Consider the following 46,649-nt stretch of genomic DNA (forward strand, 5'->3'; position numbering starts at 1 on the left):
CGACCTGCTCGTGCTTGTCCGAACTCTGGCGCAGGTCGACCGTGGCCAGGTGGAATCCAAAGACCTCGACCGCGCGGATCAGCGGCTGCAGCCGCTCGGCGCCCAGCGCCACGCCGCCGTGCGCGGCCAGCGAGTCGGCGATGGTGCGCAGGTCGGCCAGGAATTCCTCGGCGCGCAGATAGGGGTTCTGCGGAGCCACCGCGTGGCGCGCGGCGTCGCCGCCGGTCAGCGCCTTGAGCGTGGCGGCCAGGCGCGCATAGACGCCGGTGAGCGCACGGCGGTAGGGCTCGTCGCGGCGGTGCTCGCTGGTGTCGGGCGAACGCTCGGCCAGGGCCTGCATTTCGGCCGACACGCCGGCCAGGCCCGCGGCCAGCGACAGCTCGCCACCCAGGTAGTGCACCTCGGTCAGCAGGTGGCGCAGCACCACCTCGCACTGGCGGCGCAGCGCGTACTGGAGCGTCTCGGCGCTGACGTTCGGGTTGCCGTCGCGGTCGCCGCCGATCCACTGGCCCATGCGCAGGAAGCTCGCGACGCGCTGGCCGCCCAACTCGCGCTCCAGGTTCGCGTACAGGCGCGGTATCTCGCGCAGAAAGGTGGCCTCGTAGTACGACAGCGCGTTCTCGACCTCGTCGGCCACGGTGAGCTTGGTGAAGCGCAGCAGCCGCGTCTGCCAGAGCTGGAGCACGCGGGCACGCAGGTGGGCCTCGTTGGCGGCCAGCTCGCGCGGGGTGAGCGCGTCCTTGGCGCCGCCCCAGGCCAGGGCGTGGGTCTTGATGGCGTCGCGCTGGGTCAGCAGCGCGGCGATGTCGCGCTCGGCGTCGAGGATGCTCTTCCTCTGCACCTCGGTCGGATGGGCGGTGAGCACCGGCGAGACGTAGCTCTGCTCCAGCGCGGCCACGATGGCGCGCGGCGCGATGCCGGCCCAGCGCAGCCGGGCCAGGGCCACTTCGACGCTGCCTTCCTGCGTGTCGCCGGCGCGCTCGTGCACCGTGCGGCGGCGGATGTGGTGGCGGTCCTCGGCCAGGTTGGCCAGGTGGCTGAAGTAGGTGAAGGCGCGGATCACGCTGACCGTCTGGTCGCCACTGATCGACTTGAGCAGCTTCTTGAGCGCGCGGTCGGCCTCCTGGTCGGCGTCGCGGCGGAAGGCTACCGAGAGCTTGCGGATCTGTTCGACCAGTTCGTAGGCGGCCTGGCCTTCCTGCTCGCGGATCACGTCGCCGAGGATGCGGCCGAGCAGGCGGATGTCGTCGATGAGAGGCTGGTCCTTGGCGGCCGAGCGGCGGCCGGCGGCAGTAACGGCTGAGGGCATGTCGTGGTGATGGTGTCGAGGAAACGGCACCGCCCGGCCCACCGGCCCGCGCGGCGCCGCATGCTAGCATCCCGCGCCCCTCTGCACGACCTTCCCGCTGCCCCATGAGCACGCCCGCACCGTCCCCTTCCCCCCTCACCATCGCCACCCGCGAAAGCCGCCTGGCCCTGTGGCAGGCCGGGCATGTGCGCGCGCTGCTCGGCGCGCGCGGCCATGCGGTCGATCTGCTGGGCATGACCACGCAGGGCGACCAGATCCTCGACCGCACGCTGTCGAAGGTTGGCGGCAAGGGTCTGTTCGTCAAGGAGCTCGAAGCGGCGCTGGCCGACGGCCGCGCGCAGCTCGCGGTGCATTCGCTCAAGGACGTGCCGATGGACCTGCCCGCGGGCTTCGCACTCGCGGCCGTGCTGGAGCGCGAGGATCCGCGCGACGCCTTCGTCTCGCCGCGCCATGCCGCGCTGGCCGACCTGCCCGAAGGCGCCGTGGTCGGCACCGCGAGCCTGCGCCGCACCGTGCTGCTGCGCGCACTGCGGCCGGACCTGCGCATCGAGCCGCTGCGCGGCAACCTCGACACCCGCCTGCGCAAGCTCGACGAAGGGCAGTACGCCGCCATCGTGCTGGCCGCCGCGGGCCTGAAGCGCCTGGGCCTGGGCGAGCGCATCCGCAGCACCTTCTCCACCGACGAGATGCTGCCGTCGGCCGGCCAGGGCGCGCTCGGCATCGAGATCCTCGCGGCCCGCGCCGACGTGGCCGCGCTGCTCGCGCCGCTGGTGCATGCGCCCACGCTGCTGGCCACCAGCGCCGAACGCGCCGTGAGCCGCGCGCTCGGCGGCAGCTGCTCGGTGCCGCTCGCGGCCCATGCCACGCTCGGCGACGACGGCGTGCTACACCTGCGGGCCGCCTGGGGGCCGATCGACGGCCCGGCCGCGCTGGTGCGCGCCGAGGCGTCGGCCGCGGTGTCGACGGCCGGGGAAGCCGCAGCCCTCGGCCGCCGCGTCGCCACCCGGCTGCGCGACGCCGGCGTGCGTATATAGGGTGGGGTATATGGCTACAGCGCGCGACTGCCGGGCGCTACAGGAATATCCTCCTTTCAGTATGAAGAAGCCGCAGGTCATCGTCACCCGCCCCGCCGAGGACGCCGACGCCTGGGTCGATGCGCTCGCGGCCCGCGGGTTCGACGTGACCGCGCTGCCGCTCATCGCCATCGGCCCGGCGCCCGATGCGTCCGCGCTGAGGACCGCATGGCAGGCCCTGCCGCGGTACCGCGCCGCCATGTTCGTCAGCGCCAACGCGGTGCGCGGCTTCTTCGCCGCCCGCGGCGACGCACCCTGGCCGCCCGGCGTGCGCGCCTGGGCACCCGGTCCGGGGACGGCCGCGGCGCTGGAGGAGGCCGGGCCCTCCACCCTCGGCATCGACCGGCCGCCCGCCGGCGCCGGGCGGTTCGATTCCGAAGCGCTCTGGGCCGTCGTCGCGCCGCAGATCGGCCCGGGCGACCGAGTGCTGGTAGTGCGCGGCAGCGGGGCCGGCGCGTCGTCGCCCCTCGGCAGCGGACGCGACTGGCTGGCCGCGCGCATCGCCGAGGCCGGCGGCACCACCGACTTCGCGCTCGCCTACCGGCGCGGCGCACCGGTGTTCGACGCCCGCCAGCGCCAGCGGGCCGTGGCCGCGGCCGGCGACGGCAGCATCTGGCTCTTCAGCAGCTCCGAGGCCGTCGCCCACCTTTGCGCGGCGCTGCCCGGCGCCGGCTGGCAGGCCGCCCGCGCCGTCGCCACCCACCCGCGCATCGCCGAGGCCGCGCGGGCCGCGGGATTCGGCGAGGTGCAGCTCAGCAAACCTGGCATCGGCGACGTGGCGGCGTCGATAGAATCCCGGCGATGAGCTCCGAGCCCCTCGTCTCCCCCCCGAATCCCCTCGCCTCTTCCGCGCCGGCCGCCGCCTCCCGCACCTCCGGCCTCCTGCTCGCCGGCACCGCCGTGGTGGCCGTAGCCGCGTTGATCAGCAGCAGCCTGCTGTGGCAGAAGCTCTCGGGCATCCAGGAACAGCTGGCCCGGCAGACGGCCGATTCCGGCGCCCAGGCCGTCGAGGCCCGCGCCCTGGCCCGCCAGGCGCAGGACCTGGCCCGCGACACCGCCGCCCGCCAGGCCGTCGCCGAGACCCGTTTGAGCGAAGTCGCCCTGCAGCGCAGCCAGCTCGAGGAGCTGATGCAGAGCCTGTCGCGCACCCGCGACGAGAACCTGGTGGTCGACGTCGAATCCGGCCTGCGGCTGGCGCAGCAGCAGACCGAGCTGACCGGCAACCTCGAACCGCTGCTGGCCGCCCTCAAGACCGCCGAGCAGCGCATCGCCCGCGCCGCGCAGCCGCGCCTGGCGCCGCTGTCGCGCGCCATCGTGCGCGACCAGGAGCGCCTGAAGGGCGCCGCCGTGACCGACACCGCCGGCCTGCTGGCGCGGCTGGACGAGCTTGTGCGCCTGGTCGACGACCTGCCCACGCTCAACGCCGTCGGCATCTCCGCCGCCGCAGCGCGCCGCGGCGCCGCTGCCGAGCCGGCCCCGCCCGCGGCCGCCGCGCCGGCCGCCGCCGTGCCGCAGCCCTGGTGGCAGGCCGCGCTGCAGCGCGGCTGGGAGATCGTGCGCGACGAGGCCCGCGGCCTGGTGCGCGTCTCGCGCATCGACCAGCCCGACGCCGCCCTGCTGGCGCCCGACCAGGCCTTCTTCCTGCGCGAGAACCTCAAGCTCAAGCTGCTCAACGCGCGCCTGGCCGTGCTGGCCCGCCAGCCGGACTCGGCCCGCGCCGACCTAGCGGCGGCCTCGGCATCGCTGGCCAAGTATTTCGACCCGGCCTCGCGCCGCACCCAGGCCGCGGCCCGCCAGCTGCAGCAGGCGCAGTCGCAGCTGCGCTCGGCCGAACTGCCGCGCATCGACGACACGCTGTCGGCCCTGGCCACCGCGGCCGCCGGACGCTGAGGGCCGCCGACCCATGCGCGCAGCACTCTGGCTCCTCGCCCTCTTCGGCATCGCCGTGGCCGTCGCCCTGTTCGCCGGCAACAACCAGGGCACCGTCACGCTGTTCTGGCCGCCCTGGCGGCTGGACCTGTCGCTCAACCTGGTCATCCTGCTGCTGGCCGGCGGCTTCGTCGTGCTGCACGGCGCGCTGCGCGCGCTGGCCGCGCTGCTGGACCTGCCGCACCAGGCCCGCCGCTGGCGCGTGCAGCAGAAGGAGCGCGCCACCCACACCGCGCTGCTCGACGCCATCAGCCACCTGCTGGCCGGCCGCTTCCTGCGGGCGCGCCGCGCCGCGCAGTCGGCCCTCGCCCAGGAGGCCGCCGCCCGCGCCAGCGCCGACAGTGGCGGCCGCGCCCTGCCGCATGCCGGCCAGCTGCGCGCGCTGGCCCATCTGGTCGCTGCCGAAAGCTCCCAGGCCCTGCAGGACAGGGCCACGCGCGACATCCACCTGGCCCAGGCCCTGGAGAAGCCCGAGGGCACCACGCCCACGGCCCAGGAGCAGGAAGTGCGCGAAGGCGTGCAGCTGCGCGCCGCCCGCTGGTCGCTGGAGGACCGCAACGCGCCGCTGGCGCTGGAACGGCTCGCCGCCCTGCCCCAGGGCGCCGCGCGCCGCACCCTGGCCCTGCGCCTGCGCCTGAAGGCCGCGCGCGTCGCCCACCAGACCCGCGAGGCGCTCGAAACCGCCCGCCTGCTGGCCAAGCACCGCGCCTTCTCGCCATCGGCGGCGCAGAGCATCGTGCGCGGCCTGGCCACCGAGGCCATCAACGGCGCCCACGACACGGCCCAGCTGCTGGCCGTCTGGCAATCGTTCGAGCCGGCCGAGCGCGCCATGCCCGAGCTGGCCATCCACGCGGCCCAGCGGCTGCGCGCCCTGGGTGGCGACGCGGCCCAGGTGCGCAACTGGCTGCTGCCGGTGTGGGAGCGCCTCGTCTCGCCCGTGGACGGGCTCGACGAAGCGCTGGAGAAGAAGCTGATCCGCGCGCTGGAAGACGGCCTGGATTCGATCGACCCGGCCTGGCTGGCGCGCATCGAAGCAGCCCAGCAGGGCAATCCGCGCAGCGCGCAGCTCCAGTACCTGGCCGGCATGGCCTGCATGGAGCGCCAGCTCTGGGGCAAGGCCCAGCAGCTGCTGACCCAGGCAACCCAGCAGCTGCAGGACGGCGAGCTGCGCAGCCGCGCCTGGCGCCGGCTGGCCGAACTGGCCGAGCAGCGCGGCGACGACGAGGCCGTGCGCACGGCCTGGAAGCAGGCCGCCCTGGCCGCTGAAGCCGGCTAGCGGCTGCCGCCGGCGCCGCCCTGGCGGCTCTGCGACTGGTTGCCGCTGCCGACGTGCGACTCGCGGTCGCTGCGGCTCTCGGGCGTGCGGCGCGGCTCGTTCTTCTGCGTGGCGTCCTGCGCGCCGGCGCGGTTGGTGTCGTTCTTCACCTTGCCGGTGTGCGAGGTCTGGCGGTCCAGCGGATTCTTCGATGCGGTCGTCATGGCGATCTCCTTCAACGAGCGTGGTCGATGGGCCATTCTGGGAACCGTCCGGCCAGGCGCGCTGTCGGACGAGGCCGCATGGTCGGCTGGCTAGAATCCTTCGTTCGCCCGCGCACGGCCCTGCCCGCACCGCCGGCCCACCATTGCCCCGACCATCCATGAGCGACATCCTGTCCCAGCCCGGCCTCCAGAGCCTCTCCAAATCGTTCGAACCCCACACGCTCGAAGCCCACTGGGGCCCGGAATGGGAGCGCCGCGGCTACGGCGCGGCCGGCGTGCGCGGCACCGGCGTGCCGCAGGCCGACGCACCCGCGTTCGCGATGCAACTGCCGCCGCCCAACGTGACCGGCACGCTGCACATGGGCCACGCGTTCCAGCACACGGTCATGGACGCGCTCGCGCGCTACCACCGCATGCGCGGCCACAACACGCTCTGGGTGCCGGGCACCGACCATGCAGGCATCGCCACCCAGATCGTCGTGGAGCGCCAGCTGCAGGACCAGGGCCAGAGCCGCCACGACCTGGGCCGCAAGAACTTCGTCGCGCGCGTCTGGGAATGGAAGGAAAAGAGCGGCAGCACCATCGCCACGCAGATGCGCCGCCTCGGCGACAGCGTGGACTGGGGCCGCGAATACTTCACGATGGACGACAAGCTGTCGAAGGTCGTGACCGAGACCTTCGTGCGCCTGTACGAGCAGGGCCTGATCTACCGCGGCAAGCGCCTGGTCAACTGGGATCCGGTGCTGCAATCGGCCGTGTCCGACCTGGAGGTGGAAAACGAGGAGCGCGACGGCTCGCTCTGGCACATCGCCTATCCGCTGACCGACGGCAGCGGCAGCGTGACCGTGGCCACCACCCGTCCCGAGACCATGCTCGGCGACGTGGCCGTGATGGTCCACCCCGAGGACGCGCGCTACACCGCGCTGATCGGCAAGACCGTGACGCTGCCGCTCGTGGGCCGCGAGATCCCGGTGATCGCCGACGACTACGTGGACAAGGAATTCGGCACCGGCGTGGTCAAGGTCACGCCGGCGCACGACCCCAACGACTATGCCGTCGGCCAGCGCCACGGCCTGCCGCAGATCACGGTGCTGACGCTCGCCGCCACGGTCAACGACAACGCGCCCGAGAAGTACCGCGGCCTCGACCGCTTCGCCGCGCGCAAGGCCATCGTGGCCGACCTCGACGCCGCCGGCGCCCTGGTCGAGACCAAGAAGCACAAGCTCATGGTGCCGGTCTGCGTGCGCACCGGCCAGATCGTCGAGCCGATGCTGACCGACCAGTGGTTCGTCGCAGTGAACAAGGTGGGCCAAGGCGACGCCACCGGCAAGAGCATCGCGCAGAAGGCGATCGACGCGGTGCAGGGCGGGCAGGTGCGCTTCGTGCCCGGCAACTGGATCAACACCTACAACCAGTGGATGAACAACATCCAGGACTGGTGCATCAGCCGCCAGCTCTGGTGGGGCCACCAGATCCCGGCCTGGTACGACGAGGACGGCAACGTCATCGTCGCGCGCGACGAGGCCGCGGCCCAGGCCCAGGCGCCGGGCAAGGCGCTCAAGCGCGACGAGGACGTGCTGGACACCTGGTACTCGTCGGCGCTGGTGCCGTTCTCGTCGCTCGGCTGGCCGAACCAGACCGACGCGCCCACGGACGACTACAACCTCTACCTGCCCTCGTCGGTGCTGGTGACGGGCTACGACATCATCTTCTTCTGGGTCGCCCGGATGATCATGTTCAGCACCCACTTCACCGGCCGGGTGCCGTTCAAGGACGTCTACATCCACGGCCTGGTGCTCGACGCCCAGGGCAGGAAGATGAGCAAGTCCGAGGGCAACGTGCTCGACCCGGTCGACCTGATCGACGGCGTGGCGCTGGAGCCGCTGCTGGAGAAGCGCACCACCGGCCTGCGCCGCCCCGAGACGGCGCCCCAGGTGCGCAGGAACACGCAGAAGGAATTCCCGGACGGCATTCCCGCCTACGGCGCCGACGCGCTGCGCTTCACCTTCGCCACGCTGGCCACGCTGGGCCGCAGCATGAACTTCGACAGCAAACGCTGCGAGGGCTACCGCAACTTCTGCAACAAGCTCTGGAACGCCACGCGCTTCGTGCTGATGAACACCGAAGGCCACGACTGCGGCTTGGCCGATCACACGCCGGCCGACTGCGCCGGCGGCGGCTACCTGCAGTTCAGCGCAGCCGACCGCTGGATCACCTCGCTGCTGCAGCAGGCCGAGGCGGCCGTGGCCAAGGGCTTCGAGGAATACCGGCTCGACAACGTGGCCAACACGGTCTACGACTTCGTCTGGAATGCGTTCTGCGACTGGTACCTGGAGATCGCCAAGGTGCAGATCCAGACCGGCAATGAGGCCCAGCAGCGCGCCACGCGCCGCACGCTGATCCGTACGCTCGAGACCATCCTGCGCCTGGCCCATCCGCTGATCCCGTTCATCACCGAGGAGCTGTGGCAGAAGGTGGCGCCGGTCGCCGGCCGCGCTGGCCCGTCGGTCGCCATTGCGGCCTACCCGCAGGCCCAGCCGGAGCGCATTGACCCCGCGGCCATCGCGCAGGTCGACAAGCTCAAGGCCGTCGTCGATGCCTGCCGCACGCTGCGCGGCGAGATGGCCATCTCGCCCGCCACCCGCGTGCCGCTCTACGCCATCGGCGATGCGGACTTCCTGCGCGAGCATGCCGCGGTGCTGCAGGCCCTGGCCAAGCTCGGCGAGGTGCGCGTATTCGACGACGAGGCCGCCTGGAAGCAGGCCGCCCAGGCCGCGCCCGTGGCCGTGGTCGGCGACGCGCGGCTGGCCCTGTTCGTCGAGATCGACGCGGCCGCCGAGAAGGCCCGCCTGGCCAAGGAAGCCGCGCGGCTGGAAGGCGAGATCGCCAAGGCCCATGCCAAGCTCGGCAATGCATCCTTCGTGGCCCGCGCGCCGGCGGCCGTGATCGCGCAGGAGCACAAGCGTGCCGCCGATTTCGGCATCACGCTGGCACGCATCCGAGAACAGTTGTTGCGCCTTGGAACCTGAGCGGCGTTTGCTGCGGGGCACCATCACCAGGTTTTATGATGACCGCTGCATTTGATTGAACAAGGATCTGCCCGTATGACGACGACCGCTCCGCTGCCCCGCATCCGCAAAGCTGTGTTCCCCGTGGCCGGCCTGGGCACCCGCTTCCTGCCGGCCACCAAGGCACAGCCCAAGGAGATGCTGCCGGTGGTGGACAAGCCGCTGATCCAGTACGCGGTGGAAGAAGCCTACGCGGCCGGCGTGCGCCAGATGATCTTCATCAACGGCCGCACCAAGCGCTCCATTCCCGACCACTTCGACACCGCCTTCGAACTCGAGCACGAGCTCGAAGCCGCCGGCAAGAAGGAGCTGCTCGCGCTCGTGCATTCCATCAAGCCCGACGACATGGAGTGCATCTACATCCGCCAGGCCAAGGCGCTGGGCCTGGGCCACGCGGTGCTCTGCGCGCAGAGTGTGGTGGTCAACGAGCCCTTCGCCGTGCTGCTGGCCGACGACCTCATGGTCGGCAAGCCGCCGGTGCTCCAGCAGATGGTGCAGCAGTTCGACGAATGGCAGGCCTCCATCCTCGCGGTGCAGGAAGTGCCGGCCGAGCACACCAAGCGCTACGGCATCGTGGCCGGCACGCCGGTGCCGGGCAACGACCGCCTCATCGACCTGACCCACATGGTCGAGAAGCCGGCGCCCGAGGACGCGCCCTCGCGCCTGGGCGTGGCCGGCCGCTACATCCTCACGCCGGGCATCTTCCGCGAGATCGCCACGCAGCCGCGCGGCGTGGGCGGCGAAATCCAGCTGACCGACGGCATCGCCGCGCTGATGCGCCGCGAGAAGGTGTTCGCCTACCGCTACGACGGCCAGCGCTACGACTGCGGCAGCAAGGAAGGCTTCCTGCAGGCCAACGTCGAGCTGGCCCTGGCCCATCCACAGCTCGGCGCCGGCTTCCGCGAGTATCTCAAGGGTCTCGCGCTCTGAGACATACCCCCTGGGGATACCTTTCGTAGCGCGCGATATCCGGGCGCTGCCAGCCTATACCCCCCGGTGGTCAGCGGCGGCGCAGCACGTGCACATACTCGTCGCCGATCGTCTGCTGGTCCACGAGTTCGTTGCCGGTCTGCCGTGCGAAGGCCTGGAAGTCGCGCAGCGAGCCGCCGTCGGTGGCCACCACCTTCAGCAACTGGCCGCTGGACAGTTCGGCCAGCGCCTTCTTGGCACGCAGGATGGGCAGCGGACACTTGAGGCCGCGGGTGTCGATTTCCTTGGTGATGTCCATCTGCTTGCTGCTTCTTTGCCTTGAGGCGAACGGGAGGAGCCGGCGATTCTAGGCTTCAGCCGCGCGCGGCCCAGTCCACGAAGGTCGGCTCGATGCCGCGCGAGCGCAGCCAGTCGGCCAGCGCATGGCCGGTGCCAGCCGGCCAGCAGAGCACGTCTTCGGGCGCCTGCAGCTGGTACTCGGCCAGTTCGGGCGACAGCACCACCTCGCCGGCCGGATCGGTCAGCACGTGGTAGACGATGAGCACCTGGTTCATGCGCTGGAAGTCGTAGACGCCGACCAGCGTGGTGGCCGCCGCATCGAGGTTGGTCTCTTCCTTCACCTCGCGCGCAACGCCTTCGGCCGGCGTCTCGCCCGCTTCCATGAAGCCGGTGATCAGCGCGAAGCGGCGCCCGGTCCAGGCCGCGTTGCGTGCCAGCAGCACCTGGCCGCGGTATTCAACGATGCCGGCCAGCACCGGCGTCGGGTTGTTCCAGTGGGTCCAGCCGCAGGCCGGGCAGCGCAGCCGCAGCTTGTCGCCGCCGTCCTCCGCCTGGCTGATCCATGCCAGCGGCGTGGCGCAGCGCGGGCAGAAGCGGAAGTCGCCGTCCACGGCCGTGCCGCGCTTCGTCAGGCGGGGAACACGCCGGTGGACAGGTACCGGTCGCCGCGGTCGCAGACCACGAAGACGATGGTCGCGTTCTCCACGCGCTGCGCGATCTGGAAGGCGACCCAGGCCGCGCCGGCAGCCGAGATGCCGCCGAAGATGCCCTCCTCGCGCGCCAGGCGGCGGGCGATGTCCTCGGCATCGGCCTGCGTGACCGAGACCTGCTCGTCCACCACACGGTCGTCGTAGATGCGAGGCATATAGGCTTCGGGCCACTTCCGGATGCCCGGGATGCGCGAGCCCTCGGCCGGCTGCGCGCCGATGATCTGCACCGCCGGGTTCTTCTCCTTGAGGAAGCGGCCCACGCCGGTGATCGTGCCGGTCGTGCCCATCGCGCTCACGAAGTGGGTGATGCGCCCGCCGGTCTGCTGCCAGAGCTCTGGGCCGGTCGTCTCGTAGTGGATGCGCGGGTTGTCCTCGTTGCCGAACTGGTCGAGCACCCGGCCCTTGCCTTCCTTGCTCATCTGCTCGGCCAGGTCGCGTGCGTATTCCATGCCGCCGCTCTTGGGCGTGAGCACCAGTTCGGCGCCGAAGGCCTTCATGGTCTGCGCGCGTTCGATCGACAGGTCCTCCGGCATGATCAGCACCATGCGGTAGCCCTTGATCGCCGCGGCCATCGCCAGCGCGATGCCGGTATTGCCCGAGGTGGCCTCGATCAGCGTGTCGCCCGGGCGGATGTCGCCGCGTTCCTCGGCCCGGCGGATCATCGACAGCGCCGGGCGGTCCTTCACCGAGCCGGCCGGGTTGTTGCCTTCGAGCTTGGCCAGGATCACGTTGCCGCGCGCCCGGTTGGCCTCGGCCTGGATGCGCTGCAGCGCCACCAGCGGCGTATTGCCGACTGCGTCCTCGATGGTTGGATAGGTCGTCGTCATAACCCTGCACTGTGCCATAATTCACGGCTTCGCTCCTTGCGGCCCGGGTGGTGAAATTGGTAGACGCAGCGGACTCAAAATCCGCCGCCGCAAGGCGTGCCGGTTCGATTCCGGCCCCGGGCACCACCGATACGCGCACAGCCCTTCCGATGCAGACCGGAAGGGCTTTTGCGTTTCCGGCACCGCCCTTGCTGTCGAGTCGCCGACGGGCGCGCTTCTCTACAATCCCCGCATGGCGCAATCCTTCGACGTGTGTATTCGCGGGGCCGGCATCGTCGGCCGAGCCCTGGCCCTGCTGCTGGCGCGCGAGCGCCTCCGCGTCGCCCTGGTGGCCGATGCCGATGCCGTGGCAGCCGGCACGCAGGACATCCGCGCCTATGCCCTGAACGCCGCTTCGCGCGGACTGCTGCAGTCGCTGCGCAGTTGGCCCGAGGCCGCCCACGCCACGCCGGTCGCCGCGATGGAAGTGCAGGGCGACCGCGGCGGCCAAGTGCGTTTCGATGCCCGCAGCCAGGGCGCCGACGCGCTGGCCTGGATCGTCGACGTGCCCGCGCTGCAGGCGGTGCTGGCCGATGCCGTGCGCTTCCAGCCGCAGGTCGAGACTGTGGCCGGCCCGGTCGATGCCGCGCTGACGGTGGTCTGCGAAGGCCGCGACAGCACGCTGCGCACCGCTCTGGGCGTGGACTTCGACACCACGCCCTACGGACAGAATGCCATTGCCGCACGGCTGCGCACCGCCCTGCCCCACGGCGGCGTGGCGCGCCAATGGTTCCTGCCCAGCGACGGCATCGTCGCGCTGCTGCCGCTCGGCGGGCCGCAGGGCGACACGGTGGCGCTGGTCTGGTCAGTGGCACAGAACCGCGCCGCCGAGCTGCTGGCGCTCGATCCCGCAGCCTTCGAAGCGCAACTGGCCGCCTCCATCGCATCAGCCGAGGCAGGCGCGCTCACACTGCTGGGCGAGCGCACGAGCTGGCCGCTGGCACGCGCCACGGCCGACCGCTGGAGCGGCCGCTTCGACGGCTCCACCACCCAGCGCCCGCGCAGCTGGGTGCTGGCCGGCGATGCGGCGCACACGGTGCACCCGCTGGCCGGCCAGGGGCTGAACCTGGGCCTGGCCGATGCGGTCGAGCTGGCCGCGGTGCTGCGCGTCCGCGACGACTGGCGCAGTGTGGCCGACCCGCGCCTGCTGCGCCGCTACGAACGCGCTCGCAAGACGGCCACGCTGGCCATGGGCCTCGCGACCGACGGTCTGCAGCAGCTCTTCGCCCAGCCCGGCGGTGCCTGGAAGTCGCTGCGCAACCGGGGCATGCAGGGCTTCGAGCGGGCCGGCCTGCTCAAGGCCTGGACGGCGCGCCAGGCCGGCGGGATCACGTCGGCGGCCGGCGCAGGCCATTGAGCTGCCGTGCAGCCCCGGAACTTCGACATGAAGCACAGAACGCTCTCCCTCCTCTTCGCCGCCGACATGGCGCTGGCCGCGGCCTTCAGCGCATCCGCACAGGAAAGCGCCATCCGCAAGAACCTGCCGGAACGCATCCCGCAGATCAGCAAGATCGACGAGGTGCGCCCCACGCCCATGGGCGGCCTCTACGAGGTGCGCGCCGGCACGGACATCTTCTATACCGATGCCAAGGGCAACTGCCTGATCCAGGGCGAGCTGATCGACACCCAGGGTCGCCGCAACCTCACCGAGGACCGGATCACCAGGCTCACCGCGATCGACTTCGCATCGCTGCCCTTCAAGGACGCGATCACCATCGTGCGCGGCGACGGCAAGCGGCAGCTCGTCGTGTTCGAGGACCCGAACTGCGGCTACTGCAAGCGTTTCGAGCGCGAGCTCCAGAGCGTGGACAACGTGACGATCCATCTGTTCCTCTATCCGATCCTCAGCCCCGACTCGGCCGAGAAGTCGCGCAACATCTGGTGCGCCAGGGACAAGGCCGGCACCTGGCAGGACCTGATGCTGCGCGACAAGCCGCCCGCTGCCGCCAGCTGCGACACCGCCGCCCTGCAGCGCAACCTGGCGCTCGGCCGCAAGCACAAGATCAACGGCACGCCGACCCTGCTGTTCGCCGACAGCAGCCGCGTGCCAGGCGCCATCGGTGCACGCGAGGTCGAACAGCATCTCGCGCGCGCGCAGGCCGCCGCACCGCCCACCAGCAAGAACTGACCGGCCGTCGCAGAAGCGGCCGCATCCCCACTCGCCACGCCCGCGCCACGCGCCCTTCCATGTCGACCGCACCTGCCGCACGCACCATCGAGCGGCTGGCCTATGCCAGCCTTGCGCCCTTCGTCGTCCTCTCCGCCTTCGTCTGGCTGGTCGATCCGGCGCTCCTGCCCTTCGTCTCGATCGCCCTGGTCGGCTATGCCGCGCTGTCGGCCGCCTTCCTGGGCGGGCTGCACTGTGGCATCGGCCTGCACCAGGGGCCGAAGGCGCCGCGCGCCCGCTACCTCTGGGGAGCCGCGTCGGTGGCGTTGGCCTGGATCGCCATTCTCATGCCGCCGTTCGCCGCCCTGCCGCTGCTGTCGCTGCTGCTGCTGATCAGTCTGCTGGTGGACCGCCGCACCTGGCCGGAGGCCGGGCTCGGCTCCTGGCTGCCGCTGCGCAAGCGGCAGACCGTCGTCTCGGTCCTGGCCTGCCTGATCGCCACCGGCGGGACCTGAAGCCCCCATCGCCTCATTGCTCTCATCCATGCCCGCTGCACACACCCGCAAGGCCCTGCCGCCTCCCGTCCACTACCGCGTCGAGGCGGCCGATCCGCATGCCCACCTGTTCCACGTCACGCTGACCGTGCAGTCGCCGGCGGCGCTGCAGACGCTGTCGCTGCCGGTGTGGATCCCGGGCAGCTACCTGGTGCGCGAATTCTCGAAGAACCTCCAGCGCCTGCAAGCGCGCCAGGGCCGCCGCAGGGTCGAGGCGGTGCAGTCGGCCAAGAACCGCTGGACGGTGGCCTGCGACCCGTCGCGGCCGCTGGAAGTGCACTACGAGGTCTATGCCTTCGACAATTCGGTGCGCGCCGCCTGGCTCGACAGCCAGCGCGGCTTCTTCAACGGCACCAGCCTGTGCCTGCGGGTGCACGGCGCCGAGGACGCGGCGCACGGCCTGGAGATCGCCCCCACGGCCGCCACCGCGGGCTGGCAGGTCGCCACCGCGCTCGACGCGCTGAAGACCGACCGGTCCGGCCACGGCCTGTACCAGGCCGCCGACTATGACGCGCTGGTCGACACGCCGGTGGAACTCGGCAGCTTCTGGAGCGGCAGCTTCGTGGCCGGCGGCGTGCCGCACCGCTTCGTCGTCGCCGGCGCCGCCCCGTCGTTCGACGGCGAGCGTCTGCTGGCCGATGCGCGCCGCATCTGCGAGACCGCGATCCGCTTCTGGCACGGCCGCGGCAAGCCGCCGCATGCCGGCTACCTGTTTCTGCTCAACGCGGTGGACGACGGCTACGGCGGCCTGGAGCACCGCAACTCGACCGCGCTGATCTGCAAGCGCGCCGACCTGCCGCGCCTCGGCGAGAGCCATGCCGGCGAGGGCTACACCACGCTGCTCGGGCTGATCAGCCACGAGTACTTCCACACCTGGAACGTCAAGCGCCTGCGGCCGGCCGAGTTCGCCCGCTACGACTACGAGCAGGAGAACTACACCGAGCTGCTGTGGTTCTTCGAAGGCTTCACCAGCTACTACGACGACCTGCTGCTGCGCCGCGCCGGCCTGATCGACGACGCGACCTACCTGCGCCTGCTTGGCAAGACCATCAACCAGGTCCGCCAGACCCCGGGCCGCCACCTGCAGAGCGTGGCCGAGGCCAGCTTCGACGCCTGGACCAGGTACTACCGCCAGGACGAGAACACGCCCAACGCGACGGTGAGCTACTACACCAAGGGCGCGCTGGTGGCGCTGAGCCTGGACCTGTCGCTGCGCAGCGAGGGCAAGACCAGCCTCGATGCGGTGATGCGCTCGCTCTGGGCCGCGTCCAGGGGCGGCCCGGTCACCGAGGCGGACCTGCTGTCCACGCTCGCATCCCTGTCGGGCCGCTCCTGGGCCGGGGAGATCGCGGCCTGGGTCCACGGCACGGGCGACCTGCCGCTCGAAGACCTGCTGCCCCGCTTTGGCACCGCCATCCTGGAGGACGCGGCGCCCGTGGCCCAGCGCCTGGGCCTGCGCGTGGCCGAACAGGGGGGGAGCATCCAGATCAAGACCGTGCTGCGCGGCAGCGCGGCCGAGAAGGCCGGCCTGGCCGCGGGCGATGAATGGATCGGCATCGAGGTGGCCGGCCAGGCCTGGCGGCTCGCGCGCCTGGACGAGCTGGCGCTGTATGCCGGCGCCGCCCGCAGTATCACCGTGCTGGCCGCGCGCGACCGCCGCATCCGGCGCCTGAAGCTCGCCCTGCCCACGGCGGAGAAGGTCTGGCGCTTGAGCATCCACGGTGCGGACAGGCTGGCCGGCTGGCTGTCGGCGGCCTGAGCCGAACCGTTCATTCAGGCCGCCCGCCCTTCCTTCTGCGCCGTCTTGCGCTCGCCGCGGATGTTCATCGCCGCCAGCGCGAACTGCAGCACCACCAGCGCATAGGACTGGCTGTGCACGCCCCAGGCGATCCACAGCACATTGCTGAGCAGGTAGAGCCAGAAGCCGGTGCGGCGGCCCTTGTCGGAGTTGCCGGCGACGAGCCAGGCGGCGGCGATGGTGACCGCCATGGCCGGCCACTGGAGCAGGTCGAGCGCGTCCATCAGGTCGGCTTCCGGGCCGGCAGCCGACCACCGGTGCGCCGGCGGTCCCGGCGCCGCCGGTCCAGCACCAGCGCGGCCAGGCCGAGTACGGCGGTGGCGACGAAGGTCGCCACCGGCCCGGGCTCCGGCAGGCCGTCCTCCTCCGGTGCCGCGGCGCGTGCAGGCGGCGCCGCGGCTTTCGGCGCCCCGGCAGCGGCCGGCGGTGCGTTTGCCTGCCGCGCCGCTGCCGCGGCCTGCTGCCGGAACGAACCGTGCTCGGCCGCGAAGATCTTGGTGAACTCCGCCCCCAGCAGGAACACCTGCGCGGCGTAGTAGACCCAGATCAGGATGACCGCCAGCGCGCCGGCCGCGGCATAGGACGAGCCCACGCCCGCCTTGCCCATGTACAGCCCGATGAGGAACTTGCCGAACTCGAACAGCAGCGCCGTCACGGCCGCGCCGATCCACACGTCGCGCCAGGCGATCTCCACCGATGGCATGAGCTTGTAGATCACCGCGAACAGCAGGCAGCTGATGCACAGCGAGATCACCGTGTTGACCAGCTGCAGCAGCACCTCGGAGCCCGGCACGAAATCGCCGAACCAGCTGCCGACCGCGGCGATGCCCGCGCTCACCGCGAGCGAGGCCATGAGCAGGAACGCCAGCGCGAGGATCAGGCTGAACGACAGGAAACGCGCGCGCAGCAGGCCCCAGAGGCCGCTGGGCTTGTCCTTCTCGGGCACATGCCAGATGCGGTCGAGCGCGCTCTGCAGCTCGCCCAGCACCGTGGTGGCGCCGACCAGCAGCAGCACGATGCTGGTAGTGCCTGCGATGGCGCCTTCCCTGGGCTCGCTGGCGCTGGCCACCAGGCCCTGGATGGCGGCCGCACCCTCGTGGCCCACCAGCCCGGAGATCTGGCTCTGCAGCGAGCCGCGCACCGCCTCGTCGCCGAACACGGCGCCCGCCACCGCGATCACGATCACCAGCAGCGGCGCGATCGAGAACGCCGTGTAGTACGAGATCGCCGCGCCCATGCTGGGCGCGTAGTCGTCGATCCACGCGATGACCGACTTCCTGGCCAGATCGAGAAGGATGGAGGGCTTCATGGCCGGGCATTTGCGCACGGCGCGGCCCGCGGCACTGTAGGTGCAGGCCGCGTCGGCGGCCTCCCGCTTCCATCGCGGCCGTGCGTGGAACCGCTGTCGCGGTGTCGGACTGCGCCGACCCGCGCTGCCGCCGACCGCTGGCGCGGCTGGCGGCCTCGCGGCCGCAGACTTGCCGGTCGGCACGCATCCCCACCTACCGACCCACGATGAAGGACCGACGATGGCCACCCGAAAGAGCAGCAATCCCCCCTCCGACAGCAGCACGACGGCCAAGGCCAAGGCTGCCGCCCGCCCCTCGGTGAGCGGCCCGGCGCGGCGATCGCGCGCGGCCTCGGCCAGCGACGCGCCGGCGCGCCATGCGGCCGAGGTGCAGGCGCTCGCGGCCGCCACGCCGTACAACACGCAGAAGGCGGCCGAGCACGGGCACGACAACGCCCTCGCGCCGGTGACCGGCGCGGCCGTGCAGCCACCCTCGCCCTCCACCACGGCCAGCACGCTGAGCGAGGCCAACGCCAGCCCCAAGACCCAGAAGCCCGTGGCGCCCGGCACGGCCGAGCCCGGCGGCGGTCTGGCCCGCGTGCGCAACGACGCCGGCGGCCGGCCGCTGACCACCAACCAGGGCGTGCTGGTGGCCGACAACCAGAACTCGCTGAAGGCCGGCCTGCGCGGCCCCGCCCTGCTCGAAGACTTCATCCTGCGCGAGAAGATCACCCACTTCGACCACGAACGCATCCCCGAGCGCATCGTGCATGCGCGCGGTTCGGGCGCCCACGGCTACTTCGAGGCCTACGAGTCGCTTTCCGACCTGACCCGCGCCGCACCCTTCGCCGAGGCCGGCAAGCGCACGCCGGCGTTCGTGCGCTTCTCCACCGTCGCCGGCGAGCGCGGCTCGGTCGATACGCCGCGCGACGTGCGCGGCTTCGCGGTCAAGTTCTATACCGACGAGGGCAACTGGGACCTCGTGGGCAACAACATCCCGGTGTTCTTCATCCAGGACGCGATGAAGTTCCCCGACCTCGTCCACGCGCTCAAGCCCGAGCCGCACCACGGCATGCCGCAAGCCGCGAGCGCGCACGACACCTTCTGGGACTTCGTCTCGCTGATGCCCGAGTCGACCCACATGCTGCTGTGGGCCATGAGCGACCGCGCGATCCCGCGCAGCTACCGCACCATGCAGGGCTTCGGCGTGCACACCTACCGGCTGGTGAACGCAGAAGGCGTGTCGCACTTCGTCAAGTTCCACTGGAAGCCGCTGCTGGGCACCCATTCGCTGGTCTGGGACGAGGCCGCCAAGATCCAGGGCGCCGACAACGACTGCCACCGCCGCGACCTCTGGGAGGCGATCGAGGCCGGCGAATACCCCGAGTGGGAACTGGGCCTGCAGGTCTTCACCGAGGAAGAGGCCGAGCGCTTCAGCTTCGACGTGCTCGACGCGACCAAGATCGTGCCGGAGGAGCTGGTGCCGCTGCGCCCGGTGGGCCGCCTGGTGCTCGACCGCAACCCCGACAACTTCTTCGCCGAGACCGAGCAGGTCGCCTTCTGCGTGGCCCATGTGGTGCCGGGCATCGACTTCACCAACGACCCGCTGCTGGCCGGGCGCATCCATTCGTACACCGACACCCAGATCTCGCGCCTGGGCGGCCCGAACTTCCACGAGATCCCGGTCAACGCGCCGCTCGCGCCGGTGCACAACAACCAGCGCGACGGCATGCACCGCCAGGCGATCCACCGCGGCCGCGTCGCCTACGAGCCCAACTCGCTGGGCGGCGGCTGCCCGTTCCAGGCCGGCAAGATCGGCTTCGTGTCGTTCCCGCAGCCGGTGGAGCAGGACAAGGTGCGCGGCAAGCCCGAGAAGTTTGCCGACCACTACACGCAGGCCACGCTGTTCTGGAACAGCCAGACCGACTGGGAGAAGAACCACATCGTCGGCGCCTTCCGCTTCGAGCTCAGCAAGGTGACGGTGCCGGCGATCCGCGAGCGCGTGGTCGCCTCGCTGGTGAACGTGGCGCCCGAGCTGGCCCAGCGCGTGGCCGACGGCCTGGGCATCGCCGTGCCGGCCGCGCTGCCGCGCGCACTGGAGACACCGGCCCCGCCGGAGGTGACCGCATCGCCCGCGCTGTCGCTGACCGCGCTGCCGGGCGATGGCGGCATCCGCACGCGCAAGGTGGCGATCCTGGTGGCGAACGGCGTCCTCGGCAAGCCGCTGCTGGCGCTGCACAAGGCGCTGGTCGATGCGGGCGCCGTGCCGGCCTTCGTCGCCCCGCGCCTGGGCGACATCGCCACCGAGGACGGCGCCGCCATCGAGGCCACGGCCACGCTGGAGAACACGCCGCCGGTGCTGTACGACGCGCTGGTGCTGCCCAGCGGCGAGGAAGGCGTGAACCTGCTGGCCGCCGTGGGACAGACCCACGAGTTCATCCTCAACCAGTACCGCCACGGCAAGACCATCCTGGCCTTCGGCGACGCGGCCGCGCTGCTGGAGGAACTGGGCATCGACGCCGTGCTGCCTGCCGGCGGCGAGGATCCGGGCGTGCTGGTCGTGGAGGAGACGGACCGGCAGGCCGCGGCCCGCTTCATCGCCGCGCTGGGCCGGCACCGGCACTACACGCGCGAGACCGATCCGCCGCTGGTCTGATACTCCCTGGTATAGGCTGCGCCAGCGCTTTTATTCCGCGCGCTAGCGGCCTATACCCCCGTTCTTGAAGTTCTTGCCCATGATTTCGTGCAACCGCCCGGGCGCGCGGGCTTCACGAAATGACAGGCAAAGAGCCCGTCAGGAAACCAGCGGCCGCGGCGGCGGACCGCCGGAGGCCGCCGCGGCCAGTTCGCCGCCCAGCGCCAGCAGCGTGTCGCCGAAGCCGCCGCGGCAGCGCGCGTCGGTGCGGGCGCTGGTGGCCACGCGCGGCGCGGCGCTCCAGGCGATCCTGGCACCGCAGGCTTTGAGCGCCTCGACCAGGGTCACGTCCTCGCTGCATGCCAGCGGCGCGAAGCCGCCGGCCATCCGGTAGGCCGCCGCGCTCGCGCCCAGGTTGGCGCCGTGGATGTGGCGGTGCCCGTCGCGCGCCTGGTAGCGCCGTGCGAAGCGCTCGGCCAGCGCCTGCGCGTGCCATCCGTGGGCGCTCCAGTCCTCCACCGTGACTGTGCCGCAGACTGCGTCGGCCTCGGCCGCCAGCGCCAGCTGCGCCGCCAGCCAGTCCGGATACACCCGCGTGTCGGCGTCGGTGAAGGCGAGCCAGCGGGCGCCGGCTTCCAGCGCCTGGCCGGCGCCCGCGGCGCGCGCGCGGCCGACGTTGCGCGCATCGACGACCACGCTGTCGGCGCCGCAGGCGCGGGCGATCGATGCGGACGCGTCGTCGCAGCAGTCGAGCACGGCGACCACCCGCACCGCCTCGCCGGCCAGCGCCGGATGCGCCGCCGCGGCCGCGATGGCTCCCAGACAGGCGCGCAGCCGCGCGGCCTCGTTGTGGATCGGCACCACGACGCCGATCACCGCAGCCCCTCCCAGGCGGCGACGCTGCCGCCGCCGCGGCTCCAGATGTCGATGAGGAAGTCGTGCTCCGCATGCCGGCCCAGGCGCTCCAGGCCGGGCAGCGCGTCGATGGCTTCGTGCAGCGCCTCGGTCGACTGCAGCCGCTGCGCGAAGCCGTGCCGCCAGTGGCAGGCAACGACGACGGCGTCGCCTGCGAGGCTGGCGGCGCAGCGCCGCAGCAGGTCGCGCCAGGCGTCGGCGGCGAGGTAGTAGCCGAATTCGCCGAGCACCACGAGGTCGAAGCCGCCGGCGGCCTGCGGCCAGTCCTGCGGCAGGTCGCGCCGCTCGACCTCGACCTGCGCCAGCCCGGCCGTGCTGCGCCGCGCGACGGCCACGGCCGCGCCGCAGCAGTCGCTGGCCGACACGCGGTCGCAGCGCTGCGCCAGCGCGGCCGTCAGCGCGCCGGTGCCGCAGGCGGGCTCGCAGGCATGGCGGAAGCGCTCGCGCGGCAGGCAGGCCAGCAGCAGCGCCTGCTTGCGGCGCTCGTACCAGCGGCTGCGGACCTGCCAGGGGTCGTCGCTGCCGGCATAGAGGCTGTCGAAGTAGCCGGTCACGGGACGACCTTCGCGCTGACGCGCTGCGGTGCGAGCCTCTGGCGGAGGATCATGCGAAGAACACCTCGCCGACCGCGGCCCAGCGCTGCAGTGCCCAGGCCGGCAGGATCGGCGCGGCGCCGGTGGTCGGGTCGGGCAGCAACTGGCTGCGGAAGCAGGCCAGCGCCTGCTGCTTGCGCCGCAGCGCCTGCGCGGGCGCGGCGAGGCGGCGCGCGCGGTGCCACGGCAGGCGCGGGTCGCCGGGCCCGCTCCAGTGCCAGCACCAGACGGGCACTTCCACCAGGCGCGCGCCGCGCATCCGCGCCGCGGCGGCGGCGGCGCGGCCGACGGCCTCGTGGTCCGGGTGGCCGTCGTGCCGCCAGGTGGCGAAGACCGTGTCGGCGGGCTCCAGCAGCGCGGCGAGCCGGCGCGCCAGCGTGGCTTCCTGCGCCGCCACGCCGCCGTCGGGCAGGTGCAGCCGGCAGGCCGCCTGCGGCAGGCCGAGCACGGCGGCGGCGCGTGCGCTCTCGCCGCGGCGCCCGGCGGCCAGTTCGGCGCGCGTCCACAGGCCGGAGCCGGGGTGGCTGGCATCGCCGTCGGTCACGGCGACCACGCGGCAGCCGCGGCCGGCCGCGGCCAGCGCCTGCTGCAGCACGCCGGTGCCGATGACCTCGTCGTCCGGGTGCGGCGCCACGATGACGGCGCGGCCGCCCGCGGGCACCAGCTGGGCAGCCTCCGCCACCGGCACGCCGGCCCAGCCGGGCCAGCGGCGCCACGCGGCCGCCGGCGTGCCCCGGCCCTGGATGCGCGGCGCGGCCCCGTCGATCACAGCGGCCATGCGTGCGCCTCCGACGGCTGCTGCCGCACGAGGGCGGCGGCCAGCGCCGCCTCGTCGCGCTCGGCATGGCTCTGGCGCAGGAAGACCGGCAGGTCGGCCATCAGCGCGGCGAAGGCCGGCTCCCGGCACAGCGGCCCCGCGCCCAGCGCGCGGCCGGCATGCCACAGCGTCTGCTGCACCGCCTGCTCGACGACGATGCGCACGCGCAGCGCCACGGCCCGCGCGTCGTCCATGGGATGGGCGTCGATCCAGGCGGCGGCCTCGCGCAGCATGGCGGCGGCCGCGGCGAGTGCCGCGTCGGTCGCGCCCAGGTGGGCGTGCAGGTGCGGCTCGCCGTGCGCCGCCGCGGCCCGGTGCACGCGCCGGCCGATGGCCCGCGCCGCCCCCCACCAGCAGGCGGCGCTGCCCGCAGCGCCGTGCCAGAAGCCGGGGCGCCGCAGGTACTGGCCGGGCGTGCCGACCAGCACGGCGGGGGCGCCGTCGAAGACCACGTCCACGCTGCGGGTGCGGCCCATGCCCACGGCCTGCCAGCCTTCGTTCGTCACCCGCACGCCGGCGGCATCCAGGGCGACCGCGGCCAGCAGCCGCTCGCCACCGCCGCCGCGGCAGCCGACCAGCGCATGGCTCAGCCGCGGCGCGCCCGAGCACCAGGGCTTGCGGCCGGTCAAGCGCAAGGCCGCACCGGCCATATACTCCTCCCACGAATCCGCTGTAACGGTTGTATCAGGCGGGTCTGCACACCATACTCCCCACGATCGAGCGGAGCGGTCGAGCGTCGCCGGGCCGCACTCGGCGAGGATAGCCAGCGCATCGGCCTGGGCCTCGTAGAGCTTGGCCAGCGCCAGGTCGTGGCCGGCCACGGCGGCCAGCGCCTGCCAGCGCACCAGCGTGTGGCCGTGGCCGGGCAGCGGCAGGCGGTCCAGCCCGGCGCCGATCAGCCGGCGCAGGCCGTCGCCCGGGTCGCCGTCGGACAGGGCCAGCACGGCCAGCAGCCGGTCCTGGAGCCCGGCCGCGAAGCGGGCGGGGTCGAGAGGGATGGAGTCGTCGCGCAGCATGGCGCGATCCTGCCTGCGCCGCTCGACCGTGCAGGTCAGGCCGGACCGCGCGCGGGCCGTAGGACGCCGCCACAGCCGTGTCGATCCGGCTGCCGTCAGACGTAGGCAACCGCCTACACGGCCTGCACGCTACATCCCGCAGGGAATTGTTGCGCCGCCATACAGGATGGCGGGGCTGCCCGGATGTCCCCGACATCCCGCTGCCGCATCGACCGGCCCCTTCTTTCGCCCATCACAGGATCCACCACCATGTCGCGCAAACCCAACATCCTGGCCATCGTCATGGCCGGGGGAGAAGGCTCCCGGCTCCACCCGCTCACCGCCGACCGCTGCAAGCCGGCCGTACCGTTCAACGGCAAGCACAGCATCGTGGACTTCGTGCTGTCCAACCTGGTGAACTCGGAGATCTATTCGATCTACCTTCTGGTGCAGTACAAGTCGCAGTCGCTCATCGAGCACATCCGCCAGACGTGGACGATGACGCGCCTGCTGCCGCAGCAGTTCGTGACCGTGGTGCCGCCGCAGATGCGCTACGGGCCCGAATGGTTTCAGGGCACGGCCGACTCGGTCTACCAGAACATCCACCTGATCGAGAGCTTCCGCCCCGACATCGTGGCCGTGTTCGGCGCCGACCACATCTACCGCATGGACGTGCGTCAGATGGTGGACTTCCATGTGGAGAGCGGCGCCCATGCCACCGTGGCCACGCTGCCGGTGCGCCTGTCGCAGTGCGACCAGTTCGGCATCGTCGAGACCGACGAGCGCCACCGCATCACCAACTTCGTCGAGAAGCCGCGCACCGCCCGGCCCATGGCGGGCAGCCGCACGCACGCGCTGGCCTCGATGGGCAACTACCTGTTCGACGCCGGCGTGCTGCTGGAGGAACTCAAGCGCGCCCGCGCCGCCGGCCACAGCGATTTCGGCAAGCACATCCTGCCGGCGATGCTCAAGACCCACAGGCTCGCCGCCTACGACTTCGACAGCAATTCCATCCCGGGCACGGCGCCGTACGAGGAGCACGGCTACTGGCGCGACGTGGGCACGATCGATGCCTATTTCGACGCGCACTTCGACACGCTGGGCGCCGCGCCCCGGTTCCGCATGACCAACCGCGAATGGCCGATCTACGCCAGCTCCGACCCGGCCGAGTCGGCCCAGATCGAGAACGGCGTGATCCACCGCTCGGTCGTCGGCTCCGGCTGCGTGGTGGACGGCGCCTCGCTCGACCATGCGATGCTGCGCCGATCGGTCTGCGTGGAGCGCGATGCGCGCCTGGAGCACTGCATCGTCATGGAGCGCTCGCGCATCGGCCGCGGCGCCCAGGTGCGCCGCGCCATCATCGACCAGGACAACGACGTGCCGCCGTTCGAGCGCATCGGCTTCGACCTGGAAGCCGACCGCCGCCGCTTCCACGTGAGCGAAGGCGGCATCGTCGTGGTGCCGGCGGGCCACTTCCCGCGCCAGTCCGACCTGGACCGCGGCCAGCCGGCCAACGAACCGCACGGCACCGTCGGGCTGAGGGCCATTGCATGACGGAGGGCGTGACGCCGGCAGAACATGCCCCCATCGGATTCCAGGAAGCGATCGAGCCCGGCGCGCGCGCGGTGCGGCCGCGCCGGCCGCGCGCGCGCCACCACACCGTCACCGAAGGCCGCCACTGGCCGCTGGGCGCCACGCCCGGCCGCCAGGGCGTGAACTTCGCGGTGTACTCGTCGCGCGCGCAGAAAGTCGAGGTCTGCCTGTACGCCGAGGACGGCAGGACGGAAGTGGAGCGCATCGCCCTGCCCACGCTCACGCACGACGTGTGGCACGGCTTCGTGCACGGCCTGCGTGCCGGCCAGCGCTACGGCCTGCGGGTGCACGGCCCGTACGAACCCGAGGCCGGCCTGCGCTTCAATCCGGCCAAGCTGCTGCTCGACCCGTATGCCCGCGCGCTCGACCGGCCGGTGACCGGCAACGGCAGCCAGTTCGCCTACCCGCTCGGCCACGAAAACGAGGACCTGGCGGCCGACACCCGCGACAACGGCGCCGACGCCGTCAAGGCCCGCGTGGTGCGCCCGGCGTTCGACTGGGGCGAAGACGCGCCGCCGCGCGTGCCGCCCGAGGACACGGTGTTCTACGAGATCCACGTCAAGGGCTTCACCCAGCGTCTGCCCGGCGTGCCGGAGGAACTGCGCGGCACCTATGCCGGCCTGGGCTCCACAGCGGCGGTCGAGTATCTGAAACGGCTCGGCGTGACCAGCGTGGAGCTGCTGCCGGTGCAGGCCTTCATCGACGACCAGCGCCTGGTCGAGGCCGGCCTGGCCAACTACTGGGGCTACAACACCGTCGGCTTCCTCGCGCCCGAGCCGCGCTACAGCCGCGCACGCGACGGCGGCGTGGACGAGTTCAAGGCCATGGTGCGCGCGCTGCATGCGGTGGGCATCGAGGTCATCCTCGACGTGGTCTACAACCATACCGGCGAAGGCAACCACCTCGGCCCCACGCTGAGCCTCAAGGGCATCGACAACCCGGCCTACTACCGCCTGTCCGAGGACCCGCGCTACTACGTCGACTACACCGGCACCGGCAACACGGTGGACACCAGCAGCCCGGCGGCGCTGCGCCTGGTGCTCGACAGCCTGCGCTACTGGGTGCAGGAGATGCACGTGGACGGCTTCCGCTTCGACCTGGCCAGCGCGCTCGGCCGCGATGCGCAGGGCCGCTTCGACCACCGTGCGCCGTTCTTCACCGCGGTCGCGCAGGACCCGGTGCTCTCGCGCGTGAAGCTCATCGCCGAGCCGTGGGACCTCGGACCCGACGGCTACCAGGTCGGCGGCTTTCCGGCCGGCTGGCTCGAATGGAACGGCCGCTGGCGCGACAGCATCCGCGACTACTGGCGCGGCACCGACGGCACGCTGCCGGCGCTGGCCTCCGGCCTCTGCGGCTCGGCCGACCTGTTCCAGCACCGCCGCCGCCCGCCCTGGGCCAGCGTCAACATCGCCACGGTGCATGACGGCTTCACGCTGGCCGATCTGGTCAGCTACAACGACAAGCACAACGAGGCCAACGGCGAGGACAACCGCGACGGCGAGAGCCACAACCGCAGCTGGAACTGCGGCGCCGAAGGCCCGAGCGACGACCCGGCCATCGTCGAGCTGCGCGGCCGGCAGATGCGCAACTTCATCGCCACGCTGTTCGTGTCGCACGGCACGCCGCTGCTGCTGGGCGGCGACGAGATCGCACGCACCCAGCAGGGCAGCAACAACGGCTACTGCCAGGACAACGAAATCTCGTGGTTCGACTGGGACCTGCCGCCCGCCGCGCAGCAGCAGCTCGCCTTCACCCGCGCCGCCGTCGCGCTGCGCGCGCGCCTGCCGCTGCTGCGCCCGCGCGGCTGGCCGGTGGGCGAGTCCGACGACCTCTCCACCGCGCCGGCCATCGGCTGGCACAGCGTCTGGGGCGTGCCCATGACGACCGAGGAATGGGACGACCCCGCCGTGCGCTGTGTGGCCGCGCTGCTCGAAGACCAGGCCACCGACGAGTCCGTGCTGCTGCTCTTCAACGCCAGCGCCGAGGAGGTCGTCTTCACGCTGCCCAAGGAGGACCCGCCGCGGCAGTGGACGGTGGAGCTCGACACGCGCACCGCCGCCGTGCCGCCCGAGGGCGGAGCCGGCAGCGCGTCGGGCGGACAGTGGACGCTGCTCGCCCATTCAATGGCCGTGTTCACCTCCGCGGCCCGCGACGACGCCGGCGAGCCATGAAGCATGCCCACGCCATGCCGTTCGGCGCCACCGTCCGCGCGGACGGCAGCGGCGCCGACCTGCACCTCTGGGCCCCTGCAGCGACGGAGGTCGCCCTGCTGCTCGGTCCCACGGCCGATGCCCTGGCGCCGGTGCCCGCCGCCCGCGCCGAGGGCGGCTGGTGGCACGCCGCAGTGGACGGCGCGGCAGCCGGCGCGCGCTACCAGTGGCGCATCGACGGCGGCCAGCGCGTGAGCGACCCGGCCGCGCGCGAGAACCCCGACGGCCCGCATGCGCCGAGCCGCCTGGTCGATCCGGCCGCGTTCGACTGGAACGACGCCGGCTGGACCGGCCGGCCCTGGCGCGAGACCGTGCTCTACGAACTGCATGTCGGCACCTTCACCGCCGAAGGCACGTTCGACGCGGCCGCGCAGCGGCTGGAGGAACTGGCCGCGCTCGGCATCACCGCCGTGGAGCTGATGCCGGTGGCGGATCTGCCGGGCCGATACAATTGGGGGTATGATGGCGTAGCGCTCTTTGCACCGGCACATTCATATGGTCCTCCCGAGAGTATGAAAGCCTTCGTCGAGCGCGCGCGCCAGCTCGGGCTCATGGTCTTCCTCGACGTGGTCTACAACCACTTCGGCCCGGACGGCAACTGGCTGGGCCTGTACGCGCCGCAGTTCTTCTCGGCCACGCACGCCAGCCCGTGGGGCCAGGCGATCAACTTCGACGGCGACGGCAGCGCGACCGTGCGCGAGTTCTTCATCCACAACGCGCTCTACTGGATCGAGGAGTTCCGCATCGACGGCCTGCGGCTCGACGCGGTGCATGCCATCGTCGACGACAGCCGGCCCGACATCCTCGAAGAGATATCGTCCCGTGTGCGCGCCGCCCAGCCGCACCGCCACGTCCACCTGGTGCTGGAGAACGACGGCAACCAGTCGCGCCGCCTGGCGCGGCAGCCGGCCGCCGGCCGCTACGACGGGCAGTGGAACGACGACTTCCACCATGCGATGCACGTGGCGCTGACCGGCGAGACGCACCGCTACTACGCGCGCTATGGCAACGACCCGATCGCCCTGCTCGGCCAGGTGCTGGTGCGCGGCTTCGCCTTCCCCGAAAGCGCGGACGACGCGCCGCCGCCGCTGCCGGCCACCATCAACTACATCGGCAACCACGACCAGGTCGGCAACCGCGCCCGCGGCGAGCGGCTGGCCGCGCTGGCGCCGCCCGAAGCCGTGTCCACCGCGCTGCTGCTGGCGCTGCTGACGCCGGCCACGCCGATGGTTTTCTTCGGCGACGAATGGGGCACGCGCACGCCCTTCCTCTACTTCGCCGACTGGCAGGGCGAACTGCGCGAGGCGGTGCGCGCCGGCCGCAAGCGCGAGTTCGCGCACGACGACGACGGCACCCTGCCCGACCCCTGCGACATCGCCACCTTCCACCGCAGCCATCCGGACCCGGCCGAGCGCGACCAGTCCGGCGCCGGCGCGCGGCTGGCGCAGGTGCGCCAGGCCCTGGCGCTGCGCCGGCAATGGATCGCCCCGCGCCAGGAGCGCCTGGCCGACACCGACCACGAGGCCCTGCGCATCGGTGCCACCGGCCTGCACCTGCGCTGGCACTACCGCGACGGCAGCCGGCTGCTGCTCGACCTCAACCTCGGACCCGATCCGGTGGACGCCTCGGCCCTGGCCGGCCGCGACCCGCAGGCGCAGCTGCTGCTGGCCCACGGCGACTGGCCCGCTGCCGCACCGTACTGGGCACCGTGGTCCGCGCGCTGGAGACTCTTCGAACCTTCCGCATGAACGCAGCGCAGAACCCCGACATCGCCGCCCTCCAGCAACGCGCCGAGGCCGCCGGCGTGGCCCTGGCCTACACCAGCTACTGGGGCGAGCCGCAGAGCGCATCGCCCGCGCTGCTGGCGCGCATCCTCGACGCGCTCGGCGAGCCGGCGGCCGACGCGGCCGCGCCGGCCGTCGTCGAGGCCGGCACCGTGCCCGACATCGCCCTCGCCGCGCCCTGGCGCCTGCGCCAGGCCGAAGGCGACGGCCGCATCGTGGCCGAGGGCGCGCAGCCCGGCAGCGCCCTGCCCGGCACGCTCGCGCCCGGCTACTACCGGCTTGAAGCCGATGGCGCGCCCGAGCGCCTGCTCATCGTCGCCCCGCAGCGCTGCTGGGTGCCCGAAGGCATCGCCCAGGGCGAGCGCTGGTGGGGCCTGTCGATCCAGCTCTACGCGCTGCGCTCCGAGACCAACTGGGGCATCGGCGACTTCTCCGACCTCGCCGCGCTGGTGGCGCTGTCGGCCGCCCAGGGCGCGGCCTTCATCGGTCTGAGCCCGCTGCATGCGCTGCATGCCCATGCGCCCGAGCAGGCCAGCTCCTACAGCCCATCGAGCAGAACCGCGCTGAACACGCTGTTCATCGACGTGGCCGCAGTGCCCGAATTCGCCCACTGCGCGGCGGCACGCACGCTGGTGACCAGCACGCCGTTCCAGCAGAAGCTCGAAGCGCTGCGCGCTGCCGACGAGGTGCGCTATGCCGACGTGGCCGCGGCCAAGGAGCAGGTGCTGGCGCTGCTGTGGACGCATTTCACCGCGCACGAACTGGTGGCCTCGTCCGGGCGTGCGCAGGCTTTTCTGCAGTTCACGCAGGAGAACGAGGCCCTGCTCGGCGCCCACGCGCTGCACGAAGCGATCCAGCTGCGGCTGCATGCGGCCGACCCGTCGGTCTGGGGCTGGCCGGCCTGGCCCGAGGAACTGCGCGATCCACACGGCGCCGGCGCGGCCGCCTTCCGCCGCGACCACGGCGACGCGGTGCGCTACCGCTTCTGGCTGCAGTGGCTGGCCCACGAGCAGCTCGCGCTGGTGCAGCGCCAGGCGCGGCGCCTGCTGCCGCTGGGCCTGTACTGCGACCTCGCCGTGGGCGCGGCCAGCGGCGGGTCGGAGACCTGGGCGCAGCAGAAGCTCTACGCCCACGGCCTCCACGTGGGCGCGCCGCCCGACCCGCTCAACGCCCTGGGCCAGGACTGGGGCCTGCCGCCGCTGCGCCCGCAGGCGCTGGCCGCCGCCGGCTTCGCACCCTTCATCGCGCTGCTGCGCGCCGTGATGCGCCCGGCCGGCGCGCTGCGCATGGACCACGTCATGGCGCTGATGCGCCTGTTCTGGACCACGCCCGACGCCGGCGGCACCTACGTGGCCTATCCGCTCGAAGCCCTCGCCGCCATCGTTGCGGTCGAGAGCCAGCGCCAGCGCTGCCTGGTGATCGGCGAGGACCTCGGCAACGTGGACCCCGCGATGCGCGCGGCCATGCAGCAGCGGGGCCTGCTGTCGTACAAGCCGCTCATCTTCGAGCGCCGCGACGACGGCGCCTTCCGCCCGCCCGCCGAATGGCAGCCGCAGGCCCTGGCCGTGGTCACCACGCACGACCTGCCCACGCTCTCGGCCTTCTGGGCCGGCAGCGACATCGACACCCAGGCGCGTCTGAACCTGCTGCCCGGCGAGGAGATCCACGCGCAGATGGTGCTGGCCCGCGCGCAGGACCGTGCGCGCCTGCTGCTCGCACTCCAGCACGCGAACCTGCTGCCCGAGGGCGTGACCATCCATCCGCCTTCGCTGCCCGAGGCCACGACAGCCTTCGTCGCCGCGGTGCATGCCTACCTGGCCCGCACGCCCTGCTGGCTGGCGGCCGTGCAGATCGAGGACGCCACCGGCCAGCGCGAGCAGGTCAACGTGCCGGGCACGACCGAGGACCGCAACCCCAACTGGCGACGGCGCGTGGCCGTGCCGCTGTCCGGACTGGCGGCGCATCCCACCTTCGCCGCCGTGGCCGCCGCCATGCGCGCCGAGCGCGGCCGCCCGGCCGCCGTGGCCGCGGTGGACGAGCTGCCGCCGCTGGAGAGCGCCGACATCCCGCGCGCCACCTACCGCGTGCAGTTCCACGCCGGCTACACCTTCGCCGACGCCACGCGCGCCGTGGGCTACCTGCATGCGCTGGGCATCAGCCACCTCTACAGCTCGCCCTACCTGAAGGCGCGCCCCGGCAGCACCCACGGCTACGACGTGGTCGACCCGACGCAGCTCAACCCCGAGGTCGGCACCGATGCCGAGCATGCGGCGCTCTGCGACGCGCTGGCTGCACGCGGCATGGGCCAGGTGCTGGACATCGTGCCCAACCACATGGGCGTGCTCGAAGCCGACAACCCCTGGTGGCAGGACCTGCTGGAGCACGGCGCTGCCTCGCCGCACGCCGCCACGTTCGACATCGAATGGAACGCCGTGGCCGACGGCCTGCAGGGCCGGGTGCTGCTGCCGATCCTCGGCGACCACTACGGCCGCGTGCTCGAATCCGGCGAGCTGCAGCTGCGCTTCGACGCCGCGCACGGCCGCTTCGCGGTGCACTACTGGGGCCACCACGCGCCGATCGATCCGCAGCACTACGGCCGCATCCTGTCGGTGCTGCCGGCGCCGGTGTCGGGCAACGACGGCGACAGCCATGCGCTGGCCGAGGTGCAGTCGCTGCTCGACGCCTTCTCCCACCTGCCGCAGCGCGATGCCGTCGGCGGCGACAGCCGCGCCGCGCGGCTGCGCGATGCGCCGCTGCTGCAGCGCCGGCTGGCCGAGGCCGCCGCGGCCCACGGCTGGCTGCGCGAATGGATCCGCGCGAGCCTGCTGCTGCTCAACGGCCACGCCGGCGACACCGCGAGCTTCGACGCGCTCGACGCGCTGCTGCACGACCAGGCCTACCGGCTGGCCGACTGGCGCGTGGCCGGCGACGACATCAACTACCGCCGCTTCTTCGACGTCAACGGCCTCGCGGCCGTGCGCATGGAAGAGCCGGCGGTGTTCGAGGCCACGCATGCGCGCGTCCTCCAGTGGCTGGCCGACGGCCGCATCACCGGCCTGCGCATCGACCATCCCGACGGCCTCGCCGACCCGGGCGCCTACCTGGCGCGGCTGCAGTCGCGCCATGCGGCGCAGGCCCGCGCGGCCGGCCGCGAGCCCCGCGCACTCTACGTGGTGGTCGAGAAGATCCTGGCCGACCACGAGCCCCTGCCCGAGGACTGGCCGGTGCACGGCGACACCGGCTATCGCTTCGCCTCGCTGGTCAACGGCCTGTTCGTCGAGCCGGCGTCGAAAGCCGCATTCGACGATGCCTATGCCGCCTTCACCGACGACGTGCGCAGCTACGAGGACACGGCCTACGCCTGCAAGAAGCTCATCATCGACACCACGCTCGCGAGCGACCTCGGCTGGCTCACCGAGACGCTCTACCGCATCGTGCGCGCCGACCGCCGCGCCTGCGACTTCACGCGCCACCGGCTGCGCGCGGCGCTGGCCGAGGTGGCCGCGGGCTTTCCGGTCTACCGCACCTATGTCGGCGCGCACGGCGAGGCCGCGTCGGCCGCCGACGCGCGCCACATCGCCTGGGCCGTCGCGGCGGCCGCGCGCCGCCTGGGCTCGGCCGAGCGCGGGCTGCTCGACTACCTCGGGCCCATCCTCTCGGGCGAGGACGGCCCCGAGCCCGCGCTGCGCCGGCGCTTCGTGCGGCGCTGGCAGCAGTTCACCGCGCCGGTGATGGCCAAGTCGATCGAGGACACGACGTTCTACCGCCATGTACGGCTCGCCTCGCTCAACGACGTGGGATCCGAGCCGCGGCGCTTCGGCATCTCGGCCGCGGCCTTCCATGCGACCAACCTGCAGGTGAGCCGGCGGCGGCCGCATCCGCTGCTGGCCACCTCGACGCACGACAGCAAGCGGTCGGAAGACGTCCGCGCGCGGCTCAACGTGCTCTCCGAAATCCCGGCACTCTGGGAAGACACGGTGCTCGCGCTGAGCCAGACCGGCGAGCGGCTGCGCACCACGGCCGTTCTGCGCGCCGACGCCCCCGCACCGTCGCGCGCCGACGAATGGTCGCTCTACCAGGCCCTGGTCGGCATCTGGCCGGCCGGGCCGACCGACGCCGCCGCGCGCGAAGCCAAGCGCGAGACCAACTGGCTCTGCCCCGACGAAGCCTACGAAGCCGCGCTCGACAGCCACATCGACCGCTGCCTGGCCAGCGAGGGCTTCGTGCAGACGCTCGAAGCCTTCGTGCAGGCAATCGCGCCGTACGGCTTTCGCAACAGCCTGGCGCAGCTCGCGCTCAAGCTCACCGCGCCCGGCGTGCCCGACATCTACCAGGGCTGCGAGCAGTGGAACTTCAGCCTGGTCGACCCGGACAACCGCCGCCCGGTGGACTTCGACGCGCTCGCGGCCGGCCTGGCCGAGGTGCAGGCGCTGCATGCCGACGGCGCCCATCCCACGCCCGCGCAGTGGCAGGACCTGCTGCCGGCGGTGCCGGCCGTGTCCGACGGCCGCATCAAGCAGCTCGTCACCTGGCGCCTGCTGCAGCTGCGCGCCGCGCAGGCCGACCTGTTCCGCCACGGCTCCTACCTGCCGCTCGCGGTCGTCGGCCCGGCGGAGGTGCATGCCATCGGCTTCGCCCGCATCCGCGAGGGCCGCGCCGTGGTGGTGATCGCCGCGCGCCTGCTCTACGGCCTGGCCGCCGGCGGCTGGCGCGGCACGCGCATCGCCATCGCGGCCGCGCACCCGGCGCTGGAGAAGACCGGCGCCTGGCGCAACCTGCTGACCGGCGCGGTGCTGCCGCCCGAGCCCGGCGACGGCTACGAGCTCGACAGCCTGCTCGGCGAGATCGGCCCGGCCACGTCGCGCCTGCCGTTCGCCGTGCTGGTCCCGGCATGAAGGTCCTGTTCGCCACGCCGGAGACCGCCCCCTGGGTCAAGACCGGCGGCCTGGGCGACGTGAGCGCCGCGCTGCCGCCGGCGCTCGCCGCGCTGGGGCACGACGTGGCCGTGCTGCTGCCGGCCTATGCGGGGCTGGAGCGCATCGCGGGCGACCTCGCCGGCGTGTTCAGCCTGCCGGCCGAAGGCCCGTGGCCCGCGGCCCAGCTGCTGCGCCTGCGCATCGGAGGAGGCGGCACCACGCTGCTGCTGCTGGCCTGCCCGGCCCTCTATGCCCGCCCCGGCACGCCCTACGGTGCGCCCGGCGGCGGCGACCACCCTGACAACGCGCTGCGCTTCGGCCTGCTCGCGCGCGTGGCGGCGCTGCTCGGCACGGCCGGCTCGCCGATCCCCGGCTGGCAGGCTGGCGTGGTCCATGCCAACGACTGGCCGAGCGCGCTCGTGCCGCTCTACCTGCGGCAGGCGCGCGAGGCCGGCGATGCGACGGCCGCGCGCAGCGTGCTCACCATCCACAACCTCGCGTTCCAGGGCGTCTATCCGATGGAAAAGGCCGACCTGCTGGGCATCGCGCCGCGCCACCGCGGCGTCGACGGCGTGGAGTTCTGGGGCCAGCTGTCGATGCTCAAGGCCGGCCTGCAGTTCGCCGACGCGATCACCACGGTCAGCCCGACCTATGCGCGCGAGATCCAGACCGAGGCCCAGGGCTTCGCGCTCGACGGCGTGCTGCGCGCACACGCCGCCCGGCTGCACGGCGTGATCAACGGCATCGACACGGCCGTGTGGAACCCGGCCACCGATCCGCTGATCGCCGCGCGCTACGACGCCGCGCGCCTGGGCGGCAAGGCGGCCTGCAAGGCCGCGCTGCAGGCGCGCCTGAAGCTCGCCGCCGAGCCCGGCGCGCTGCTGTTCGGCCTCGTGGGGCGGCTCACGGCACAGAAGGGCATCGACCTCGTGGTCGCGGGCGCCGGGGGGCTGCTCGCGCGCGGCGGCCAGCTCGCCGTGCTCGGCAGCGGCGACGCGGCGCTGCAGGCCGCGCTGGCCGACCTCGCGGCACGCCACCCCGGCCGCGTGGGCGCGGCCATCGGCTTCGACGAGACGCTGGCCCACCAGATCGAGGCCGGCGCCGACTGCTTCCTCATGCCCTCGCGCTTCGAGCCCTGCGGCCTGAACCAGATGTACAGCCAGGCCTACGGCACGCCGCCGCTCGTGGCGCCGGTGGGCGGGCTCGCGGACACGGTGGACGACGGCGTGACCGGCTTCGTCATGCGCGAGGCCGGGTCGCAGTCCGCGTTCGACGAGGCCATGGCGCGCGTGGCCGCCGCGTGGAGGAAGCCGGGCGACTGGTGGCGCATCCAGCGCGCGGGCATGCAGCGCGACTTCTCGTGGGCGAGGCCCGCGGCCGACTACGCGGCGCTCTACGCGGGTCTGGCGGCGGCGGGCTGAACGTCCCCACCGGCTGCCGCGCATACACGGCCAGCCGCAGGTGCCGGTCGGCGTCGATGGTCAGCGAGGTGTGGTCGAAGGCGGCGGCCTCGCCGTCCACGACCAGGGTGCGCATGCCCTGGCAGCCGTCGCGCACCTCGTGCCGGCGCCACGCCGCGCGGAACTCGGGCGAGACCTTCTCCAGTTCGTCCACCAGCTCCTGCATGTCCGGCGCCTGCTGCGCGCGGCCGAAGTCGATGCGGAAGCCCGGCAGCATCGCCGGCGCCTGCGTCTCCCAGCCGGCGAAGCGCTCGCGCAGCAGCGGACTGGTGAACAGCAGCCACAGCAGGTTGCGCCGCGCGGGCGCATGGGCGGCAAAGCCGAAGAGGCGGTCGGCCGCGTCGTTGAAGGCCAGCACGTCCCAGCGCAGGTTGATCACGTAGGCGGCATGCGGCAGTTCGTGCATGAGCCGCAGGACCGGCGCGGGCACTTGGCACCACGTCCTGCCGGGCTCGGCCGGCGGGCGCTCGTGCGCCAGCAGGTAGAGGTGGCGGCGTTCCGCGGCGTCGAGCCGCAGCACGCGCGCGAGGCTGTCGAGGAAGGCGGCCGAGACGCCGATCGCGCGGCCCTGCTCCAGCCACGTGTACCAGCTCAGCCCCACGCGGCGAGCGCGGCCACCTCCTCGCGCCGCAGCCCCGGCGTGCGCCGGCGCCCGGCGCTGGGCAGGCCGACCTCGGCCGGGGCCAGGCGCTCGCGGCGCGCCCGCAGGAACGCCGCCAGTTCCTCACGGCTGCGTGCGAGACGGCTCATCCGGATGCGATTGCGCGGAGTAACAGCATAAGTGGACAAATTGTCATGGCCTGCATGGGTTCCCAGAATGCAGGCTTTCCATTGCCGGAGACCGCATGACCGCCTGCACCGCCGCCCTCCCCCGTCCCTCCGCCGCGCCCTGGCGCGGCCTCTTCGTCCTGCTGCTGGGCGGCTTCGTGACGATCTTCGACCTGTTCGTGGTCAACGTGGCGATCCCCGACATCCAGGCGCGGCTCGGCGCCGGGCTGGCGCAGGTCGGCTTCATCGTCGCGGGCTACGAACTGGCCTTCGGCATGCTGCTGATCACCGGCGGGCGGCTGGGCGACCGCTTCGGCCGGCGGCGGCTGTTCGTCGCCGGCATGGGTGCCTTCACGCTGGCCTCGGCGCTCTGCGGGCTGGCGCCCGATACCGCCGCGCTGATCGGCGCGCGCGTGCTGCAGGGGCTGGCGGCGGCGCTGCTGTTCCCGCAGGTCTATGCGTCCATCCGGGTCCATTTCGACGGCGACGACGGCCGCCGCGCCTTCGGCCTGCTCGGCATGGCGCTGGGGCTGGCGGCGATCGCGGGGCAGGTGCTCGGCGGCTGGCTGGTGCATGCGGACCTGTTCGGCTGGGGCTGGCGCACGATCTTTCTCGTCAACGTGCCGGTGGGCCTGTGCGCGATGGCGGCGGCCGCGCGCTGGGTGCCCGAGTCGCGCACGCCGCGGCGCCCGGGGCTGGACGGCGCCGGCGTGGCGCTGGTGAGCGCGGGGCTGGCGCTGCTGCTGGTGGCGCTGATCGAGGGCCCGGGCCGCGGCTGGCCGGCCTGGAGCCTCGCCGCGCTGGGCGCGGCCGCGGTGCTGCTGGCGGCCTTCGTGCGCCAGCAGGAGCGGCAGCGGGCCGCGGGGCGCGAGCCGCTGGTGGACATGCGCCTGTTCGGCCAGCGCCGCTTCGCGCTGGGCGCGATGCTGGTGCTGCTGGTCTATTCGACCTCCAGTTCGTTCTTCCTGTGCTTCGCGCTGCTGGTGCAGAGCGGCTTCGGGCGCGACCCGTTCGCCGCGGGCGGCCTGTTCGCGCCGTGCAGTGTCGGCTTCATCGCCGCCTCGCTGGCCGCGCCGCGGCTGACCGCGCGCTGAGGCACGCCGGCCATCGCGGCGGGGGCGCTGGCCTATGCGGCGTCGGTGGCGCTGCTGGTCGCGCAGGTGCACGCGGCCGGCGCAGGGCTGCGGCCGCCGCGGCTGGTGCCGGCGCTGGTGCTGGTCGGCGCGGGCCAGGGGCTGGTCATGACGCCGCTGCTCAACCTGGTGCTGGGCTTCGTGGAGGAGGCGCGGGCGGGCATGGCCGCGGGCGTGGTCTCGACGGTGCAGCAGGTCGGCGCGGCGCTGGGCGTGGCCGTGGTGGGCGCGCTGTTCCAGGCGGCGCTGCGGGACGGCAGCGGCGCAGCCGCGTACGCGGGCGCCTTCGTGGCCGGCATGCTCTGCAACCTCGCGGCGGCGGTGCTGGCGGCCGGGCTGCTGGTGCGGCTGGCCGGCGCGAAGCGCTGACCTCAGGCCACGAGCTGCGCCCAGGTCTTGTCGAGCCGCTTGACGCTCACCGGCTGCGGCGTGCGCAGCTCCTGCGCGTAGAAGCTCACGCGCAGTTCCTCGAGCAGCCAGCGGAACTCCTGCATGCGCTCGTCCACGGCGCCCTTGCGCTCGGCCACGAGGCGCCAGTAGCGCTGCTCCTGCTGCCGCAGCTCGGCCAGCCGCGCGGCATCGCGGGCCGGGTCGGCGCGCAGCTTGTCCAGGCGCAGCACGATGGCCTTGAGGTAGCGCGGCAGGTGCTGCAGCGCGCTCCACGGCGTGGCGGCGAGGAAGTTCTTCGGCACGAGGCGCTGCAGCTGCTGCTGCGCGTCGGCCGTGGCGTCGGGGTGGTTGCGCGTGTCCTTGATCTTGCGCACCGCGGCGGCGTAGTCGGTCAGCACCGTGAGCGCGAGCCGCGCGACCTCGTTGGCGATTAGCGTCAGGCGCGCGCGGCCTTCGTCGATGCGGCGCTTGAACGCGGCCTCGTCGGTGGGCAGCGGTGCGCCGAGGAAGGCACGGTCGATGGCCACGTCGATGATCTGCGCGCGCAGCTCCTCCTGCGTGCCCAGCGGCATGTAGGCCACGGCCATCTTCTGCAGGTCGGGGATGTTCTTCTCCAGGTACTTCAGCGCGTCGCGGATCTGCAGCGCGAACAGCCGGCGCAGCCCGGCGCGGTGGCGCGCGGCGGCAGCCTCGGGCTCGTCGAAGACCTCGATGGCGACGGCGTCGCCCGCGTCGATCAGCGCCGGGAAGCCGACCAGCGTCTGGCCGCCCTTGCGGATCTCCATGAGTTCGAGCAGTTCACCAAAACTCCATGCAGTATATTTTTGCAGCCCTTTTGCATCCTGCGCTGTAGAAGCATACTCCACGGCATTCGGTTTGGCGGACGGCGGCTGCGGCGCCGGTGCGGCCTGGACGGCAGCCTCGATCTTCAGCCCTGCGAGCGCCTGGAACGCGCCCCGCGCCTTGGCGCCGAGTTCGGCCTTGAGCCCCGCGAGGCTGCGCCCCGCGCCGAGCTGGCGGCCGTGCTCGTCCACCACGCGCAGGTGCATGAACAGGTGCGGTGGCAGCATGTCGAGCTTGAAGTCGGTGCGCTTGACGTCGAGCTGCGTGGCCGCCTTCACCTCCTGGATCAGCGCGTCGATCAGCGGGCCTTTTGCGTACAACTCGGGCGCGTTCAGACGCTCGGCCATGCGCGCGGCGCTTTCGGGCAGCGGCACGAGGCGGGCGCGCGGCTTCTGCGGCAGGCTCTTGAGCAGCGCCTGGATCTTGTCCTTGAGCATGCCGGGCACCAGCCAGTCGACCCGCTCCTCGCTCGCCTGGTTGAGCACGAAGATCGGCACGGTGACGCTCACGCCGTCCTTCGGATCGCCCGGCGCATGCAGATACGCGGCACTGCAGTCCACGCCGCCGAGCTTGATCGTGCGCGGGAACGCATTGCCGGTGATGCCCGCGGCCTCGTGGCGCATGAGCGCGTCGCGCGTGAGCACCAGCAGGTCCGGGTTGGCCCTGGACGCCTCGCGGTACCACTGCTCGAACTCGCGGCCGGAGGCAATCGTCTCGGGCACCTGCTTGTCGTAGAAGGCGTAGATGAAGGCATCGTCCACCAGCACGTCCTGCCGGCGCGACTTGTGCTCCAGCTCCTCGACCTGGCGGATGGTCCTGCGGTTGGCCGCGAGGAAGGGCAGCTTGGTGTCCCACGCATCGCCCACCAGCGCCTCGCGCAGGAAGATCTCGCGCGCGCCGGCCGGGTCGATGCGGCCGAAGGGGCGGCGGCGGTTGTTGTAGACGACGAGGCCGTAGAGCGTGGCGCGCTCCAGCGCGACGACTTCGGCGCCGCGCTTCTCCCAGTGCGGGTCGAGCAGCTGCTTTTTCAGCAGGTGCGCGCCGACTTCTTCGAGCCACTGCGGCTCGATGGTGGCCATGCCCCGGCCATAGAGGCGCGAAGTCTCGACCAGTTCGGCCGCGACCACCCAGCGGCCCGGCTTCTTCGACAGGTGCGCGCCCGGATGGCGGTGGAACTTGATGCCGCGCGCGCCAAGGTAGATGTCCTCGTCCTCGGGCCTGAAGCCGATGTTGCCGAGCAGGCCGGCCAGCAGCGCCTTGTGCAGGTCTTCATACCCCGCGCTCTGGCGGTTGAACACCCACTTCTGCTCGTTGACCACGGTGGTGAGCTGGCTGTGGATGTCGCGCCATTCGCGCACACGGCGGATGCTGATGAAGTTCTGGCGCAGCAGCTGCTCGTACTGGCGGTTGCTGAGCTTGTGGGTGGGCGCCTGCGGCAGCACCGGCGCGACGACCGGCGCCTGCGCGGCGGCCGAGCGCTGCGCGATCGGCAGCGCAGCCAGGTTGCGCGGCGCAGCCGGCTGCGCCTCCTGCGCCCCCATCTCGCGCCGCGTGCGGGCCACGGGTGCGCCGCCGCGCGCGTCGTGCAGCCATTTCCACAGCCGCAGGTAGCCGCTGAACTCGCTCTTGTCGTCGTCGAACTTGGCATGGGCCTGGTCGGCCTGCTGCTGGGCTTCGAGCGGGCGGTCGCGCACGTCCTGCACGCTGAGCGCACTGGCGATGACGATGACCTCCTCCAGCGCGCCGCGCTCGCGGCCCGCGAGGATCATGCGGCCGATGCGCGGATCGAGCGGCAGGCGCGCGAGCTGGCGGCCGACCTCGGTCAGCTCGTTGGCCTCGTCCACCGCGCCGAGCTCGGCCAGCAGCTGGTAACCGTCGGCAATGGCACGGCCCGAGGGCGCTTCGAGAAACGGAAAGCGCGCCACGTCGCCGAGGTGCAGCGACTTCATGCGCAGGATCACGCCGGCCAGCGACGAGCGCAGGATCTCCGGGTCGGTGAAGCGCGGGCGGATCTCGAAATCCTTCTCGTCGTAGAGCCGGATGCAGATGCCGTGGGCCACGCGGCCGCAGCGGCCGGCGCGCTGGTTGGCCGCGGCCTGGCTGACCGGCTCGACCAGCAGCTGCTCGACCTTGCTGCGCAAGCTGTAGCGCTTGACGCGGGCGGTACCGGCATCGACCACGTAGCGGATGCCAGGCACGGTCAGCGAGGTCTCGGCCACGTTGGTCGCGAGCACGATGCGCCGCCCGGTGTGGCCGTCGAAGATGCGGTCCTGCTCGACCTGCGACAGCCGCGCGAACAGCGGCAGCACCTCCGCCGAGCGCAGCAGCGGCTGGTGTGCGAGGTGGCCGCGCAGGTGGTCGGCGGCCTCGCGGATCTCGCGCTCGCCGGGCAGGAAGACGAGAATGTCGCCTGCCGCGTTGCCGGCCCAGAGTTCGTCGACCGCGTCGGCGATGGCTTTGTTCAGGCCGTAGTCGCGCGACTCCTCGAACGGGCGGTAGCGCTGCTCGACGGGGAAGGTGCGGCCGGAGACGTAGAGTACCGGCGCGTGGCCCTTGGTGCTGCGGAAATGTTCGGCGAAGCGCTCGGCGTCGATCGTGGCCGAGGTGACGATGACCTTCAGGTCAGGCCGGCGCGGCAGGATCTCACGCAGGTAGCCGAGCAGGAAATCGATGTTGAGCGAACGCTCGTGCGCCTCGTCGATGATCAGCGTGTCGTAGGCTTTCAGCAGTGGGTCGGTCTGCGTCTCCGCCAGCAGGATGCCGTCGGTCATCAGCTTGACCGAAGCGCCGGCCGTGAGCCGGTCCTGGAAGCGGATCTTGTAGCCCACGACCTCGCCGAGCGGCGTCTTCAGCTCCTCGGCGATGCGCTTGGCAACCGAACTGGCGGCGATGCGGCGCGGCTGGGTGTGGCCGATGAGCGGGCCGCGCACGCGGCCGTCGGGGCCCGCCAGCCGTTGCCCGCGGCCCATCGCAAGCGCGATCTTCGGCAGCTGCGTGGTCTTGCCCGAGCCGGTCTCGCCGCAGACGATGACGACCTGGTGGGCCGCGATGGCGGACTGGATCTCGTGGCGCTGGGCGGAGACGGGAAGCTGGGCTGGGAAATCAAGGATCATGCGGAAACCAGTGTAGCACAGGTGCACATAATATGTGTTACACTGTCCCGGTACCGTTTGTCAGGAGCCGCCATGAGCAACCTCACCCTTTCCGTGGACGACGATGTCGTGCGCCAGGCGCGCATTCGCGCGATCCAGGAAGGCACTTCCGTCAGCGCCAAGGTGCGTGAGTTCCTGGTCCGCTATGCGCAAGGCGAAGACGGGCAACAGGCGGCCGCCCAGGCCTTCATTGCCGCCGCGCGCCAGAGCGAGGCCAACCGCGAAAGCGCGCGCTGGTCGCGCGAAGACGCCTACGACCGGCACGATCCAGGTGCCACCGACAGCGGCAGCGGCAGCGGCAGCGGCAGCGGCAGCGGCGCATGATCTTCTTCTTCGATACCAACGTCCTGGTCTACGCCGTCGATGCGAGCGAGCCCGTGCGGCGCGAACGCGCGCTGGCGTGCCTCGCGCGCGCGGTGCGCGACGGCACGGTGGCGCTCTCCACCCAGGTGTTGCACGAGTTCTATGCCATCACCACGCGCAAGTTGCGCCCGCCGCTCTCCCCTGGCGAAGCCGCTGCGCAGGTGCAGCGCCTGTGTGCCTTCCAGGTCATGGGCAGCACGGCCCAGAGCGTGCAGGCTGCCATCGCGCTCGCGCAGGAGCACCAGCTGTCCTGGTGGGACGCGCTGATCCTCGAAGCCGCACTGCGCGCGGGCGCCGATGTGCTCCTCTCCGAAGATGGCCAGGCCGGCCGCCGTTTCGGCCGGCTGGTGGTGGAAAATCCTTTCAGCGCCTGATCCAGCATCCTCCCCGCCTGCCCGCCATGTCCGCCGTCTTCAACTTCACCTTCGTCCCGTGGTTCCGGTCGGTCGCGCCGTACATCCACACGCACCGCGGCAAGACCTTCATCGTGGCCGTGGCCGGCGAGGCCATCGCGGCCGGCAAGCTGCAGAACATTGCGCAGGACCTGGCGCTGATCCAGAGCATGGGCGTGAAGGTCGTGCTGGTGCACGGCTTCCGGCCGCAGGTCAACGAGCAGCTGCGGGCCAAGGGCCATGAGCCGCGCTATTCGCACGGCATCCGCATCACCGACTCGGTCGCGCTCGACAGTGCCCAGGAGGCCGCCGGCCAGCTGCGCTACGAGATCGAGGCCGCGTTCAGCCAGGGCCTGCCCAACACGCCGATGGCCGGCTCCACCGTTCGCATGATCTCGGGCAACTTTATCACCGCGCGGCCGGTGGGCATCGTCGACGGCGTGGACTTCCAGCATTCGGGCCTGGTGCGCAAGGTGGACGTGGCCGGCATCACCCGATCGCTCGACTTCGGTGCCATGGTGCTGCTCTCGCCGTTCGGCTTCTCGCCCACGGGCGAAGCCTTCAACCTGACCATGGAAGAAGTCGCGACCAGCGTGGCCATCGAGCTGCAGGCCGACAAGCTGATCTTCCTGACCGAGGTGCCCGGCATACCGACCGACCCGGACCAGCCGCTCGGCGAGGACAACCCGATCGACACCGAGCTGCCGCTGGCCCAGGCCGGGAAGTTGCTGGCCCGCCTGCCGCCGGCCCAGCAGCCGGGCGACATCGCCTTCTACCTGCAGCACTGCGTGAAGGCCTGCAAGGGCGGTGTGGAGCGCAGCCACATCCTGCCGTTCGCGGTCGACGGCTCGCTGCTGCTGGAGGTGTACGTGCACGACGGCATCGGCACCATGGTGATCGACGAGAAGCTGGAAGAGGTGCGCGAGGCCACCAGCGACGACGTGGGCGGCATCCTCACGCTGATCGAGCCGTTCGAGAAGGACGGCACGCTGGTCAAGCGCAGCCGCACCGAGATCGAGCGCGACGCCCATCTCTACACCGTCATCGAGCACGACGGCGTGATCTTCGCCTGCGCCGCGCTCTACCCCTACCCCGAGGCCAAGACCGCCGAGATGGCCGCCGTCACCGTCTCGCCGCAGAGCCAGGGCCAGGGCGACGGCGAGAAGGTGCTGCGCCGCATCGAGCAGCGCGCCCGCCTCATGGGCCTCTCCAGCATTTTCGTGCTGACCACGCGGACCATGCACTGGTTCCTCAAGCGCGGCTTCCAGCCGGTGGACCCGGACTGGCTGCCCGAGGCCCGCAAGCGCAAGTACAACTGGGACCGGCGCAGCCAGGTGCTGGTCAAGAAGCTTGGCTGATGCATCCGCGCCGCCCGTACTGACGGCTTCGCTCTACCGCTTCGCCGCCCTGCCCGACTGCGCTGCGCTGCAGTCGCCGCTCCAGGCCTGCTGCGACGCCCACGGCGTGCGCGGCCTGCTGCTGGCGCCCGAGGGCATCAACGGCACGATCGCGGGCACGCGGGCCGGCCTCCAGGCCGTGCTCGACCACCTGGGCCGCAGCGACCCTCGCCTGGCCGGCCTGCAGCCGCGCTGGGCCGCGGCGCCGCGCATGCCGTTCTACCGCATGCGGGTGCGCGTCAAGCGCGAGATCGTGACGCTCGGCGTGCCGGGCCTGGATGCGGCGGCCCACGCCGGCACCTACGTCGCACCGCAGGACTGGAACGCGCTGATCGCCCAGCCCGGCATGGTGGTGATCGACACGCGCAACCGCTACGAGGTGGCGATCGGCAGCTTCGAGGGCGCGGTCGATCCGGGGACCGGCAGCTTCTCGGACTTTCCCGCCTGGCTCGACGCGCAGTCGCAGCCTGGGGGCCTGCTGGAAGGCAAACCGCGCGTGGCCATGTTCTGCACCGGCGGCATCCGCTGCGAGAAATCGACCGCGCTGCTGCGCGTGCGCGGCTTCGGCGAGGTCTACCACCTGCAGGGCGGCATCCTGCACTACCTGGAGACGGTGCCGGCGCCGGAGAGCCGCTGGCGGGGAGCCTGCTTCGTGTTCGACGAGCGGGTGTCAGTGGGCCACGGACTGCGGCCCGCCGGCCACACCCTGGGCCGAAACTGCCGCATGCCGCTGGGCGAGGCGGAGCGTGCCTCGCCGCTGTTCATGTCCGGCGTGAGCTGTCCCCACTGCCACGGCGGACTGACCGAGGAACGCCGCCAGTCACTGGCCGAGCGCGAGCGGCAGACGGCGCTGGCCGAAAGATACGGGCGGGAGCATATCCTCGATGCCGGCAGGGCTGGGCCGGCTCCGGCCCATACTCTCCTTTCGACCAGCGCAGGGAGCTAAGCAAAGGCCAGCCGTGCCACGCGGCCGCGCAGCGCCTGGGCCAGGCTGACCAGCGCGGCCAGCCCCAGGATCACGAAGCAGAGGAAGGACCAGTTGGCGATCGAGCCGCCGAGGAAGGTCCAGTCGACCTGGGTGCAGTCGCCGCTGCCGCGGAAGATCATCGGGATCGCGCGCTGCAGCGGGAAGGATTCGATCATCCCGTAGAAGTCGCGCCCGCAGGTGGCGAATTCCGGCGGATTCCACTGCAGCCAGCTCTGGCGCGCCGCCACGAAGGCGCCGAAGGCGGCGAAGACCGCCACGAGAAGACTCGTGGCGACCTGGCCGGCGCGCCCGCGCAGCGCGGCGCCAATGCCGGCGAAGACAGCCACCGCGACCAGCGCATAGCGCTGCACGATGCACATCGGGCAGGGTTCGAGGCCCACCACGTGCTGCAGGTACAGCCCGAAGGCCAGCATCGCCACGCAGGCCAGGCTGACGAGGGAGAGGATGCGCCGGGGCGACTTAGCGAGAGGTCCGAACCATGCAGCGGGCAACTTTCTATCCTTCGACGAACACGCGGGCGCGCCGGGGTGTGAGCACCACCGTCTCGCCTTCGCGCAAACCAAGCTCCCGGAACTGCTGCGCAGGGATCTGCGCCTCGATCAGGTGCTCCTGGGCGGGATTGTCCGCCGGTTTGTCGCCGTTGACGGAAATAAGTTCCAGCCGCGCCACCGGGCCGACCACGATGGCCCGGCTCAGTGTGGTGACGATGCCCTCGGTGCCGGCAGCGTAGCGCCGCACGTCGAAGTCGTGGGGGCGCACGTAAGTGAGCGCCTTGGCGTCCTGCACCGCGCCGTGCTCGGGCGCGTCGATGCGGATGCCCTCCACATGCACCGCGCCTTCGTGCGCGCGGCCGTGGAACAGGTTTACATCGCCGAGGAATCCGTAGACGAACGGGCTGGCCGGATGGTCCCAGACGTCCTGCGGCGAGCCGACCTGCTCGATCTGGCCCTTGTTGATGACGACCACGCGGTCGGCCACCTCGAGCGCCTCCTCCTGGTCGTGCGTCACGAAGATGCTGGTCACATGCAGTTCGTCGTGCAGGCGGCGCAGCCAGCGGCGCAGTTCCTTGCGCACCTTGGCGTCGAGCGCGCCGAACGGCTCGTCGAGCAGCAGCACCTTGGGCTCCACCGCCAGCGCACGGGCCAGGGCGATGCGCTGGCGCTGGCCACCCGACAGTTGCGCCGGGTAGCGGTCGGCCAGCCAGTCGAGCTGCACGAGGTTGAGCAGTTCGTGCACCTTCTGCTTGATCCTGTCCTCGCTCGGGCGCACACCGCGCGGCCGCACCCGCAGGCCGAAGGCTACGTTCTCGAAGACGGTCATGTGGCGGAACAGCGCATAGTGCTGGAACACGAAGCCGACCTGGCGCTCGCGCACGTGCACGTCGGTCGTGTCCTCGCCCGAGAACAGGATGTTGCCGGTGTCGGCCGTCTCCAGGCCGGCGATGATGCGCAGCAGCGTGGTCTTGCCGCAGCCCGAGGGGCCGAGCAGCGCGACGAGTTCGCCCGAATCGACGTGCAGATTGACGTTGCGCAGCGCGTGAAAGTCGCCGAACTGCTTGCTGACGTTGCGGATCTCGATGCTCATGGGATGGGTGCTTTCTGATCTTGCCCCTGATTTACGGACACCTATCTAAGCGACGTTGGCCAGCTCGTACTGCTCTGGGCTGAGGTAGCCCAGGGTCGAGTGCAGCCGGATCCGATTGTAGTCAACCTCAATGTAGTCAAACACATGAGCCTTGGCCTGCTCCCGTGTGGCGAGGTGTTCACCATGGATGGCCTCGACCTTCAGACTGTGGTTCCAACTCTCCATTGCTGCGTTGTCGTAGCAGTTGCCTCTGGCACTCATGCTGGCGATCAAAGCGTATTGCTCCAACAGGGCGCGGTGCTCGCGCGAGCAGTATTGGCTACCACGGTCA

The 46,649-nt window shown here is 72.0% G+C and carries 36 protein-coding genes, 1 tRNA gene and 2 pseudogenes (1 of these 39 cut by a window edge); 22 read left to right on the forward strand and 17 right to left on the reverse strand.

Annotated elements, in window-relative coordinates; all coding sequences use genetic code 11:
- A protein-coding gene (ppc, locus tag GAK38_RS02550) for a phosphoenolpyruvate carboxylase (RefSeq protein WP_325341164.1) crosses the window boundary here: on the reverse strand, window positions 1-1,309 show its 5' end (the start). Its footprint begins 1,514 nt before the window's first position; 1,309 of the gene's 2,823 nt are visible here — the first part of the coding sequence; its start codon is at window positions 1,307-1,309; the stop codon falls past the left edge of the window.
- A 104-nt stretch (window positions 1,310-1,413) separates the two neighbouring features.
- Between ppc and hemC the strand changes: the two genes are divergently transcribed.
- The 4 genes from hemC to GAK38_RS02570 all read left to right on the forward strand — a co-directional run bounded on the left by hemC (window position 1,414) and on the right by GAK38_RS02570 (window position 5,587).
- Window positions 1,414-2,343: a hydroxymethylbilane synthase gene (hemC, locus tag GAK38_RS02555; protein WP_325341166.1), complete on the forward strand. Its 930-nt coding sequence runs from the start codon at window positions 1,414-1,416 to the stop codon at window positions 2,341-2,343.
- Between the two features lie 61 nt (window positions 2,344-2,404).
- On the forward strand, window positions 2,405-3,187 hold the full coding sequence (locus GAK38_RS02560; protein WP_325341167.1) for a uroporphyrinogen-III synthase: 783 nt from the start codon (window positions 2,405-2,407) through the stop codon (window positions 3,185-3,187).
- A complete protein-coding gene (locus GAK38_RS02565; RefSeq protein WP_325341168.1) occupies window positions 3,184-4,272 on the forward strand; it encodes a uroporphyrinogen-III C-methyltransferase in 1,089 nt (362 codons plus the stop codon). Before GAK38_RS02560 ends, GAK38_RS02565 begins: the two co-directional genes overlap by 4 nt.
- Before the next feature lie 13 nt (window positions 4,273-4,285).
- Window positions 4,286-5,587 (forward strand): heme biosynthesis protein HemY, encoded by a 1,302-nt coding sequence (locus GAK38_RS02570; protein WP_325341169.1) that lies wholly within the window; start codon window positions 4,286-4,288, stop codon window positions 5,585-5,587.
- On the opposite strand, the gene GAK38_RS02575 is transcribed toward GAK38_RS02570, so the two are convergent.
- Complete coding sequence (locus GAK38_RS02575) at window positions 5,584-5,790, reverse strand: hypothetical protein (protein WP_325341171.1); 207 nt, start codon at window positions 5,788-5,790, stop codon at window positions 5,584-5,586. The two genes, GAK38_RS02570 and GAK38_RS02575, sit on opposite strands and share 4 nt — an antisense overlap.
- A 158-nt stretch (window positions 5,791-5,948) precedes the next feature.
- Between GAK38_RS02575 and GAK38_RS02580 the strand changes: the two genes are divergently transcribed.
- Both GAK38_RS02580 and galU read left to right on the forward strand, forming a co-directional pair.
- The gene (locus GAK38_RS02580; protein ID WP_325341173.1) at window positions 5,949-8,819 is read left to right on the forward strand and encodes a valine--tRNA ligase; all 2,871 of its coding nucleotides are present in this window, start codon (window positions 5,949-5,951) and stop codon (window positions 8,817-8,819) included.
- A 75-nt stretch (window positions 8,820-8,894) separates the two neighbouring features.
- Window positions 8,895-9,788 (forward strand): UTP--glucose-1-phosphate uridylyltransferase GalU, encoded by an 894-nt coding sequence (gene galU, locus GAK38_RS02585; RefSeq protein ID WP_325341175.1) that lies wholly within the window; start codon window positions 8,895-8,897, stop codon window positions 9,786-9,788.
- Between the two features lie 70 nt (window positions 9,789-9,858).
- Here the strand turns inward: galU and GAK38_RS02590 are convergent, their stop codons facing one another.
- From GAK38_RS02590 to cysM, 3 genes are read right to left on the reverse strand one after another with little or no spacing between them, the layout of a single operon-like run.
- Window positions 9,859-10,086, reverse strand: a complete 228-nt coding sequence (locus GAK38_RS02590) for a sulfurtransferase TusA family protein (RefSeq protein ID WP_325341176.1) — start codon at window positions 10,084-10,086, stop codon at window positions 9,859-9,861.
- 55 nt (window positions 10,087-10,141) lie between these two features.
- Window positions 10,142-10,678, reverse strand: coding sequence for an NUDIX domain-containing protein (locus tag GAK38_RS02595; protein ID WP_325341177.1), 537 nt, complete (start codon window positions 10,676-10,678; stop codon window positions 10,142-10,144).
- Window positions 10,679-10,695: 17 nt separating this feature from the next.
- Entirely contained in the window at window positions 10,696-11,604 is a 909-nt protein-coding gene (gene cysM / locus GAK38_RS02600; RefSeq protein WP_325341178.1) for a cysteine synthase CysM, read from the reverse strand.
- 41 nt (window positions 11,605-11,645) lie between these two features.
- On the opposite strand from cysM, the gene GAK38_RS02605 reads away from it, so the two are divergent.
- From GAK38_RS02605 to GAK38_RS02625, 5 genes are all read left to right on the forward strand, one after another.
- Window positions 11,646-11,730: transfer RNA gene (locus GAK38_RS02605), tRNA-Leu, on the forward strand.
- Between the two features lie 106 nt (window positions 11,731-11,836).
- Window positions 11,837-13,000, forward strand: coding sequence for an FAD-dependent monooxygenase (locus GAK38_RS02610; RefSeq protein WP_325341179.1), 1,164 nt, complete (start codon window positions 11,837-11,839; stop codon window positions 12,998-13,000).
- Between the two features lie 27 nt (window positions 13,001-13,027).
- A complete protein-coding gene (locus GAK38_RS02615) occupies window positions 13,028-13,771 on the forward strand; it encodes a DsbC family protein (protein ID WP_325341181.1) in 744 nt (247 codons plus the stop codon).
- A 59-nt stretch (window positions 13,772-13,830) separates the two neighbouring features.
- Window positions 13,831-14,265: a DUF3429 domain-containing protein gene (locus tag GAK38_RS02620; protein WP_325341183.1), complete on the forward strand. Its 435-nt coding sequence runs from the start codon at window positions 13,831-13,833 to the stop codon at window positions 14,263-14,265.
- Window positions 14,266-14,293: 28 nt separating this feature from the next.
- Complete coding sequence (locus GAK38_RS02625; protein ID WP_325341184.1) at window positions 14,294-16,063, forward strand: M61 family metallopeptidase; 1,770 nt, start codon at window positions 14,294-14,296, stop codon at window positions 16,061-16,063.
- Between the two features lie 14 nt (window positions 16,064-16,077).
- Here the strand turns inward: GAK38_RS02625 and GAK38_RS02630 are convergent, their stop codons facing one another.
- Together GAK38_RS02630 and GAK38_RS02635 are read right to left on the reverse strand one after the other, a co-directional pair.
- Window positions 16,078-16,326 carry a hypothetical protein gene (locus tag GAK38_RS02630; RefSeq protein ID WP_325341185.1) on the reverse strand — a complete coding sequence of 83 codons (249 nt, stop codon included), beginning with the start codon at window positions 16,324-16,326 and terminating at the stop codon, window positions 16,078-16,080.
- Window positions 16,326-17,411: a YihY/virulence factor BrkB family protein gene (locus GAK38_RS02635; protein ID WP_325341187.1), complete on the reverse strand. Its 1,086-nt coding sequence runs from the start codon at window positions 17,409-17,411 to the stop codon at window positions 16,326-16,328. The genes GAK38_RS02630 and GAK38_RS02635 overlap by 1 nt, the downstream gene beginning before the upstream one ends.
- A gap of 220 nt (window positions 17,412-17,631) precedes the next feature.
- On the opposite strand from GAK38_RS02635, the gene GAK38_RS02640 reads away from it, so the two are divergent.
- Complete coding sequence (locus GAK38_RS02640; protein ID WP_325341188.1) at window positions 17,632-20,046, forward strand: catalase; 2,415 nt, start codon at window positions 17,632-17,634, stop codon at window positions 20,044-20,046.
- Between the two features lie 138 nt (window positions 20,047-20,184).
- Here GAK38_RS02640 and GAK38_RS02645 read toward each other — a convergent pair whose 3' ends face one another.
- Genes GAK38_RS02645 through GAK38_RS02660 form a run of 4 tightly spaced genes read right to left on the reverse strand, consistent with a single transcriptional unit; the run spans window position 20,185 to window position 23,366 of the window.
- The gene (locus tag GAK38_RS02645; protein WP_325341189.1) at window positions 20,185-20,901 is read right to left on the reverse strand and encodes a glycosyltransferase; all 717 of its coding nucleotides are present in this window, start codon (window positions 20,899-20,901) and stop codon (window positions 20,185-20,187) included.
- The gene (locus GAK38_RS02650) at window positions 20,898-21,494 is read right to left on the reverse strand and encodes a class I SAM-dependent methyltransferase (protein WP_325341191.1); all 597 of its coding nucleotides are present in this window, start codon (window positions 21,492-21,494) and stop codon (window positions 20,898-20,900) included. Before GAK38_RS02650 ends, GAK38_RS02645 begins: the two co-directional genes overlap by 4 nt.
- Before the next feature lie 49 nt (window positions 21,495-21,543).
- Window positions 21,544-22,311, reverse strand: a complete 768-nt coding sequence (locus GAK38_RS02655; RefSeq protein WP_325341193.1) for a PIG-L deacetylase family protein — start codon at window positions 22,309-22,311, stop codon at window positions 21,544-21,546.
- Window positions 22,299-23,366 (reverse strand): acyl-CoA dehydrogenase, encoded by a 1,068-nt coding sequence (locus GAK38_RS02660; RefSeq protein ID WP_325341195.1) that lies wholly within the window; start codon window positions 23,364-23,366, stop codon window positions 22,299-22,301. Before GAK38_RS02660 ends, GAK38_RS02655 begins: the two co-directional genes overlap by 13 nt.
- A gap of 249 nt (window positions 23,367-23,615) precedes the next feature.
- On the opposite strand from GAK38_RS02660, the gene GAK38_RS02665 reads away from it, so the two are divergent.
- From GAK38_RS02665 to glgA, 5 genes are read left to right on the forward strand one after another with little or no spacing between them, the layout of a single operon-like run.
- Window positions 23,616-24,899 carry a glucose-1-phosphate adenylyltransferase gene (locus tag GAK38_RS02665; protein WP_325341196.1) on the forward strand — a complete coding sequence of 428 codons (1,284 nt, stop codon included), beginning with the start codon at window positions 23,616-23,618 and terminating at the stop codon, window positions 24,897-24,899.
- Entirely contained in the window at window positions 24,896-27,109 is a 2,214-nt protein-coding gene (glgX, locus tag GAK38_RS02670) for a glycogen debranching protein GlgX (protein WP_325341197.1), read from the forward strand. The genes GAK38_RS02665 and glgX overlap by 4 nt, the downstream gene beginning before the upstream one ends.
- A complete protein-coding gene (gene treZ, locus GAK38_RS02675; protein WP_325341198.1) occupies window positions 27,106-28,896 on the forward strand; it encodes a malto-oligosyltrehalose trehalohydrolase in 1,791 nt (596 codons plus the stop codon). Before glgX ends, treZ begins: the two co-directional genes overlap by 4 nt.
- Window positions 28,893-33,827 carry a malto-oligosyltrehalose synthase gene (gene treY / locus GAK38_RS02680; protein ID WP_325341200.1) on the forward strand — a complete coding sequence of 1,645 codons (4,935 nt, stop codon included), beginning with the start codon at window positions 28,893-28,895 and terminating at the stop codon, window positions 33,825-33,827. The genes treZ and treY overlap by 4 nt, the downstream gene beginning before the upstream one ends.
- Window positions 33,824-35,269, forward strand: coding sequence for a glycogen synthase GlgA (glgA, locus tag GAK38_RS02685; protein WP_325341202.1), 1,446 nt, complete (start codon window positions 33,824-33,826; stop codon window positions 35,267-35,269). The genes treY and glgA overlap by 4 nt, the downstream gene beginning before the upstream one ends.
- A 70-nt stretch (window positions 35,270-35,339) precedes the next feature.
- Here the strand turns inward: glgA and GAK38_RS02690 are convergent.
- Both GAK38_RS02690 and GAK38_RS02695 read right to left on the reverse strand, forming a co-directional pair.
- Window positions 35,340-35,714, reverse strand: a pseudogene (locus GAK38_RS02690) (MmyB family transcriptional regulator); the annotation flags it as partial.
- 185 nt (window positions 35,715-35,899) lie between these two features.
- The gene (locus GAK38_RS02695; protein ID WP_325341203.1) at window positions 35,900-36,058 is read right to left on the reverse strand and encodes a hypothetical protein; all 159 of its coding nucleotides are present in this window, start codon (window positions 36,056-36,058) and stop codon (window positions 35,900-35,902) included.
- A gap of 95 nt (window positions 36,059-36,153) precedes the next feature.
- On the opposite strand from GAK38_RS02695, the pseudogene GAK38_RS02700 reads away from it, so the two are divergent.
- Window positions 36,154-37,578 (forward strand): annotated as a pseudogene (locus tag GAK38_RS02700) (MFS transporter).
- Window positions 37,579-37,580: 2 nt separating this feature from the next.
- Here GAK38_RS02700 and hrpA read toward each other — a convergent pair.
- Complete coding sequence (hrpA, locus tag GAK38_RS02705; RefSeq protein ID WP_325341205.1) at window positions 37,581-41,555, reverse strand: ATP-dependent RNA helicase HrpA; 3,975 nt, start codon at window positions 41,553-41,555, stop codon at window positions 37,581-37,583.
- A 72-nt stretch (window positions 41,556-41,627) separates the two neighbouring features.
- Between hrpA and GAK38_RS02710 the strand changes: the two genes are divergently transcribed.
- Genes GAK38_RS02710 through trhO form a run of 4 tightly spaced genes read left to right on the forward strand, consistent with a single transcriptional unit; the run spans window position 41,628 to window position 44,692 of the window.
- The gene (locus GAK38_RS02710) at window positions 41,628-41,918 is read left to right on the forward strand and encodes a DUF6364 family protein (protein WP_325341207.1); all 291 of its coding nucleotides are present in this window, start codon (window positions 41,628-41,630) and stop codon (window positions 41,916-41,918) included.
- Complete coding sequence (locus tag GAK38_RS02715) at window positions 41,915-42,331, forward strand: PIN domain-containing protein (RefSeq protein ID WP_325341209.1); 417 nt, start codon at window positions 41,915-41,917, stop codon at window positions 42,329-42,331. The genes GAK38_RS02710 and GAK38_RS02715 overlap by 4 nt, the downstream gene beginning before the upstream one ends.
- Window positions 42,332-42,357: 26 nt before the next feature.
- Window positions 42,358-43,707, forward strand: a complete 1,350-nt coding sequence (gene argA / locus GAK38_RS02720) for an amino-acid N-acetyltransferase (RefSeq protein ID WP_325341211.1) — start codon at window positions 42,358-42,360, stop codon at window positions 43,705-43,707.
- On the forward strand, window positions 43,700-44,692 hold the full coding sequence (trhO, locus tag GAK38_RS02725) for an oxygen-dependent tRNA uridine(34) hydroxylase TrhO (RefSeq protein WP_325341213.1): 993 nt from the start codon (window positions 43,700-43,702) through the stop codon (window positions 44,690-44,692). The genes argA and trhO overlap by 8 nt, the downstream gene beginning before the upstream one ends.
- Here the strand turns inward: trhO and GAK38_RS02730 are convergent.
- The 3 genes from GAK38_RS02730 to GAK38_RS02740 form a co-directional block, all read right to left on the reverse strand.
- Window positions 44,689-45,225, reverse strand: coding sequence for a disulfide bond formation protein B (locus GAK38_RS02730; protein ID WP_325341215.1), 537 nt, complete (start codon window positions 45,223-45,225; stop codon window positions 44,689-44,691). The two genes, trhO and GAK38_RS02730, sit on opposite strands and share 4 nt — an antisense overlap.
- 4 nt (window positions 45,226-45,229) lie before the next feature.
- A complete protein-coding gene (locus tag GAK38_RS02735) occupies window positions 45,230-46,318 on the reverse strand; it encodes a sulfate/molybdate ABC transporter ATP-binding protein (RefSeq protein ID WP_325341216.1) in 1,089 nt (362 codons plus the stop codon).
- A gap of 45 nt (window positions 46,319-46,363) precedes the next feature.
- A partial coding sequence (locus tag GAK38_RS02740) for an IS3 family transposase (RefSeq protein WP_291783619.1) occupies window positions 46,364-46,649 on the reverse strand: 286 nt, incomplete at its 5' end.

The organism is Xylophilus sp. (genome assembly GCA_009914555.1).
Lineage (GTDB): Bacteria > Pseudomonadota > Gammaproteobacteria > Burkholderiales > Burkholderiaceae_C > WNDY01.

What these genes read in the sequence shown, in the direction of transcription:
- hemC (WP_325341166.1), top strand. Translation starts at nt 1,414, where the DNA reads ATGAGCACGCCCGCACCGTCCCCTTCCCCCCTCACCATCGCCACCCGC.
- GAK38_RS02560 (WP_325341167.1), top strand. Translation starts at nt 2,405, where the DNA reads ATGAAGAAGCCGCAGGTCATCGTCACCCGCCCCGCCGAGGACGCCGAC.
- GAK38_RS02565 (WP_325341168.1), top strand. Translation starts at nt 3,184, where the DNA reads ATGAGCTCCGAGCCCCTCGTCTCCCCCCCGAATCCCCTCGCCTCTTCC.
- GAK38_RS02570 (WP_325341169.1), top strand. Translation starts at nt 4,286, where the DNA reads ATGCGCGCAGCACTCTGGCTCCTCGCCCTCTTCGGCATCGCCGTGGCC.
- GAK38_RS02575 (WP_325341171.1), bottom strand. Translation starts at nt 5,790, where the DNA reads ATGACGACCGCATCGAAGAATCCGCTGGACCGCCAGACCTCGCACACC.
- GAK38_RS02580 (WP_325341173.1), top strand. Translation starts at nt 5,949, where the DNA reads ATGAGCGACATCCTGTCCCAGCCCGGCCTCCAGAGCCTCTCCAAATCG.
- galU (WP_325341175.1), top strand. Translation starts at nt 8,895, where the DNA reads ATGACGACGACCGCTCCGCTGCCCCGCATCCGCAAAGCTGTGTTCCCC.
- GAK38_RS02590 (WP_325341176.1), bottom strand. Translation starts at nt 10,086, where the DNA reads ATGGACATCACCAAGGAAATCGACACCCGCGGCCTCAAGTGTCCGCTG.
- cysM (WP_325341178.1), bottom strand. Translation starts at nt 11,604, where the DNA reads ATGACGACGACCTATCCAACCATCGAGGACGCAGTCGGCAATACGCCG.
- GAK38_RS02610 (WP_325341179.1), top strand. Translation starts at nt 11,837, where the DNA reads ATGGCGCAATCCTTCGACGTGTGTATTCGCGGGGCCGGCATCGTCGGC.
- GAK38_RS02615 (WP_325341181.1), top strand. Translation starts at nt 13,028, where the DNA reads ATGAAGCACAGAACGCTCTCCCTCCTCTTCGCCGCCGACATGGCGCTG.
- GAK38_RS02620 (WP_325341183.1), top strand. Translation starts at nt 13,831, where the DNA reads ATGTCGACCGCACCTGCCGCACGCACCATCGAGCGGCTGGCCTATGCC.
- GAK38_RS02625 (WP_325341184.1), top strand. Translation starts at nt 14,294, where the DNA reads ATGCCCGCTGCACACACCCGCAAGGCCCTGCCGCCTCCCGTCCACTAC.
- GAK38_RS02630 (WP_325341185.1), bottom strand. Translation starts at nt 16,326, where the DNA reads ATGGACGCGCTCGACCTGCTCCAGTGGCCGGCCATGGCGGTCACCATC.
- GAK38_RS02635 (WP_325341187.1), bottom strand. Translation starts at nt 17,411, where the DNA reads ATGAAGCCCTCCATCCTTCTCGATCTGGCCAGGAAGTCGGTCATCGCG.
- GAK38_RS02640 (WP_325341188.1), top strand. Translation starts at nt 17,632, where the DNA reads ATGGCCACCCGAAAGAGCAGCAATCCCCCCTCCGACAGCAGCACGACG.
- GAK38_RS02655 (WP_325341193.1), bottom strand. Translation starts at nt 22,311, where the DNA reads ATGGCCGCTGTGATCGACGGGGCCGCGCCGCGCATCCAGGGCCGGGGC.
- GAK38_RS02660 (WP_325341195.1), bottom strand. Translation starts at nt 23,366, where the DNA reads ATGCTGCGCGACGACTCCATCCCTCTCGACCCCGCCCGCTTCGCGGCC.
- GAK38_RS02665 (WP_325341196.1), top strand. Translation starts at nt 23,616, where the DNA reads ATGTCGCGCAAACCCAACATCCTGGCCATCGTCATGGCCGGGGGAGAA.
- glgX (WP_325341197.1), top strand. Translation starts at nt 24,896, where the DNA reads ATGACGGAGGGCGTGACGCCGGCAGAACATGCCCCCATCGGATTCCAG.
- treZ (WP_325341198.1), top strand. Translation starts at nt 27,106, where the DNA reads ATGAAGCATGCCCACGCCATGCCGTTCGGCGCCACCGTCCGCGCGGAC.
- treY (WP_325341200.1), top strand. Translation starts at nt 28,893, where the DNA reads ATGAACGCAGCGCAGAACCCCGACATCGCCGCCCTCCAGCAACGCGCC.
- glgA (WP_325341202.1), top strand. Translation starts at nt 33,824, where the DNA reads ATGAAGGTCCTGTTCGCCACGCCGGAGACCGCCCCCTGGGTCAAGACC.
- GAK38_RS02695 (WP_325341203.1), bottom strand. Translation starts at nt 36,058, where the DNA reads ATGAGCCGTCTCGCACGCAGCCGTGAGGAACTGGCGGCGTTCCTGCGG.
- hrpA (WP_325341205.1), bottom strand. Translation starts at nt 41,555, where the DNA reads ATGATCCTTGATTTCCCAGCCCAGCTTCCCGTCTCCGCCCAGCGCCAC.
- GAK38_RS02710 (WP_325341207.1), top strand. Translation starts at nt 41,628, where the DNA reads ATGAGCAACCTCACCCTTTCCGTGGACGACGATGTCGTGCGCCAGGCG.
- GAK38_RS02715 (WP_325341209.1), top strand. Translation starts at nt 41,915, where the DNA reads ATGATCTTCTTCTTCGATACCAACGTCCTGGTCTACGCCGTCGATGCG.
- argA (WP_325341211.1), top strand. Translation starts at nt 42,358, where the DNA reads ATGTCCGCCGTCTTCAACTTCACCTTCGTCCCGTGGTTCCGGTCGGTC.
- GAK38_RS02735 (WP_325341216.1), bottom strand. Translation starts at nt 46,318, where the DNA reads ATGAGCATCGAGATCCGCAACGTCAGCAAGCAGTTCGGCGACTTTCAC.